The sequence below is a fragment of the Mucilaginibacter sp. genome (genome assembly GCF_025362475.1).
GTDB lineage: Bacteria > Bacteroidota > Bacteroidia > Sphingobacteriales > Sphingobacteriaceae > Mucilaginibacter.
Genome location: NZ_JANYGH010000061.1, coordinates 1 through 57,671, shown reverse-complemented (window position 1 = coordinate 57,671; position 57,671 = coordinate 1). Strand labels below are relative to the sequence as shown.

At 43.3% G+C, this 57,671-nt stretch carries 41 protein-coding genes and 1 pseudogene (1 of these 42 running past the window's edge); 11 read left to right on the top strand and 31 right to left on the bottom strand.

The features are described 5' to 3' along the window. The 5 genes from Q0R88_RS21160 to Q0R88_RS21140 all read right to left on the bottom strand — a co-directional run. Nucleotides 1-26: the 5' end (the start) of a RagB/SusD family nutrient uptake outer membrane protein gene (locus tag Q0R88_RS21160; protein WP_295720111.1), read on the bottom strand. Its footprint begins 1,456 nt before the window's first position; the window shows 26 of its 1,482 coding nt (coding positions 1-26); it begins with the start codon at nucleotides 24-26; the stop codon falls past the left edge of the window. A gap of 7 nt (nucleotides 27-33) precedes the next feature. Continuing rightward, complete coding sequence (locus tag Q0R88_RS21155) at nucleotides 34-2,994, bottom strand: SusC/RagA family TonB-linked outer membrane protein (protein ID WP_295720110.1); 2,961 nt, start codon at nucleotides 2,992-2,994, stop codon at nucleotides 34-36. Between the two features lie 534 nt (nucleotides 2,995-3,528). Further along, complete coding sequence (locus tag Q0R88_RS21150) at nucleotides 3,529-5,157, bottom strand: DUF6377 domain-containing protein (RefSeq protein ID WP_295720107.1); 1,629 nt, start codon at nucleotides 5,155-5,157, stop codon at nucleotides 3,529-3,531. Between the two features lie 235 nt (nucleotides 5,158-5,392). Continuing rightward, nucleotides 5,393-5,575 (bottom strand): carbamoyltransferase N-terminal domain-containing protein, encoded by a 183-nt coding sequence (locus tag Q0R88_RS21145; protein ID WP_295720154.1) that lies wholly within the window; start codon nucleotides 5,573-5,575, stop codon nucleotides 5,393-5,395. A 38-nt stretch (nucleotides 5,576-5,613) separates the two neighbouring features. Then, complete coding sequence (locus Q0R88_RS21140) at nucleotides 5,614-7,935, bottom strand: PAS domain S-box protein (RefSeq protein ID WP_295720105.1); 2,322 nt, start codon at nucleotides 7,933-7,935, stop codon at nucleotides 5,614-5,616. A gap of 553 nt (nucleotides 7,936-8,488) precedes the next feature. Between Q0R88_RS21140 and Q0R88_RS21135 the strand changes: the two genes are divergently transcribed. After that, nucleotides 8,489-9,694, top strand: a complete 1,206-nt coding sequence (locus tag Q0R88_RS21135; protein ID WP_295720103.1) for a GAF domain-containing sensor histidine kinase — start codon at nucleotides 8,489-8,491, stop codon at nucleotides 9,692-9,694. A 223-nt stretch (nucleotides 9,695-9,917) separates the two neighbouring features. Here Q0R88_RS21135 and Q0R88_RS21130 read toward each other — a convergent pair whose 3' ends face one another. The 9 genes and pseudogenes from Q0R88_RS21130 to Q0R88_RS21090 all read right to left on the bottom strand — a co-directional run bounded on the left by Q0R88_RS21130 (nucleotide 9,918) and on the right by Q0R88_RS21090 (nucleotide 20,838). Further along, nucleotides 9,918-10,217, bottom strand: a complete 300-nt coding sequence (locus tag Q0R88_RS21130; protein ID WP_295720101.1) for a hypothetical protein — start codon at nucleotides 10,215-10,217, stop codon at nucleotides 9,918-9,920. 122 nt (nucleotides 10,218-10,339) lie between these two features. Then, nucleotides 10,340-12,916, bottom strand: a complete 2,577-nt coding sequence (locus tag Q0R88_RS21125) for a M1 family aminopeptidase (protein WP_295720099.1) — start codon at nucleotides 12,914-12,916, stop codon at nucleotides 10,340-10,342. Nucleotides 12,917-12,923: 7 nt separating this feature from the next. Continuing rightward, the gene (locus Q0R88_RS21120) at nucleotides 12,924-14,105 is read right to left on the bottom strand and encodes an NRAMP family divalent metal transporter (protein WP_295720096.1); all 1,182 of its coding nucleotides are present in this window, start codon (nucleotides 14,103-14,105) and stop codon (nucleotides 12,924-12,926) included. After that, nucleotides 14,106-14,867, bottom strand: coding sequence for a 5-oxoprolinase subunit PxpA (locus Q0R88_RS21115; protein WP_295720093.1), 762 nt, complete (start codon nucleotides 14,865-14,867; stop codon nucleotides 14,106-14,108). It abuts the gene before it with no gap. Nucleotides 14,868-14,876: 9 nt separating this feature from the next. Beyond that, on the bottom strand, nucleotides 14,877-15,869 hold the full coding sequence (locus tag Q0R88_RS21110) for a biotin-dependent carboxyltransferase family protein (protein ID WP_295720091.1): 993 nt from the start codon (nucleotides 15,867-15,869) through the stop codon (nucleotides 14,877-14,879). Between the two features lies 1 nt (nucleotide 15,870). Continuing rightward, nucleotides 15,871-16,586, bottom strand: a pseudogene (gene pxpB / locus Q0R88_RS21105) (5-oxoprolinase subunit PxpB). 346 nt (nucleotides 16,587-16,932) lie between these two features. Continuing rightward, complete coding sequence (locus Q0R88_RS21100; protein ID WP_295720089.1) at nucleotides 16,933-19,653, bottom strand: TonB-dependent receptor; 2,721 nt, start codon at nucleotides 19,651-19,653, stop codon at nucleotides 16,933-16,935. Between the two features lie 40 nt (nucleotides 19,654-19,693). Further along, complete coding sequence (locus Q0R88_RS21095; RefSeq protein WP_295720087.1) at nucleotides 19,694-20,605, bottom strand: S-adenosyl-l-methionine hydroxide adenosyltransferase family protein; 912 nt, start codon at nucleotides 20,603-20,605, stop codon at nucleotides 19,694-19,696. Nucleotides 20,606-20,637: 32 nt separating this feature from the next. Further along, nucleotides 20,638-20,838 (bottom strand): hypothetical protein, encoded by a 201-nt coding sequence (locus tag Q0R88_RS21090; protein ID WP_295720085.1) that lies wholly within the window; start codon nucleotides 20,836-20,838, stop codon nucleotides 20,638-20,640. Between the two features lie 391 nt (nucleotides 20,839-21,229). Here Q0R88_RS21090 and Q0R88_RS21085 point away from each other — a divergent pair, with 391 nt between their 5' ends. The 6 genes from Q0R88_RS21085 (at nucleotide 21,230) to Q0R88_RS21060 (ending at nucleotide 31,154) form a co-directional block, all read left to right on the top strand. Beyond that, complete coding sequence (locus tag Q0R88_RS21085) at nucleotides 21,230-21,832, top strand: sigma-70 family RNA polymerase sigma factor (RefSeq protein ID WP_295720082.1); 603 nt, start codon at nucleotides 21,230-21,232, stop codon at nucleotides 21,830-21,832. 78 nt (nucleotides 21,833-21,910) lie between these two features. Beyond that, nucleotides 21,911-22,870 (top strand): FecR family protein, encoded by a 960-nt coding sequence (locus Q0R88_RS21080; protein WP_295720080.1) that lies wholly within the window; start codon nucleotides 21,911-21,913, stop codon nucleotides 22,868-22,870. Nucleotides 22,871-23,002: 132 nt separating this feature from the next. Continuing rightward, nucleotides 23,003-26,506, top strand: a complete 3,504-nt coding sequence (locus Q0R88_RS21075; RefSeq protein WP_295720078.1) for a TonB-dependent receptor — start codon at nucleotides 23,003-23,005, stop codon at nucleotides 26,504-26,506. Between the two features lie 13 nt (nucleotides 26,507-26,519). Further along, nucleotides 26,520-28,280 (top strand): RagB/SusD family nutrient uptake outer membrane protein, encoded by a 1,761-nt coding sequence (locus Q0R88_RS21070; protein WP_295720074.1) that lies wholly within the window; start codon nucleotides 26,520-26,522, stop codon nucleotides 28,278-28,280. A 430-nt stretch (nucleotides 28,281-28,710) separates the two neighbouring features. Then, entirely contained in the window at nucleotides 28,711-29,211 is a 501-nt protein-coding gene (locus tag Q0R88_RS21065) for a class I SAM-dependent methyltransferase (RefSeq protein ID WP_295720070.1), read from the top strand. Nucleotides 29,212-29,354: 143 nt separating this feature from the next. Beyond that, nucleotides 29,355-31,154 carry an alpha-L-fucosidase gene (locus tag Q0R88_RS21060; RefSeq protein WP_295720067.1) on the top strand — a complete coding sequence of 600 codons (1,800 nt, stop codon included), beginning with the start codon at nucleotides 29,355-29,357 and terminating at the stop codon, nucleotides 31,152-31,154. A gap of 117 nt (nucleotides 31,155-31,271) precedes the next feature. On the opposite strand, the gene Q0R88_RS21055 is transcribed toward Q0R88_RS21060, so the two are convergent. Further along, nucleotides 31,272-32,468: a PQQ-dependent sugar dehydrogenase gene (locus Q0R88_RS21055; RefSeq protein WP_295720064.1), complete on the bottom strand. Its 1,197-nt coding sequence runs from the start codon at nucleotides 32,466-32,468 to the stop codon at nucleotides 31,272-31,274. 203 nt (nucleotides 32,469-32,671) lie between these two features. Between Q0R88_RS21055 and Q0R88_RS21050 the strand changes: the two genes are divergently transcribed. Next, nucleotides 32,672-32,920 carry a hypothetical protein gene (locus Q0R88_RS21050; RefSeq protein WP_295720062.1) on the top strand — a complete coding sequence of 83 codons (249 nt, stop codon included), beginning with the start codon at nucleotides 32,672-32,674 and terminating at the stop codon, nucleotides 32,918-32,920. A 17-nt stretch (nucleotides 32,921-32,937) separates the two neighbouring features. Here the strand turns inward: Q0R88_RS21050 and Q0R88_RS21045 are convergent, their stop codons facing one another. The 11 genes from Q0R88_RS21045 to Q0R88_RS20995 form a co-directional block, all read right to left on the bottom strand. Next, a complete protein-coding gene (locus Q0R88_RS21045; protein WP_295720060.1) occupies nucleotides 32,938-33,546 on the bottom strand; it encodes a hypothetical protein in 609 nt (202 codons plus the stop codon). After that, nucleotides 33,543-35,699 carry a xanthine dehydrogenase family protein molybdopterin-binding subunit gene (locus Q0R88_RS21040; protein WP_295720056.1) on the bottom strand — a complete coding sequence of 719 codons (2,157 nt, stop codon included), beginning with the start codon at nucleotides 35,697-35,699 and terminating at the stop codon, nucleotides 33,543-33,545. Before Q0R88_RS21040 ends, Q0R88_RS21045 begins: the two co-directional genes overlap by 4 nt. Further along, complete coding sequence (locus Q0R88_RS21035) at nucleotides 35,696-36,166, bottom strand: (2Fe-2S)-binding protein (protein ID WP_295720053.1); 471 nt, start codon at nucleotides 36,164-36,166, stop codon at nucleotides 35,696-35,698. The genes Q0R88_RS21040 and Q0R88_RS21035 overlap by 4 nt, the downstream gene beginning before the upstream one ends. Before the next feature lie 211 nt (nucleotides 36,167-36,377). Further along, nucleotides 36,378-37,541: a sialidase family protein gene (locus tag Q0R88_RS21030; RefSeq protein WP_295720052.1), complete on the bottom strand. Its 1,164-nt coding sequence runs from the start codon at nucleotides 37,539-37,541 to the stop codon at nucleotides 36,378-36,380. A 3-nt stretch (nucleotides 37,542-37,544) separates the two neighbouring features. Then, complete coding sequence (locus Q0R88_RS21025; protein WP_295720050.1) at nucleotides 37,545-38,723, bottom strand: AGE family epimerase/isomerase; 1,179 nt, start codon at nucleotides 38,721-38,723, stop codon at nucleotides 37,545-37,547. Nucleotides 38,724-38,733: 10 nt separating this feature from the next. Then, nucleotides 38,734-40,842, bottom strand: coding sequence for a GDSL-type esterase/lipase family protein (locus tag Q0R88_RS21020; protein WP_295720048.1), 2,109 nt, complete (start codon nucleotides 40,840-40,842; stop codon nucleotides 38,734-38,736). Between the two features lie 27 nt (nucleotides 40,843-40,869). After that, a complete protein-coding gene (locus Q0R88_RS21015; RefSeq protein ID WP_295720046.1) occupies nucleotides 40,870-42,111 on the bottom strand; it encodes an MFS transporter in 1,242 nt (413 codons plus the stop codon). After that, nucleotides 42,108-43,274, bottom strand: coding sequence for a galactose oxidase (locus Q0R88_RS21010; protein WP_295720045.1), 1,167 nt, complete (start codon nucleotides 43,272-43,274; stop codon nucleotides 42,108-42,110). The genes Q0R88_RS21015 and Q0R88_RS21010 overlap by 4 nt, the downstream gene beginning before the upstream one ends. Before the next feature lie 29 nt (nucleotides 43,275-43,303). Next, nucleotides 43,304-44,242, bottom strand: coding sequence for a dihydrodipicolinate synthase family protein (locus tag Q0R88_RS21005; RefSeq protein WP_295720042.1), 939 nt, complete (start codon nucleotides 44,240-44,242; stop codon nucleotides 43,304-43,306). Nucleotides 44,243-44,305: 63 nt separating this feature from the next. After that, on the bottom strand, nucleotides 44,306-45,850 hold the full coding sequence (gene nanU / locus Q0R88_RS21000; RefSeq protein ID WP_295720039.1) for a SusD family outer membrane lipoprotein NanU: 1,545 nt from the start codon (nucleotides 45,848-45,850) through the stop codon (nucleotides 44,306-44,308). An 18-nt stretch (nucleotides 45,851-45,868) separates the two neighbouring features. Next, nucleotides 45,869-49,168: a TonB-dependent receptor gene (locus Q0R88_RS20995; RefSeq protein WP_295720037.1), complete on the bottom strand. Its 3,300-nt coding sequence runs from the start codon at nucleotides 49,166-49,168 to the stop codon at nucleotides 45,869-45,871. 176 nt (nucleotides 49,169-49,344) lie between these two features. Here Q0R88_RS20995 and Q0R88_RS20990 point away from each other — a divergent pair, with 176 nt between their 5' ends. Beyond that, entirely contained in the window at nucleotides 49,345-50,052 is a 708-nt protein-coding gene (locus Q0R88_RS20990; protein WP_295720036.1) for an FCD domain-containing protein, read from the top strand. A gap of 458 nt (nucleotides 50,053-50,510) precedes the next feature. Next, nucleotides 50,511-51,377 carry a hypothetical protein gene (locus Q0R88_RS20985; protein WP_295720034.1) on the top strand — a complete coding sequence of 289 codons (867 nt, stop codon included), beginning with the start codon at nucleotides 50,511-50,513 and terminating at the stop codon, nucleotides 51,375-51,377. Nucleotide 51,378: 1 nt separating this feature from the next. On the opposite strand, the gene Q0R88_RS20980 is transcribed toward Q0R88_RS20985, so the two are convergent. The 4 genes from Q0R88_RS20980 to Q0R88_RS20965 form a co-directional block, all read right to left on the bottom strand. Beyond that, a complete protein-coding gene (locus tag Q0R88_RS20980; RefSeq protein ID WP_295720031.1) occupies nucleotides 51,379-52,131 on the bottom strand; it encodes a polysaccharide deacetylase family protein in 753 nt (250 codons plus the stop codon). A 341-nt stretch (nucleotides 52,132-52,472) separates the two neighbouring features. Further along, nucleotides 52,473-53,279, bottom strand: a complete 807-nt coding sequence (locus tag Q0R88_RS20975; protein WP_295720029.1) for a phytanoyl-CoA dioxygenase family protein — start codon at nucleotides 53,277-53,279, stop codon at nucleotides 52,473-52,475. 24 nt (nucleotides 53,280-53,303) lie between these two features. Further along, a complete protein-coding gene (locus Q0R88_RS20970) occupies nucleotides 53,304-54,380 on the bottom strand; it encodes a GNAT family N-acetyltransferase (protein ID WP_295720027.1) in 1,077 nt (358 codons plus the stop codon). Between the two features lie 225 nt (nucleotides 54,381-54,605). Then, on the bottom strand, nucleotides 54,606-55,463 hold the full coding sequence (locus Q0R88_RS20965; RefSeq protein ID WP_295720024.1) for a glycosyltransferase: 858 nt from the start codon (nucleotides 55,461-55,463) through the stop codon (nucleotides 54,606-54,608). 373 nt (nucleotides 55,464-55,836) lie between these two features. Here Q0R88_RS20965 and Q0R88_RS20960 point away from each other — a divergent pair, with 373 nt between their 5' ends. Beyond that, a complete protein-coding gene (locus Q0R88_RS20960; RefSeq protein ID WP_295720021.1) occupies nucleotides 55,837-56,961 on the top strand; it encodes a zinc-dependent alcohol dehydrogenase family protein in 1,125 nt (374 codons plus the stop codon). A gap of 101 nt (nucleotides 56,962-57,062) precedes the next feature. Here Q0R88_RS20960 and Q0R88_RS20955 read toward each other — a convergent pair. Further along, nucleotides 57,063-57,671 (bottom strand): Crp/Fnr family transcriptional regulator (locus Q0R88_RS20955; protein WP_295720019.1); only part of this gene is annotated, 609 nt, incomplete at its 5' end.

The following is a 57,671-nucleotide window of genomic DNA, read 5'->3' as shown; positions in this document are numbered from 1 at the left end:
AAAATACTGAATAATATATTTTTCATGATCTGATTATTTTAAAACAACGTTTAAGCCTATTGAAAAGGTCCTGGTACGGGGGTAAGTTCCGTAGTCGGCACCTGATGAGCTTCCGCCGCTTGTATCCAACTCGGGGTCAATACCTTTGTATTTGGTAATGATGGCCAGGTTTTGGCCGGTTAAGGATAAACGCAGCGCGCTGATGTATTTAACTTTGGTGAGGTTAAACCTGTATCCTAAAGAGAGGTTTTCCCATCTTAAGTATGATCCGCTCTCCAACCAAAGGTCAGATCCGTATTGGGATGATTGGATGCCCAGTGGCACGGCGCTTGAAAGCACATTTGATTTCCCCAGGTTTTCTAATAAACTTAGCTCCTGGCGCAGGCCATTGTAAATTTTATTACCGCCAGATCCGCGCCAAACCATCGATGCATCAAAGTTTTTGTAGGTAAAGCTTGGGGTAAAGGCATAAGTGTATTTTGGTAATGCCTGGCCTTCTTCAATCCTGTCCTTACTTTGCGATCCCTGGTCAATAGTGCCGTTTTTATCCTGATCAACAACAGCTTCGGCACTGTTGGCATCTTTGCCCAGGTGTTTTAAAATAAGGAAGGTACCCACCGGTTTGCCTACAACAAGGTACGCGTTACCGCCGCCGCCCCATCCAACATAATTGGTTGGTATATCATAGCCTTCAATTTTGCCGCCAAGTTTGGTAACCTTGCTTTGCATTAATGAGCCATTAGCTGCAAGTGTTAAAGTGGTATTTTGATTTTTAATAACCATGTAGCTTAAAGAAAGCTCCAGACCGCGCGAACGTAAAGTACCCACGTTGGCCAGTATATTGGTGGTTAAAAACGGACCTTCAAGTGGTACGGTGTAATTAAACAGCAGGTTTTCTGTATTGGCGTTGTACACATCAACAGTACCGTTAAAACGGGTGTCATGTGATGAAAAATCTAAACCAATATCTGTTTGCTTACGTGTTTCCCACCTTAAGTTTGGATTTGAATTTTGGGTAGCCGCGTAATTTGGTATGGTTGACCCGCCGAAGAATACAGAGCCGGCCTGGCCAACCAAAGCGATAGAGTTTTGAGGCCCTATCCCCTGCTGGTTACCGGTAACACCGTAGCCTACACGTAATTTTAAGCTGCTTAAAACGTTTTGATCCTTCATGAAACCTTCCCGGTCAATTCGCCATGCAATTGCTGCAGATGGGAAATTTGCCCATTTGTTGTTAACCCCAAATACAGTTGAACCATCGCGCCTGAAACTGGCGGTTAACAGGTATTTATTATCGTAGGAATAGTGGATCTGGCCGATGTAGGATACCAGCCTCCTGTCGTTTTTATAGGATGAAATATCGCCCTGCAAAACTTTTGAAATATCACCCAGTTGTAAAGCATTGTAGCTGGCCAGGTCATTGATAAAGCCCCTGCCCTGCGCAAAGCTGCCATTATAGGTTTGTGCCTGCCACTCATAAATAGCCAACGCGTCGAAATGACTTAAACCAAATTCATGTTTGTAGTTTAAGCTGATATCCATGAGTTTTTCATCAACGTGACTATTGCTGATATTGCCGATACCTTTGTTATCAATTGCCGTTGCAATGGTTGATGCCGCCGGCGCGTAATAGCCGGTGTTGGTATCAGATTTACGCCAGCTGCCAAACCATCCCGCCGATAAACCTTTGTAAATATCCAGGTCGGCCCTTAAGCTGCCAAACAGGTTATTAGTGTTCACATTGTTTTTAACAGTTTGTGAAACGGCATACGGATTAATGTATTGAAATACATTGGGGTCGGCATAGTAAGATCCATTGGTATTAAATACCGGGTCCGTTGGCCTTGATACATAGGTATTGCTGATGAGGTTTGAATTGAATGCCGCACGACCAATACCTATTGGACTATAAACAGCGTCATTAACGCCGCTGTTTACATTCATGGTAAGGGTAAGCTTATCATCCAAAGCCTTTTGGGTTGCCGTTATCCTGCCTATATATTTTTTATAGTTTGAGTTGATAACAATACCTGTTTGGTTAATAGCACTTACCGAGGCACGGTAACTAAAACCATTGGCGCCACCGCCAAAAGCCAGGGAATGGTTTTGTGTAACCCCGTTCCTGGTAAGTAAGTTAAACCAATCGGTGTTTGAGCCATGATTGGCCGATACGTCAACACCCTGCTTTTCGGCTTGTGCTGTCCACTCGGCGGCATTTAATTCAGAGAGTTTTTTGGCGATCACATCCATCGAGGTGTTATCTGTGTACTCTACACTGCTTTTGCCTGAACTGCCTTTCTTGGTGGTAATAACTATTACACCCGGTGCACCACGTGAACCGTAAATGGCTGTCGCCGATGCATCTTTCAGTATATCCACTGCAGCAATTTCACTTGGCGGCACCTGGTTTAACAGGTCCATATTGCCCTGTATACCATCAACTACCACCAGTGGGTCGTTACCGCCCTGTAATGACGTTATGCCACGGATACGCACGGTTGGTGCAACACCAGGCTCGCTGCCTATCTGCGTAACGCTTACACCTGCAGCTTTACCCGTAAGCTGCTGCAAAGGGTTAGTTACAGATCCCGGATTAAGATCTTTACTGCCGATGTTTGATACAGAACCTGTAAGATCGGATTTCCTTACGGTTCCGTAGCCCACTACAACCACCTCTGTTAATGATTTCGAATTAGGAATTAACTTAATAACAGGGTTTTCATTGACCTTCAGCACGGGTTCCAGCAGGTCGTATCCTACAAATGAGATCTGAACGGTTACTGTGACCTGACTGCCCGACAGGGTAAAGGCGCCGTTCATATCGGTAACGGTAGCCTGATCTGTTCCTTTTACATGAACAGTAGCGCCTGGTAACGGCTGATTAAGCTCATCAACCACCTTGCCTTTGAAAGTGTTTTTTTGAGCAAATACAGCTATTGCAGAAATTAAAAGCAGCACGGTCAGGCCGTACTTGAATAAGTAAACTTTTTTCATTTAATTATTGGTTTTAAATTGGTTTGTTAGCACTTGCCTTGGTTGGCAAATCAGGATCAAATAAAAGGAGGCAATTTTGGCAAAACAATAGCGCGATAGTTCAATATAGAAAATACAAAAGAAATACTCTTTATATATCATTGATTATCAGGAATTTAATTACAAACCAATATAAAGCCAATATAGATTTAAAAAGAGTCGATATTGGGCAAAAACAAGGCATGGGCGCACTTTACCAACTTTGTGATCACATGTAAATGTGCTTTGGGCGCGGAAGTATGGAAAATGTTGTACAATATAAAATAGGCCGCCGGAGCAATCGGCTCTCTATGCTGGCAAATACTCACCAGCCAATCCCCACTTTGCAGGTGTAATATCTCATTCCAGCTTCGCTGTAAAGAAGGATTGAAAAGTTTTTAGTTTTGATTAGCTATAGTTGAAACATCTCTTTTCAACTAAGTTAAAGAGTGGATAAGCGAAGCGTAGAACGGGCGAGCCTTTATCTTGGTTAGTCTGCGTTATTTCCTACCCAAATTACACCGCCTCTATCGCCATAATATGATCTTCAAATTCATCATTGGCAATGAACGATTTGTTTTTGATGCGATTTTTGTAGGAGTAAATGGTATTCACCGAGTAGCCCAGCAGTTTGGCTATCCTGTCGGTATCGTGGATGCCCATCCTGATGAGGGCAAAAATACGGTGCTCGGTACTGAGCAACTGTCCCTCGGCCACTGCAATTTTTTCGCCTGTATGGAACAAGACATCAAAGCGGCCAATAAAATCAGGGAAAAGCGAAATGAAAACTTTATCGAAGGTATGGAACAATTGGTGTCGCTCGTTTTCCAGGTTCAGGCTTTTAATGGCAGCCTGCGCGTCTTCATAACGTTTGCTGCTTAGCTTTTTATCCAGCGATTTCTGGAAGCTTTCCAGTTTATCAATATAAATGGAGTTGATGTTGAAGTAATAGCCTATGTATTCGTTCTTGATCTTGTTGGCGGTACTTAAATTGCGATTCAGAGCCTCCAGCGCTACATTGCTTTCCTGCAAGGATACATTGGCTTCCTTGATCAGATCATCGGCAATGCGTAATTTTTTGAGCTGACGAAAAATGATCACCGCAAATACCACCACAAAAAGCACCAGTACGGTAATGATGGACGAGTATATAAACAACGACCGTTTTTGCTGCTCTACCGTACTAATGCGCTGCGCCTCAATAATGGGCAAAATACTACTAATGGCTACCTGCCTGTGCCTGGCCCCGTAAAAGGTTGCATCGTCCATGGCCTGCTTAATGTAGATGAAAGCATTGTTGAGATCGCCCTTTTTGTACAGGAAATCAGCGAGTTTATATATGGCTACGGTTTCTTTAGTAGCCGATTGAATATCGGCAATAGCTGCCTGGATGAGTAATTGGGTTGATTGATCCTGCTTGCCCTGCACCTCGCAGATATAGCTGAGCGAGCACGCGCTGACAGCAAATTGGTTAGGTGTTAAATTTTTAAGCTGCAATAAGGCGTTGTAGTACTTTACGCCCGCATCATTGTTGGATGTTCGCAGCGCCTGCAATCCTTTTAAAGCCAAATAATTGTAAGTGTCCGGAATGGCGCATGAAAGCGCCGAATCAATACAGGCGATTCCTTTTGGATTGTAGGTTGCAGAGTAATCAACGTTCCGGTCAAAATCCGACAGATCGAAATAGCTTCGGGCCATAAGAAAATAGTATTCCACCTTATCATTTGCAGAAAGGTATTGAAGGTTGATATTGTTAAGCGTTTCCAGGGTTTCTTTAAACATGCCCGATGAAATGAGCGTAAAACCCAGTTCCATTTTAGAAGAGGCCATTCGGCCCGGATCATTAAGCAGGGCGGCGGTTGCCTGGAGTTTTTTAGCGTAGTTGTAGGCCGAATCGTAGCTAAAGTTTTTGTACTCGTTATACAACTGCTGGTAAATATTATACTTTTTATTGATGTTGCCGGCCTGGCCTACCTGTTTTTTAAGTTCATCAATGCGGTCCGTTTTTTGCTTTACATACCGGTCTTTATCAGCCAGTACGGTATTGAGTTTATTTAACAACGAATCGGTAGCCGCCGTTTGCGCATACCCATCCAGGTTTATCAACAGTAGCCATGAAAATAAAAGATATAACCTGAGCCTCATTTAAGTTTAAGGGAATAATTGGACACGTAGCTCCAAAGATATATAAACATATCAAAATATGGTGTAAACTAACCGAGGTTAAAACTCACCCGCCGGTTCCAGTTTATCGGAGCGGGCCCCTTCCCTTCACCCCTATTTCGTCGGGCCTGAAAGAAGGGTTAAGAGGGGGAGATTACAACCATTGATGTTGTATTGCTGAAAGCAACCTGACATTAATTGAGGTAGTGATACGAGACTATAAAAGCCAAAAGAAAAGAATATAACTCAAATCCACGAGGTGTTTGAAAATTACATCGGCATACAATGGTTCGCCACATAACGCCAGGCCTATCACTTTATATTCATCACAATTGACTTTGAATTCAAGATAGTAGGTAAAGGCAGAATATAGCAAGCCTATAGAATGCCGAAAATTAATCTCCTTTACCTGTTCGATCCGGTTGTTGGTGCCGATAGCTACCGAAGTGCCAGAGGCAGGCTAAAATAAAATGTAGAACCTTTGCCGGGCTCGCTTTCCGCCCAGATCTTGCCCTGATGCCGTTCGATGATTTCCGCGCTCAAGTATAAACCTATTCCAAAACCTGAAATATTGTTATTGTTATTAACCCTGTAATAACGTTCAAAAAGCCGGGGCATGTCCCGTTTATCAATGCCCATACCTTCATCACTTACGCTTACCCGGAAAAAACCATCCACCTGTACACCGGCAATCTGAATAGAGGTACCATTCCTGGAATATTTAACAGCATTACTGATAAAGTTATTGATCACCTGCCCTATTTTATCACGGTCGGCATTAACCATCGTTGATTCCACCGGGTAAAATATAAATTCATGACCTATATAAAGAGGTTTCGTTTCTTCGGCCATTTCTTTAATTAAGTCCGCCATATCAAACTGTTGCTTTTCGATATAGATCTTGCCTGATTCTAACCTGGATACATTTAAAAAGCCATTGATCATAGTCGTCATTCGCTTAACCTGTTTTAAAGACTGTTCCAGTGCGCCCTTGGCAAGGCTATCTTCTGCCTTTTTGGCCTTAAGCTGCAGCATCTGAAGATAACCGTTAAGTGAAGTAAGCGGTGTTTTTAACTCGTGGCTAACCATCCCGATGAAATCACTTTTGCGCTGATCTTCTTCTTTAATACGCTGGATATCTATAGTTGAGACGACCCACATCGTAATGTCGCCATTTTCGTTCAATATCGGTGAAGCGATATTCAGGTGCCAGCGGTAATTGCCGTTCATGTCTTTGAAGCGTATTTCACTTTCCAGCGCCACACCTTTAGCGGCGGCCTCACCCAGCTGTGCCTGAAAACCTGGAATCTCGTCAGGGTGCATCATTGCTTGATACCCAAAATCGCGCAGGTTCTCGAAACTCATACCGGCATAGTCAAGCCATTGTTTATTAAAAAAGGTAACTTCTCCACTGGGAAGCGCATTGCTGATCTTTGCAGGCACCAAGTCGGCCAGGTAACGAAAATGTTTTTCGCTTGCTTCAATCTTTTGCGCCGCCAGCTGTTGTTCTGTAATATCCATGACCACTCCCGTAAACGCGGAAAAGGTTCCGGACGGGTCAACTTTAAGATTACCAACAGCACGAAGCCATCTTAACCGATTGTCGTGTAGGCCTACCACGGGGTAGGTAACATCATAGTCGCCATTATTATAGATTGCATTTTCCAATTTTGAGGCGACAACACTGCGGTATTCATCGGTGATTTGCGCCAAGGCCTGTTCTATAGTAAGGCTTTCATCCGGATAATAACCAAACAGTTCTTTAAGCCGGGCATCTGTGACGAACTGCCGCGTTTCGGAATGGATAAACCAGGTGCCGAAATTCGCTGCGTCGAGCGCTAAGCGCAGCGCCACCTGGCTTTCTTCGAACTTTTGCCTGGCTTCCTGTAACTGCTCGTTCACCAGCGCCAATTCATTGTTAGTGGCAGTTAGCTCTTCGTTGGAAGCTGCTTGTTCTTCATTAACCGCTACTATTTCTTCGTTAATGGCTTGTAACTCTTCGGAGGCCTGTCCAAGCATTTCTTCTGATCGCTTACGTTCCGTAACATCCCGCGTTGTCCCGGCTACGGCTTCTACCTCGCCCTGCGCATTAAGTACCGGGGTTAATATATAATCGTAAACACGGCGGCCAAGTACCGCGTGAGGGAAGGACACCTCACCACGAACAGATTTTTTGGTAGCCCGGACCTGGTCTATTTCCCGTTCGTGCATTTGGGCATGCCAGGGCTCATAACCATTTTCCAGCAGGCTTTTACCAATTGAGTTTTCCCAGGATTTACCCCACATATCTAATAAAGCACTATTCGCATAAGTAAAGCGGTAATCCAAACCGAATACATACATAAGGTCAGGTGTATTGGAAGTAATAGTCTCAAAGGTCCTTCTTTGTTGTTCAGACCGCTCCCGTGTTACCGCTAATGCCTCCTCCGCCTTTTTGCGCTCCGTGATGTCGCTGGCTACACCAAACCATTCGATGATCTCGCCTTTTTTGTCAAGGATGGGTACGGCACGAGAAAAAGTCCAGCCTGGTGTGCCGTCTGCCCTAATAACCCGATGTTCCAGTTCGAATATTTTTTTGCCCGCTATTGAAGCGTTAATAGCAGCGTTGACCATGCCCAAATCGTCCGGGTAGATATTCCGGGATTTCCAATCCCTTACCGGCTCATGGGCGTCTTTTAGAAAGCCTCGACCATCCAACTCATGCATCACGGCCCAATCCGGGCTCAGGGTGTAAATGACGTCGGAAGTTGCGGCAACCAATGCCAGCAGGCGATCTTCACTAGCTGCAACGGCCTGTTCTCTTTGTTTATTTTTATCTGATGGTTCGGGCATAATCTAGTTCAAAATGAAAAATAAATTTAAGAACGGAAAAATACTACAATTTGTTTTGAGCGGCCAGAAACGGAACTGACGTTAAATTATAGCAAAAAATTAAATTTATTTAGAAATCAGACTTGTGATTAATACAATTAATTAAACCAGATTAATAGAGAAGTAACTAAAACTGCGCTTTAAATCGGGCTATTGTAAGCTAAATCATGTGTTGCGGAAACAATAATCACTGGGATGTATCGGTTTTTAACGTTTTTATTTAACTTCCTGAAAATCAACTATCCATACATATCAACCAATTTAACATCAATAAGAACGAGATGAGGTTTAAAATTATTTATGATTAGTGTTCCTTTGTCCGTAGATATAAGGCCTTTATTATTACATAGTTTAATACGATGCTGTCTATTAGCAGCCTTGTTACCTGATGGTGACCGTTAAGGATTTATTAAAGCATATATTTGTTTTGTTTACACCAACGATGGCTATAAAAACATTACCTCTTCCCGAGAATGAAACTGAAAGGTTAATTGCTTTACAATCCTATCACATCATGGATAGTGGTGAAGAAAAAGATTTTGATGTCATTGCTTCCATAGCGTCAGCGATCTGCCACACACCTATTTCCCTTATTACCTTTATTGATGATAAACGGCAGTGGTTTAAATCGCATATCGGTACTGACCTTTCAGAAAATTTCAGAGATTTATCTTTTTGTACCTACACCATCGCCTCCCAGGAAGATGTACTGATTGTTCCCGACGCCTCGGTTGATGAGCGTTTTGCTACCAATCCTGTAGTGTCTGAAGCCAAAGTTACCTTCTACGCAGGCGTTCCTTTAATAAATGAGGATGGATTTGCGTTAGGCACCCTTTGTGTGCTGGATCAAGAAACGCATGATTTCAGTGAGGCGCAAATTGATGCGTTAAAAGCGCTGGCTAAACAGGTTGTGGATAAAATTGAGCTGCGTAGAAAAGTTACGACGCTTGAAAAAATGAACCAGGAATTAATGAATGCAAATGTGTTGATACAAAAGTTTGCTTCAATGGCTGCCCACGACATTAAAAATCCGTTGAGCAGTATTAAACTGACTTCACAAGCTTTACGAGGGCGCCAGGAAATAATACAAAATGATGGCTGCCTGCGATTAGTGAATATGAATATCTCGGCTACAGATAACCTGCTTACTTTGGTTGATGAGATGATGGCCTATTCTAAAAACCCGGCTTTACTATTGAAAAAAAAACGAGAATTTGAGTTAAAAGTTTTGGTGAACAGGTTGTTAAGCCTATTGGTTGTTCCGGATAATGTACAGATCGATTTGCCTATAGCTACGCATAAGGTATACTTTTCTATTATCGCCTTTGAGCAAATACTGATCAACTTATTAAGTAATGCTATTCGCTATAATGACAAAAATAAATGTGTGATCAAAGTCCGATTCGCTGACACTGATGAATTTTACCAGCTGGAAGTAGAAGACAATGGATCGGGTATTCCCGAAGAATATTTGGAAAAAATATTTACCAATAATTTCACATTAAAAACTAAGGATCGTTTTAACAATTCTGGTTCAGGTATTGGATTATCAACCGTTAAAGACCTGCTTTATCTTTTAAATAGTACAATTACCGTTAGTTCTACTTACCGTGAAGGCTCAACGTTTACCGTTCGCTTGAAAAAATAGTACCGTCGTCTCAAATTTAAATCCATAATTACAGCATCCCGATAAAACCTGGTAACAAAAATCTTTATCTATGTTTTCCTGATTGTCTCCACTTTACGTTTTCCCTGTCGGAAGCAGCGGGTATCATTTTGGCTTGCAGCACAAAGGCCTGCCTGTTTGCTTTCTTGCAGGCTGTACCATCCGCCATCGCTTTTTTCAGCATCTACCCGGTAAACGCCCCCTGTCAAAGAAATTGTAACACTAATTGCTCCCATTCCGCTTTCAAAGACTGGTCTGGGCGAATTTTCCCTGCTCTGCGATACCAGTAATCAGCGTTCCCTATGTCACCTTCTTTACGGTGCAGGTAAGCATGAACCCACGCCGATGCCGGATCATTCAACTGATCAACCAGTTCATGCGCTTTACGCCAATCACCTTTACCATCATACCAGAGACTTTTCAACTGCGCAGACAACTCACCAATAGGCTGTTCTAAATTTAATGACGCGTTAAATTCCGTTAAAGTTTTCCCTGTTTCTTCCATTTGATTAAAGATAAGTAGTAAAACAGTACGCAGGTATTAAGCTATAAAATATTTTTATCCTATCCCTGTGTTCCTGAAATTTGCGATTTGATGCCGCCCAGGTTCAAATTCTTTAAATTCGATCAGCGTTTTAGCATTTGTTGTGCCCGCTGCAGGTTATCAATAGCCTGCAGTATTTTAGCTTTTAATTTAGGGTTATAATCGGGATGCTGTTTCAGAAAATCGCCGACAATCTGATAAGCCTCCTTAGTTTGATAGTTACCAAAGACCGCGCCCAGCCACGATTGCGGAAAAAACACGTCACCAGTCCGCTGAATTTCTTCAACCAGTTCCAGGCTTTTGCGGAGGTATTTTATAGATGGTTTTTGCCTTAACGGGTGATTTAGATAGCTTAGCGCGGTTGTTACCCAGGCTTCTTTTGCCCTATTTTTACGATCCGCAAGGCTGCTAAAAAAACCGTCGCGCTCCTGCTCGCTCAGGGACAGGGCGGGCATCAGGAACGCAAGCCTGTTTTTGCGCTCAGCGTTACTTATCCTGGCTTGCTGCTGTTTCAATACCGAAGTAACTGTATCGCTTTTCAGGGCAATGGAAAGCGCCATAGCGGTATAATCATCTTCGGCCAGTTTAATGCCGGCCGGAGGCTTTTGGGTTAACCATATCTGGTAGATACGGCTTTTAGCTTCAGAACTTAAATAAACGTTTTGGTAGGCGCCAAACAGTATCTTTTTATTGTTTGGCGCTTTCTGTTGCTCCATAGAAGTCCATAAAGCTTGTTCAACAGCCATGCTTAAAGCAGTCCGCTTTTCGGGCAAAGTAAACGTCCAGTAAACGCTGGTAACATAGCCGGTAAGCAGGCGCAGGTTCATCTCATTTTTTTCGATGCCGATGCCGTGCAGGTAAAGTTTTAATAATTCAACCGGTTTAAAAACACGACCGGCCAGCATATTCTCAAAAGCGTTAATATAAGCCGATGCCCGCTGCAAGGGGCTTTCCAAATTAAAACAGCTGCTGGTCATGGTCCTGTCTGTTGGGAACAGACCATAGCCCACCCCATCGGAATTAAATAAGATGAACGAGGGCTTTGCCAAACCTGCAGCGGCGTTCAGTACAATTTGCCGCGCATTCATGTTTACCGGAATAGTTTTGCTATGATCAGGATAAACCAGGGTGATATTAAAAACCTGTGGCCATATGCGTTGCGCCCCTACTTCAGGATGTTGGCTGATGATTAAACTCCTGATTTTATTCCCGCTATAATTCACTTTAAAATCAAACACCGGCCGGCCTGGCTGGTTTACCCAAACGTTGTTCCAGGTATACAGGTTAGTAGTGCTGTATTTGCTCAGGATGGCGATCAGTTCAGGCCAGGTAGCATTACCGTAGGCGTATTTTTTCAGGTATTCGCGTATACCTTTTTGGAAATTATCTTTACCCATCAGGCTTTCCAGCTGCCGCATCATAATGGGTGCTTTATGATAGATAATATTGCCGTAAAGCGAACCCGCGTCCTGTAAATTATCCAGTTGCTGCCGTATTGGATTAGCCCCCGGGGTCCGGTCAACCCCATAGGCTGCCGGATAATGATCCTGCAAAAATTTAAGGTTAAACGTTTCGGTCCCCATAAGTTTTTCGGTCACCTTATCGGCCATAAAGTTGGCAAACACTTCCTTCATCCAAACGTCGTTGAACCATTCCATGGTCACCATATCGCCAAACCACATATGGGCTGTTTCGTGCGAGATCAAATTAGACCGCGCGATGAGTTGATCTTTGGTAGCGCCTTCATCTAAAAACAAGCTGGATGCCTTATATTGTACCTCGCCTGGATGTTCCATTCCGCCAAACTGAAAATCGGGTATGGCCACAAAGCCTATCTTTTGAAATGGATAAGGTATCCCCGTCCAGTTTTCCAAAAAGCTAATGGCATCCTGATGAGCTGTGAATATGGAATCAGAATTTAATTTAATTTTGGCGGAATCAGTTTCACGATGCAGGAATTCGGCTTCACGGTTCCCTATCATTTGCTTGACGTCGGCGTATTTTCCGGCAGTGAACGAGAACAGATAGGTGGGTAGCTTATCCGTAGTACTAAAAAAATACTTTACCTGGCCATCATGTTCTTCGGGTGCCGGCTCGGTTTGCTTTATGCCATTTGCCAACACCTGCCAATCTTTAGTCACACCAAGTGTCAGTAAAAACTTAGCCTTTAAGCTGGGCTGATCGAAGCAAGGGAATATGGTACGGGCACGGTCGGGAACGGAAAGACTATATAAATAATCGTCGTTGCGATTCAGCGAGGCATCACCTGCACTAAACGTAATCATAATCATGTTTTCCCCAATACGCAGGTATTTTTTATCAATAATGATATGCTCCTTTTCCACGATAATCGGAATGGTGGTATGATCTATCAACTGAATCAGTTTAACATTGCCAGCATCCTGCTTAAAGTCAATTTGTAGCGGTTGATCTACGGATTTCAGTATAAATTGAATACCGATGTCGCCGGTAATCCGCTCATTTCGTGCAGCCGGTACTTTTAAGCTGATGCGATAAAGGATATCGCTTATTACCGAATGCCTGTACTGCGCCAATTGGTAGGAAACCCCGGCCTCCACAGGCACAGGTTTAACTTTTTGCTGGGCCATTGCAACGGCATTTATAATCAACAGGAATAATATTAGTTTAGTTAATCTCATATATTTATCAGTGTCCTAACATTTGTGTAATGGCGCCTATGCTCATCCAGGTCATGGTGCCAACAACCAGCACGCCTAAAATAGTAAGCCATAAAGGTTGTTTGTATGATGCTATGATCTTTGACCGGTAAGCGGCAATTAGCATCACGCCCAAAGCAATGGGCAGTATAAAGCCATTAATTGCTCCAACTATGAGTAGTATTTTCACAGGTTTGCCTATCGCCAGAAAAATACAGCAGGATACGATAATGAAGGCTATAATGATTTTACGGTTCCATTTTAAAATCAATGGGCTAAAACTTCTGATAAACGAAACTGAAGTATAAGCCGAGCCCACGACGGAAGATATCCCCGCAGCCCAGATGATCACCCCGAAAAGTTTATAACCAACCTGGCCGGCGGCAAGTTGAAATATAGAAGCCGCCGGATTAGCCGGATCAAGCTTGCCTCCGGCAGTAATTACACCCAAAGCAGCGCTAAACAACAACAGCCGCATGAGCGACGCTAACCCGATAGCGCTTAAGGCTCCCCGATTAACTGCAGGCAGGTTTTGCTGACCGGTTATCCCAGCATCCAGCAAGCGGTGTGCCCCGGCAAAAGTAATGTAGCCGCCAACAGTGCCGCCAACAATGGTGAGCACCGCAGTAAAGCTAAATTGGGAAGGATTTACCGCTCGGGCTGCTGCTTCAGCCAATGGTGGGTTACTGATATAGGCAACATATAGTGCCAACACAATTTTTAGGCAGCCCATGCATTTGGCAAACAAATCCATGGCCTTGCCTGATTCTTTATAGATAAATATGCCAATGGCCACAATAGCGCTCATCACGGCACCCTGCCCAACGCTTACACCAAACAAAACATTAAGGCCCAACCCAGCCCCGGCAATATTACCGATATTGAAGGCCATACCACCCAAAAACACAAGGAACGAAATAAAATACCCCAGACCAGGCAAAAGCTGATTAGCAATATCCTGCGCAGGCTTATCAGCTACCGTAATAATACGCCAGATATTTAACTGGGCAATAGCATCCAGCACCACCGAAAGCAATATCACAAAACCAAAGCTGGCACCTAACTGCGCAGTAAATACAGCGGTTTGTGTTAAAAAACCAGGACCTATAGCTGAAGATGCCATCAGGAAAGCGGCACCTATTAAAACGCTCCAATTGTGCTGCTTTTTCATTTATTGCACCGGGGCTTTAATGCTTACGCCCTCGGCTTTCAATTTTTCACTGATTTTTTTGGCAAATTCAACCGCATGCGCACCATCGCCGTGCAGGCAGAGCGTTTCGGCCCTTAAGCTGATGGTTTTTTTATTGGTTGATATAACCTGTTGTTGTTTCACCATCATCAGCACCTGGCTGATAGATTGCTGTTCATCGGTAATCAGCGCGTTGCTTTGGGTGCGTGGAGTGAGTGAGCCATCGTCCTGGTAAGTGCGATCTGCAAACACTTCCGATGCCGTAGTCAAACCTATTTTTTTTGCCCAGGTAATCATTTCGCTGTTAGCCAGTCCGTATAATATCAATGAGGAATCAAAATCGTGCACAGCCTCGGCAATAGCTTTAGCTAAATTAATATCCTTAGCGGCCATATTATATAACGCGCCGTGTGCTTTTACGTGGTGAAGTTTCCCGTAAGCGGCTTTAACAAAGCCAGACAAGGCACCAATCTGGTACAAGGTCATCTGGTAGGCTTCACTTGCCGATATCTTCATTTCCCGCCTGCCGAAGCCCTGCAAATCGGGCAGGCCCGGATGCGCGCCAATGGCCACCCCCTTTTTTACCGCCATGCCAACCGTATGCTGCATTACTTCCGGGTCGCCGGCATGGAAACCGCAGGCTATATTAGCTGATGTGATATAATCCATCAGGGTATCATCATTTGGCATGGGGTAGTTGCCAAAGGCCTCCCCCATATCACAGTTCAGGTCTATGCTTTGCATGATATCAATTTATAAATATTTGCTTTGTACAGCTGTGGTTAGCTGATGTAATTGTTGTTCACGTTCAATATACAGCACTTCTGCTTCACGCCGACTAATTTCTTTAAAATAAATGGTGTCGCCCGGTTTTAGCTGGGCGCATAGAGGCATATCCACAGCTGCTACTTGTGCTATCCGAGGATATCCCCCGGTTGTCTGGCAATCTGCCATTAAAAGCACCATGCTGCCACTGCCCGTAACCTGTATGGTGCCCGGCGTTACTGATGTACTTAGTAATTCATCTTTTTTAAAGCGATGTAGTGCCGCGCCTTCCAAATGGTACCCCATTCTGTTACTTTGCCGGCCAATAATATACGGTGCCGACAAAAAACCGGCGATACTACCGGCATTAAACCAGCCAAATTCGTTTCCAGGTACCACCTTGATCGTTTTACGGTTTGCTGGTAAAAAACTTTGCGGGGAAATGCTCCATTTGGGATAATTGACCTGACCGCTTCCAAGGCTTTTTAATATTTTTTGTGTGCCGATGGATAGTTTCTCATGGTTTTGTAAGACATCTCCTTTTTGAAGCACCCGGCCATCCAAACCGCCAAAACCGGCGGTCAGGAAAGTGCTTTTGCTACCCAAAATTTCCGGCACATCCCAGCCGCCGGCGACTGCCAAATAGGTACGGATGCCGCATGGATTATTTATTAATTTGATGGTTGTTCCCGATGGAATGAAAAGAGGACGCCCAGCCGGTAATTCTTGTTCGCCTGCTATTAATATCGCTCCATCGCCTGCATAAGCAATCAACAGATCGGTTCCAGCAATAAATTCTACATCGGCATAAGTAAATTCGATGACAGCGGCATCATCTCCGTTACCCACAACCTTGTTGGCAATACGTGCCGACAGCGTATCCATTACCCCTGATACCGGCACCGCCTGCGATAGGTATTGGTAACGCCCCCTATCCTGTATAGTGCTCATGAAGCCGGGTTTTAATATTCGTATCTGCATATTAACCGGCTGTTAATTCCTTAAATTCTTTCGCATCGATAGCCTTAAAGATCACCAAATCGCCGGGCTTTAATAATGACGGCTGCCCGCGATTCTGATCAAACAATTTAAGCGGCGTTCGCCCGATGATCTGCCAACCGCCCGGTGCTTCCAATGGATAGACACCTGTTTGCTGCCCTGCGATACCGACTGCTCCGGCTGGTACAGACTTTCGTGGCGTTGCTTTGCGTGGTGTGGCCAATCGTTCATCCATCCCGCCTAAATAAGCAAAACCCGGTACAAAACCTATCATATAAACTTTGTAGATGGCTGCGCTATGCAACCTGACTACCTCCGCTATGCTGATCCGATGAAGGCACGCTACCTCTTCTAAATCAGGGCCAAAGTCGCCTCCATAACACACCTGATAGTAACAATATCCCCTTCAACTGGCTTAGCCGTTTTCTTTTGACGATTCAGATCAGTGAGGTAAGCCGATACTTTTTCAAAGCAGTCTGCGCCCGGTAAATCAGATTTTATCACTAAAACAGGATCGTAAAAAACCGTGAGTGTGGCATACGCCGGCACCGTTGTACGGAAACCGGGAAATGGCCGCCCGTAAAGCAAATTGTTTAAACTATTAACCGCGTTCAACAAATTCCCGGCAATTTGTTGCCCAAACTCAACAGTAACGGCTGTTTCGCTTAAATAATAGATTTTAAAGGCTCCGTCAGGCATGAACATATTTAAGTGTAAAACAACCCGGTTTTATTTGGATAAATCTCGACAATACCATTTACAGTTGCAATCATATGCCATTATTCAATAAATTTTATGGAAAATAGTTAATCGTTTGTTTTAATATTCGGATTGAACGCAGCAGGTGACAGAAAGTTAGTGATTTTTTTCAATTGTCGAACGGCCCATCCGTAAAAGTATCGGCCGATGTAGCCAATATCATCTGCTGCAATTAAACCCTGCCGGCGCGGCGAAGAATATTAAAGCTATTATTTTAATTTTTTATTTGAGATCCACCTGGTATTATTGGGATCCAGGCACTATACGGCTCAGTTAAAAAAACATGTTACTTACCTGCAGGAATAATAAGTGTTAACCGGCCAAAAAAGAATGAGCCTAATGTTCCCATTTGTACCGGCGCATATTTAAATACGCCAAAATAACTATTATCATAAACCTGTTTATCCGGATAGATATTAAACAGGTTATTTGCGCCGATAGTTAGCGTAACAGGATTAATAGCATAGCTAAAGGAAATATCAGTAACTACCTTACCTTTAAACTGCTGCTCTTCCCCAAATGGAAAATCATTACGGTCAACCGCCCCGAAATATACATTGCGCAGGAACACACTAAACTTTTTATAGCTATAAGCTAACGATAAATTGGTTTTGGTGTGTGGTGTGCCTTTGACTATAAGTGTGCTGTCATTTGGTGAAAAGAAGATCCGCTCCTGCCCTTTTAACTGGCTGGGTACATGAATACCTGTTATTTTATTGGTGTTGATATTAAAGCCTAATGAGGCATTAAACCTGCTGCTACCACTGTGAATGGTGTAATCGGCCACCACATCGATGCCTTTGGTACGGGTATCCACCGCATTACTGAAAAACCGGGCAGAGCTTGCACCGAGCGGGTTAATAATATCCTGTATAGCCTGTACCGTGTTTCCATCCGGATCGAACCCGAAACTGCCTGTAAGCACTATCCTGTCTTTAATGTTGATCAGGTAACTATCGGCAGAGATGTTGAGGTTTTTTACTGGTTGGGTTGTAAACCCAAAGCTGTAATTAAGTGATTTTTCCTGCTTTAATTGGGGGATACCCAGTGCTTTGGCCACTGCGCTGTTATTGGTAAAAAAGCCGGATGCGCCTAAAGTATTATCGGGCAGAATATCTGTACTTACGTAGCTAAAGTATTGCTGCTGTAACGATGGTGCCCTGAAACCATTACTTATGGCGCCGCGCAAATTAAAACCACTTACTACCTTATACCGCGTTGCAAATTTGCCGCTCAGCGCCGATCCAAAATCACTGTAATGCTCAAAACGTGTGGCACCGCTGATAAGCCATTTGGATGTTACATCCAGTTCTGCATCCACATAAACGCCGGTGTTGTTACGGGCTTTATTAACGGCGTTCTGCGGCGAAAAGCCGGGAAACGACTGTGAGCCGCCGGCCAGTCCCGAAGGGTTTGAAACCGTACCATCCGCGGCAGTTACCAATGCGTAGTTTTTCCATGATGCTTCCTCGCCGGCACGGATCTGGTATTTATCTACCCTGAACTCGGCACCGAAGGCCAGGTTTAACCCTTGTAATACATCAAATTTACGGCTGATATCAAAGTTGGTTGTATTTTGTAAAAACTCGTGGCCGCCTGCTTTAAAGCTGGTTGGCGACTTATCTTCAAGCGACGCATTTACGGTATTATTTATAAAATAATCAAATCTGTTATCGCCAAGGGTATTGCTCAGGTCGGCTTTCCAACTGCCCAGCGTGTGTTTAAAACCAAAAGCTATTGATCTGTCGCTGATGTGAGATGTAGTGTTAGGCTGGTAACCATCAGGAAAAATACTGTATACATTTACTGTATAATCACTCGGCAAACGGCGGAAACCGTAACCCTCGCCCTGCCGGTAGCTATACCCGCCGAAGGCATAAAACTCACCTTTCCCATCGCTGAACGGCAGGCTGAGATTAATGAACGATCCTAAATTTTTGATCTTTGCATCGCCTATTTGAAAATTAAATTTATCGCGGCTCAATCCTTTTTGTTTCAGCATATCATCATCGTATTTGCGTGAAGCTGCAGGATCATTGGTAAAATCGTAAGCGAAAAAGTTATTAAGCGCCGACTGATCAAAAATAATAAGATTGTTGTTCTGCGCGCGGGTTGTGCGGTCGCGGATGTAACCTTCGCCGGTAATATTGATATAACCTCCGTTTTTGCCTAAAGCAGTACCGTAATTGAGGTTAAGCTGCCCCAAGCCCCCATCACTTTTTGAGCTTACACCACCCGTGGCCGAATCAAACAGGGCGCCGGTATTTTTTTTGAGCACGATATTTACCACACCCGCAATAGCGTCAGAACCATATTGAGCCGAAGCGCCATCGCGCAATACCTCGATCCGTTCAATTGCCGAAGCCGGGATCGCGTTTAGATCAGTACCAACAGAACCGTTGCCAATAGTTCCTTGGTTGTTTACAAGCGATGTGGTATGCCGGCGTTTACCGTTGATAAGCACCAGCAATTGGTCGGGCCCCAGGCCACGGATGCTTGCCGGGTCAATATGTTCGGTGCCGTCAGATGATGACTGCCTGTTGGAGTTAAATGACGGTGACGCGTATTGCAGCAGTTGGTTCAGATCATTTTGGGGCGTTTGCTGCTGAAGTTTGACAATATCAAATACATCAACAGGTGCGGTTGTATTTAAGCGTGTGCGGCCCGCGCTCCGGGTGCCCACCAGCACAACCTCGTTCAGCACGTTACCAGATGATGGCTGCAAAGTAATGTCAAATTTGGATGAGCCTGTTATGGTTTGTATATAGGCATCGTAACCTAACATAGTAACCTTAATGGTTTTATCGGTATTGGCAGTTGAAAAGCGGAAGGATCCGTCTGAACTACTGGCTGTACCCCTGCCTGATGGCTGGGCAATAATAGTTGCGCCATGAACAGGCTTACCGGTGTTATCGGCTATGTGGCCGGCAATTACTTTATCCTGTGCATTAGCAACCGTATTGATGAACAGGAAGAACAAAATAGCAGGAGTAAATTTTGTTTTCATGATGATAAAATCAGGAGCAGTAAACAAACTATTTTACATTTTATTTTTTTGATGCCAGCGATACCTCTACACTCCAGTCGTTGCCGCTGCTTATTTTGTGTACGTCTGCGAAACTCGCCTGGTTAAGCGCAAATGAAAGCTGTAGCAAGCTATTCAGGTAACTTAAAGGTTTGCCCTGTGCAACGGCGCCAAAGGTTTGAGTGTATGGTGCATCGCCCTCATAGGCTTTTTTGCCGCTGTGGTAAATAATAACATGCAAAGCATCGCCGTATGCGGGGTTAAGCTGTTTAACCAGGTCATCGCCAATGTTTGTCCAGATGTTCCCGTATTGGATATCAAGAATAGCGATAGTGCCTTTCAGCTTTCCTCCCTCAAACGCAGCCTTTTGATAAGGGATATTGACTACCTGTTTGGGCAGTACAGATCCAACTTGCTCAAAGCTGATCACCCCTGCAGCTAAACGGGCAGCAGTGTAAGCGTACACATCCCGGCCGTGAAAAGTATAGGATTTACCAGAATCCTTGCGGCGGTTAACGGCCTCGTCTATCTCCCTGATCTCCGCTATTCCAAAAGTCTCGGCTACCAGCGTGAGCGTGCCGTTATCGGGCGTAACTATAAACTGGCCTGTATTGGTTTTCAACACTACCGATTTACGGGTTGTACCAACTCCGGGGTCAACAACCGAAACGAACACAGTACCCGCCGGCCAGTAGTTTATTGTTTGGAACAACCGGTAGGATGCCTCCCAAATGTTATAGGCGGGTATTTCATGGGTAAGATCATACAATTTCAGATCGGGCGATACGCCGTTGGCTACGCCTTTCATGGCCGAAACGGCACCATCCTTAAGTCCGAAATCCGATTGGAAAACAACGATTTTATTTTGTGCCACAGCTATGCAACTGAGTGCCAACAAAAAAACAACACTAAAAAATTTAAATATATGTTTCATAATAAGGTATTTAACTAAATTACAAACTGCTTTTACCTGGCCAGCTGGCTAATCACTTGATGAGCCTTACTGTTTTCTTCAGGCAGCCCGCTGGTTATACTGATCAAGGTGCTGTAAGGCGCAAATGAACAGACGCTGATAATTCCTTCCCGTTTGAGTTTTGCCGCCACTTCTTCATAAGGCTTTTTAATATCAAAAAATACTAAAATAGCCTGAGAGTCGGAGTGTTTCATTAAATTATCAGTTCAAAAGTTTCACCGTATCTGCACCTCGCTCCTATGGCGGCCATCTTATCCGGCCCATTACTACTCTACTGTTCAGTAAACGGGTAATAGAAGCTTAGATACAAGGTAATTATTAAGCAAATTAATAATCAATATGCAGTAAAGATAAATAATCTATAATAACTATGGATATTGTAGCGTGTAATTTATGGTATAACTTTGCGAAAACGAACTGTCATTTTTTAACGCCGACTAATTAAATCCATCATCGCTATAGGCAAGGTGTAATCCATCCTCGCCGTTACCTTTAAAATAGGCAAATAATTCAGCTACATTGTTAATAAAAGCATAACACAAGGAAGTCGCTAAAACGATATTCGCCATTTATTTTTGCTGCCGCATGGCAAACTTCGAAGAGATTACAAATGATATTGATTTGGTTGCCGCCATGCAAACCAACGACCAGCATGCTTTCCGTCAGATTTATGACCGGCACTGGAAATCATTATACCTGCGGGCAGCCAAAAATGTGGGCGAAGATGAAGCCAAAGACCTGGTGCAAGAGGTCATGGTATCGCTGTGGAAAAGGAGACACCGCATCAGTGTTATAAAGGAAGAGGATTTAAGCAAGTATCTTTTTACCGCGCTAAAATACAGAACCATTAGTTTTTACACTTATGCATCTGCTCAAATAAAAAAGGCAGAATCACTGGACATCGCTTTTGAAGCGGCCCCGGATACACTGATGGAAAATAAGGAATTAGGCAAACTCCTGGATGCGGCCATTAACAATATGCCCGAGAAGATGCAGCTGATCTTTAGGATGAGCAGAGAGGATGACATGCCCATTGCTACAATTGCTGCACAACTCGATCTGTCTGAACAAACGGTTAAAAACCAGATCACCCAGGCACTCAAAAGGCTTCGGTCGGCTGTTCTCGATCACCAGACAGGTGATTGGATACTTCCCGTTGTCTTTTTGCTTTACGCCTCCCACAAGTAGAAAACTTAATACAGACTTAACACATCGCGTATAGTACCAAAAGCTGTTTGCTTAGATAATAGGTCAAAAGCACTGCTCATGGACATCCTTAAAATAAGGGAAATATTTAAACGCTACTTAGCAAGCAAAACCTCGCCGGCCGAAAATAATAAGATAGATGCCTGGTACAATAACCTGGATGAAGAATTACCGGTTGTCCTGGACAGAGAAAAGGAGCAGCAAATTAAAGAGGACATCTGGCTATCCGTCATGCCTCAACTTAACAATAATGGCGCTGCTGTTAAAAGTATAAACTACCAATGGTTAAAAATCGCGGCTACCATGCTGCTGATAAGTTCCGCAGGGTTTCTTTTCTGGAAACATAGTCAACCCGAAAAAAAATCAACTTTAGCAATAACAGGCTATAGTACCATCAGCACCCAAACGGGTCAACGCAAACGGGTTAATTTGCCCGACGGTACTGTTATTACTTTAAATAGCAGTTCCTCTATCCGCATAGCCAATAGCTTTAAATCAGCAAGAAATGTAATTATTGAAGACGGCGAAGCTTTTTTTGATGTAAAACACGACATTAATCACCCCTTTATCATCAAGAGCGGTCCCTTAACCACCCAGGTATTGGGTACTGCTTTTAATATACGTGCCTATAGCGCGCTTAATAAATTATCAGTTGGGGTTACTCATGGTAAAGTGGGTGTAATGCTTAAAAATAAAGCAACACAATACCTGGTCAATAATCAGCAGTTGGTGTTCGATAAAAAACAGGCACGCCTTACGGTATCATCACTTGATCAACAAACTTCAACATGGCAGCAAGGCAACATGGTATTAAACGATGCCAGCTTTGCCGAGATGGCCATTTTAATGGAGAAGAATTACGGGCTGCATATTTCAACCAATGAAAAACGCGTGTTCTTAAACCACTTCACTACCACACTCAGCACTTCTATGCCGGCGCTCAAAGCCCTTGAAGTTATTACAGCCATACATCATTTAAAAATTAAACAAAGGAGGGACACCATAGAAATTTTCCGATAAAACAAAGAGAGACGGTTGCTGCAAACAACCATCTCCTTTAAAAGCCGGATCACCGGCAATGCTTCAAATCTTTCACAATCAAAAGCCATACAATGTATGAAATTAAATTTTAATCAAGTTATCATTAAAGCAATGAGATTCACTTTTGTGTTACTTACGGTAATCACAACTGCTTCCCTCCTGCTTCCGGCGCATGCCAGCAGCGGGCAGATCCTCGAAAAAAGGGTTTCTGTCGATATCAGGAACGCGTCCATGGAAGCTGCCATCCATGAACTACAGGAGCAAAGCAGCATCAACTTCGCCTACGACCGCCAGCTCATCAGCAGGTATACGGGCGTCAGCCTCAATTTCAGGAACGAAACCCTGGAAAATGTACTTAAAAAGCTACTTACCCCACGCTCGCTTGGGTTTAAAGAGGTAAACGGCATTGTGGTGATCAACATGCTCAGCAGCGCCGGGATCAAACAACAACAGCCAGGCAAACTTAGCGGTAGGATCACCGACGAAAAAGGCCTGTACCTACCCGGCGCTACGATCAGGATCTTGGAGCTGAACAAAGGGATTCAAAGTGACGACAACGGAAATTATCTGCTACAAGCTCCCGCGGGTGATTATTCCGTGGAAATAAGTTACATCTCCTATCAAAGCAGGCGATTTGAACATGTAATCATCAAAGCCAGCGAAACAACCGCCCTGGATGCCCAACTGTTACCGGCTTCAAACGGACTAAATGAAGTTGTAGTTGTTGGTTACGGCACGCAAAAAAAGGTGAACCTGACCGGAGCGGTTAGCCAGGTAGATTCTAAAGTGTTTGACGACCGGCCAGTAGCGGGTATCGCACAGGCTTTACAAGGTGCTATCCCAAACCTTAACATCACTTTCGGCGACGGTCACCCCGGCAGCCAGGGAAAATTCAACGTGCGTGGTTATGCCTCTATCACCAACGTCAGCGGATCACCGCTGGTATTGATCGATGGCGTTCCGGGCGACGTGAACATGATCAACCCGCATGATGTGGAAACGGTATCAGTTTTAAAAGATGCGGCCTCATCTGCCATATACGGCGCAAGGGCGGCTTTCGGGGTGATTCTCATCACCACCAAAAAAGCAAAAAACGGAAAAGTATCCATCAATTTCGGAAGCAATTTCAGCCTGCAACAGGTGGCTACCAAAACCGATTTTATAACCGATGGTTACACGCAGATGAAACTGGTTGACGAAGCATTTTCCCGCAACGTTGGTAACAGTTACAGCGGTTATACCGCCGATGATTATGCCCAGCTTAAGTTAAGGCAAACCGATAAATCCCTGCCATCGGTAGTTATACAAAACCGAAACGGGCAGAACCAGTATGTATATTACGGCAATACAGACTGGTGGCATTTCCTGTTCAGGAACACCACACCAGCTATGGAACATCATTTAAGTATTACCGGAGGCAATGATAAGGTAGATTTTTTACTATCGGGCAGATATTACCAGCAAAAAGGCATCTACCAGTCGGACCTGCGGGAAGATGTTTATAATGCTTATAATTTCAGGGCCAAGGTCAATGCGCACCTATCTAAATGGCTGACCGCCTTTTCCAATACGCAGTTTGCCGCCAACGATTATGTTTGGCCTGCCAATGGCTACAACTCCAATAACCCTGGTTTATATAATCATGCCATGGCCGCTTATGTTCCGCAAAATCCAGACGGAACTTTTACGTACCGCACAAACCTTAATAACTATGGTGCAAATGAATATGCCGACTTACAGAATGGCAAAAGCCTTGGCGGTACCAAAAGTTACGACATCACCAACGCCCTTGGCTTTAACGCGCAGATCACCAAGGGACTGGTATTAAATGGCGTTTACTCCTTCCAGCTGAGCCCCTACTCCGATTTTCAGCGTAAAACACTAATCCCATGGTCAATTAACCCGGGAGTGATCAACTATGAAGGTTATGACCAGTTAAAAGAAAGTACGCAGCTGAACCAGCATCATTCCGTAAATATTTACGCAACCTACGAGCAAAAAATAAAAGATCATAACTTTAAGATCACAGGGGGATACAATTATGAATTGCAGAACTACAAATCAAACAGCACCCAACGCCAGAACCTCCTGTCAGAAGACCTGAACCAGATAGACCTGGGTACAGGAGCACAGCAGGCCGGCGGCAGTGCCAGCGAATGGGCCTTGCTGGGTTATTTCGGCAGAATCAATTATGACTATAAAAGCAAATACCTGCTGGAAGTTAATGGCAGATATGATGGTACTTCCCGCTTCCCAACCAAAAGCCGTTTTGGTTTCTTTCCTTCGGTATCAGCAGGATGGCGCGTTAGTGAAGAAGATTTCTTCAACGTGCTTAAACCCGCCGTATCCGAGTTTAAGTTCCGGGCCTCCTACGGTTCATTAGGTAACCAGGATGTAGGCACAGGCAACAGTAACCTGTACCCTTATATCCCGGTTATTACCTCTGCCCTTTCCAAATGGATTGTGAATGGCACCCAGCAACAAACCTTAAGCTCGCCAAAACCGGTTGTGCCAGATTTCACCTGGGAAAAATCAACTTCCCTTAACCTGGGTACAGATATGGCTTTCTTCAATAACCGGCTGCAAACATCATTTGACTGGTATGACCGCAAAACCACCAATATGCTGATCAATGGTAAAACATTACCATCGGTATTCGGCGCGGATTCTCCAAAGCAAAACGCCGGCGACCTGGATACCAAAGGCTGGGATATCACCATCAACTGGAAGGACAATGGAACCATCATGAATAAGCCCTTTGGCTATAACTTCGGGATCGTATTATCGGATTATAAAGCGAAGATCACCAGGTTTGACAACCCCAACGGTTTGCTTAACAACTTTTACGTAGGGCAACAGCTCGGCGAAATGTGGGGCTACAGTATTGATGGCTTTTTTAAATCAGACGAGGAAGCTAAAAACTGGAAGATCAACCAGGACTATGTTGACGGCCAGCGTACCGGTTCGCCCGGAGAATGGGCGCAATTGCATGCGGGCGATCTGAAATTTAAGGATACCAATGGCGACGGCGTGATCAACGATGGCAAGAATACAGTGGCCGACCATGGCGACTTGAAAAAGATCGGCAATTCATTGCCCCGCTATTCTTTTGGCATCAATGCCGGTTTCAACTATGGCAATTTCGATCTTTCGCTATTTTTCCAGGGAATAGGCAAACAAAACTGGTATCCTAATACAGAGGCAGGTATGTTCTGGGGTACTTTAGGCAGACCATATTCGTCTTTTATCCCTAAAGATTACGAGAGCAAATTATGGACACCACAAAACCCTAACTCATATTTCCCTTTAAACAGGGGTTACGCGGCATATTCAGGGGGCGAGCTATATTACAACAACGACAAGTACCTGCAGAACCTGGCCTATATCAAATTAAAGAACGCGACACTGGGCTATAACCTGCCTTCCCACATCATTAAAAAGTGGAAAATTGAACGCATGCGTTTTTTCTTTACCGGCCAAAACCTGTTCACCCTAACCAAACTCAAATCCAAATATATCGACCCGGAAGCGATCACACCTGATGCCTCGGATATTGGCGCCAGGGGGTATCCTTTCATGAAGACCTACACCCTGGGATTAGATGTCACCTTTTAACAAAGAAACACACATGAAAAAGATCTTATACATGGCTTTCGCGGGCATGCTGCTGCTGTCTGCCTGCTCCAAATCACTTGACCGGGAACCGCTTTCCCAGATATCTCCGGACAAAAGCTTCAACTCAGAAAATGAGCTTCGGCTTTACGTACTATCATTTTATGATAAAATGCTACCTTATTCTGATTACGAGGATAACGGTTTTACCAGTCTGTACGGAGAAAATAGCGACAACATAGTGTTAAACTCGCTTGACCAGAAAGTTACCGGCAATCGCCTGGTACCCGTTTCAGGTGGTGGTTGGACCTGGGATAACTTGCGTAATGTTAACTATTTCCTCCAGAATTACAGCCGTGGAGGACTTAGCCCAACCATTACTGATAAATATGTAGCTGTAGCCAAATTTTTCAGGGCATATTTTTATGCCAATATGGTATCCCACTTTGGCGATGTGCCCTGGTATTCTAAACCTATTGATGCTACAGACAATACGGCGCTAACCAAGGCCCGGGATCCCCGTACTTTGGTCATGGACTCTGTACTGAATGATATAGATTTTGCCATAGCGCATTTACCGGTAACACAATCGCCCGTTGAGGTGAGTAAGTGGACAGCACTGGCCCTTAAATCAAGGTTAGGTTTATTTGAAGGCACATTCCGCAAGTACCACACGGAGTTTAAACTTCCCGACGCCGAAAAATTCCTGAAAGCCTCTGCAGATGCAGCGGCGCAAGTTATAGACCAGGGCCCTTACACCGTTTACAGCAGTTCAGCCGATAAGGCTTACACCGATCTGTTCAGCGCTTTGAATGTAAATACCACGGAAGTGATCCTGGCAAGGCCTTACAGCGCCAGCCTGCAGCTAACGCACAACGTTAATTATTACACCGTTTCACCATCATTTGGTAAGCCAGGACTGGAAAAACGCCTGGTAAATAGCTACCTTATGAAAGATGGGTCCCGATTTACAGACAAAGCAGGATATGCAACCATGCAGTTTGCCGACGAAACCAAAGACAGGGATCCCCGGTTAGCCCAAACCATACGTACACCCGGATATAAGCGTATTGATGGCACCAATGTACTTGCCCCTTCCTATTCAGGTACAGTAACCGGTTACCAGCTCACCAAGTTTGTAACAGCCGCGGCGAACGACGCCAATGGCAAATCGCCAAATCCGCTGCCCATTTTCAGATATGCCGAAGTGTTGTTAAACTATGCCGAAGCGAAAGCGGAACTGGGAACTTTAACACAGGCTGATCTGGATAAATCGGTTAAGAAACTAAGGGATCGTGTGGGTATGCCCGGAATGATTATGGCCACATCAAACATCTCCCCTGATCCTTATTTAGCTTCACAATATAAAAATGTAACCGGCTCAAATATGGGAGTGATACTGGAGATTCGGCGTGAACGTCGTATTGAACTGGTGATGGAAGGATTTAGGTATAATGACCTGATGAGATGGAAAGAAGGACACCTGCTTACCGATCAGTTTAAGGGCGCCTATTTTCCAGGAGCTGGCAGTTATGATCTTGACAGGGATGGCAAAACAGATCTGGTCATTTACACCGGCGATCAGCCCAATATTCCTAACGCGCAGTTCTTAAAACTGGGAACTGATGTTTCCCTCGAGAACGGAACAGCCGGGGGCAACATTGTGATCAACCCCAGCACCCCTAAAAAATTCAATGAAGCCAGGGATTATTTATTTCCCCTGCCCACCCAAGACCTGTTGCTTAATCCAAACTTAAAGCAAAACCCTAACTGGTAATAAACTTAAATACAGCTGTGCCGCAAGCCGGCGCAGCTGTATTTAATCCGTCTTATTCGCGTTGGTGGTGCTTTACAAAGTGCTGCTATTCACAAATCGCCACTTATTCTTTTTTCAGAACATGCGAAAGCCGTCATCTATAAATTTTTTATAAGCCGCAGAAATTTCCTGGAACAGTAATTAGCAAACGGTTATTCCGCCATGGGTAAACTGGCATCAAGCGCCACTTCCCCTTTAAAATTTTAACCAATATAGCTATGGTTTACCCGATATGCCATCCCTTGTCCAACTCATTTCCCAATACATCACTATATATATCTTGTCGATGAACAGGATCGTGGGAAAAGACAGTAAACCGTCAAAATTATTGGAGCGCAAAGATAGTATCCCTGGCTAAGTGCTTATTTTTGATATCGAGAATTTTAAAAGCATGAAACAAACCGACGCTATAGCGCTGATCAGTAAAGGAATTACGGCCGATTCAGCGCAACGCTGGGCTGATTTGGGCTGCGGCGGAGGAACGTTTACCGGGGCGCTTCTTTACCTTTTGCCGGCGGGAAGTGAGATCTGGGCTGTTGACCGGCAAATCCAGCACCTGGATATTCCGGTGAATTTTACCATGGCCAATTTTGAAACGGATGACCTGAAATTAGCCGGTCTCGATGGCATAATGATGGCCAATTCGCTCCATTATGTGCGGGACAAGAAAAAAATTATTGCTAAGCTCGAGGCCTATTTTTCGGAATCTCCGGCTTTTCTGATTGTTGAATACGATACGGACAGTGCCAATCCCTGGGTACCCTATCCCCTTTCCTTCACGAGTCTTAACACCTTGTTTACAGCGCTGGGCTACAACCAGATCACCAAACTGGCCGAGCGCCCATCCGCCTATAACCGTGCAAAGATCTACGCCGCGCTTATTCAGCGATGAGCGTTTTGATATGCCTGCTGATCCCAGCAGTGCCAATCCCGCTGAATTAAATGATAATTTTGCGAAGTTTTAAACTATAAGTGATTCGTATTTTTATAAACCATTATAAACGTCTTAATTGTCAAATACCTATACATCAAGAAATGATGAAACGTACGCTGCTTTCTTTATTGCTATGCTTTACCGTATATGCCGTTCAGGCTCAATCTACATCAGATGAACAGGACAAGGTCAAATGGTTTACCAATGCCCGGTTCGGCATGTTTATTCACTGGGGCTTATACAGCGCGGCTGAAGGCATATGGAAAGGCGAACGTTTGAGAAACGGTAATAATTATGCAGAATGGATCCGCTATCGCAACCGCATCTCCGAAACAGAATATGTGCGGTTAGCCAAACGGTTTGATTGGGATAAAATAGACCCTGAACAATGGGTGCTGCTGGCTAAAAAGGCCGGCATGAAATATATCCTCATTACCGCGAAACATCATGACGGGATCGCTATCTGGAATTCTAAGGTAAGCGCTAACAACTTGAGTAAACTCAGTGGTACAGACAGGGATGTGCTGAAGGAGCTGGCCGCGGCCTGTAAAAAGCATGGTATGAAGCTGGGCTTTTATTATTCGCACTGGCTCGATTGGGAACATCCGGATGGCTGGGATCACAACCAGGAAATAACCGGACGTATTACAGATGAGCAATATAATAAATACTGGCAGGGCAAAGTTTTGCCACAACTACGCGAATTACTCACCAACTATGGGGACATTGCCATGATCTGGTTTGATATGTGGGTAGACTATAAATCAACGATTGTAAAAAAAGAGCAACTGGACCAGGTGATCAACCTGATCCATGAATTACAACCAGCTTGCCTAATCAATTCAAGGCTGGGTTTACCGGCAAATTATCCGGGCATTGATTTCGAAACGATGGGCGATAACCAGCTGGGAGCGGTTTACACCAGTCACCCCTGGGAAACATCCGGAACCATCGCCAATTCATGGGGGTATAATGCCCTGGAAAACGAGTACAAATCCACCAGCCAATTACTGCAATCGCTTATAGGTAATGTCAGTCTCAACGGGGGATTCACTTTAAATATCGGCCCACGGGCCGATGGCTCGGTGCCCTATGAAGACCAGACAAGGTTGGATGAAATGGGTGCCTGGCTTGACAAAAACGGGGAATCTGTTTACGGGTGTACAGGTCTTGGCTTACGGCCTGATCAGCACGACTGGGGACGGATCACGACAAAAACACTAGATCATAAACAGATCGTTTACCTTCAGGTATACAACTGGCCCCTTGACAGGATACTGCGCTTAACAGGAATTTTATCCAAGCCCGAAAAAGCCGAACTAATCACTGATGCCGGCAAGGTGAACTTAAATTTTGTTCAAACAGGCCCGTACACCCATATCCAGTTGCCGAACGCTGCAGGGGACCATCTGGTGTCCGTCATCGCCTTAACATATCCGCAGCCGGTAGAACTTGATGAAAAAGTAGCAGCTGAATCCACATTCGACGGGACGGCTTTAACCGGATCTAATACTTCGGAGAAAAAGTCATCGTATAAAAATGTGCCATTTGACGGTTTGCGCCCCTCTCACCTGGTTATAGATAAAACCGGCGTATTGACCTGGCGGGTATACATACCAGGCCCGGGAACCTATAACGCAGATCTATCCTACCACCATAATTCGAAAACCGCTATGCAGGTAAAAATCAGTGTAGGCGATCAACAACGCTTACAATCATTGAAACCAACCGGAAAAGTAGTTGTTGAGCCGCATGACAGTTATACCGATGAATTTGTAAATAACCAGATCGGCGAGTTCGTTTTTCCTAAAGAAGGCTTTTATGACATCACCTTAACGGCGCATCCAAAAGAACAAGAAAAATTATTATTGAACAGGATTTGGCTCAGTAAAAAACCCTGAGACACTATTTTTGGCCACCCCACTGGGGGAATATCCTTTGCTTAAATATTATTAAAAAGAAAGCATATGGGCCTGCATAAGATGTAGGCCCATATGCGGTTCAGAAAGTTAATATGATCACTTAGCTATCTTGTATAATTTACCTCCATCGGTGGCGGCGTAAATGGCACCGTCTTTACCGGTAGCTATACAGCGCCAGCGTTCGTTTTTATCCGCCAGCAAACGCTCTTCGCCCACAACTTTGTTATTTTTGATAACCAGGCGAATGATGTGCTGTCCGCTCAAAGCGCCTACGAAAAGGTTGTTTTTCCATTCAGCAATATTGCCTGTATAAAACATCATGCAGCCAGGGGAAATAACCGGGTCCCAATAGTAAACAGGCTGTATCGTGCCTGGTTTTTGTTGTATCCCTTCATAAACCTTTTCTCCACTGTATTCGATACCATAAGTAACAAAAGGCCAGCCATAGTTACCGCCGAGCTTGATCAGATTGATCTCATCACCGCCACGTGGGCCAAATTCGGCCTCCCAAAGGCCGCCTGTAACAGGGTTAATGGAAAGGCCGTCCGGGTTACGGAAGCCATAGGCATATATTTCGGGTTTGGCACCGGCTTTGCCAGCAAACGGATTATCGGCAACAGGTTTTCCCTCTTTGGTGATATGGATGATCTTACCGGTGCTCGCTCCCAGGTCTTGTGCTTTTACGCGGATATCGTCCGATTGCCTGTCGCCCGAGCTGACGAAAATATTACCTTGCTGATCAAAAATCAAAAGCGAACCAAACTGACCGGCGCCCTGATAACGCGGATAAGCTTCCCAGATCACTTTTACATTTTCCAGCCTGGTTTCATCAGCCGATAGTTTGCCCTTGGCCACTGCCAGTGTGGAGCCTTTGCCGGGTTGAGCGTAGGTCCAGTACAACATACGGTTTTTGGCAAAATCAGGATCAATATTAACATCAAGCAATCCACCCTGTCCGGCATACTGTACCTCAGGGAAACCTGTGATGGTTTTAGCAATTTTCCCGTCAGTTGTTAGTATTTGCATAGTTCCCGGTTTACTGCTGATGAGTAAACGACCGTCTGGCAAAACGTGCATACCCCAGGGGCTTTTCAGCTCGGTGCTGATAACGTTAACGGTATATGGCGTTTTAGTTTTAACGCTGCCCATACGCGTTTGCCCGGGAAAGGCTGGTTTATACAGGCTATTGGCCTTGTTTTTTTCTACCGGATCGCCGGTCTGTGCCATACCAGCTGTACTGAATGATAACAAGACGATACCTGAGATCAACACTTTATTAACTTTTAAAAACATCCTATCGATTTTGGGTTAGTGTGAGGCAAGTTACACTGTTACGGGCTATAAGTTGAAATGCAACATGTTTTTTACGGTATAGCCAGGTCAATGCTCCAGGTCAGCCAAAATCCCCCTGGTATTTTACCGTCACAGCTCATCATCTCCCATTGCTCAAGATTTTCTTAAGCCACACAAAAAAGAAATTATAGAAATTTGGAATTATGCAAATAGCCGTTCTTGACAATTACCAGAACATAGCCTTAACCATGCCCCGCTGGCCGGCCCGCGCAGAACGCGCGCAGCTGACCGTTTTTAATGACCACATCAATGATTTAGCCGCGCTGGTGGTCCGCCTACGGCCCTTTGAAGCACCGTGCATCACGCGCGAACGCAGCCCATTAAACCGCGAAATATTAACCGCGCTGCCAACCCTGAAGCTGATCATCTCCACCGGTCAGCGCAACGCTTAGCCAGGGGCAAGCCCAAATTACCTGGCAGGTGCGTATGCACCTTTGGCTATCCATAATTTCACCTGCGCGCTAAAAGCTGTATGGCTAAGCGGCGGTAAAGTTCTGCCCGTGCCAGGATTCCAGGCCCAGGATACTAAATCATCCGAGGCCATATGATCAATTAACTGTTGTTTGCTTCTTCCGCCATTTTGTTTGGGATCCAGCAGTTGCAGGGCCAGTTGCCTCGGCGTTTTTCCCTGGAAAACCATCCTCATATTTGCGGGCGGTAAACTCCATTTTGGATTTCCAGGAGGTGTATGTATACCCGGAGCATTTTCGGCCTGATGACAGTTGCTGCATTTCATCGCATATAAGCCCCTACCATCCGTACCGCGTTTTACTCCCATAGTATGAAGGTGATTGTCATCACCCTGCAAAGGTACATCACCATTGGGATGACAATTCATACAGCGCGCACTCTTCAGCACTTTATAAACGGACATAAAGGCCTTAACAGACCCTATGCTATCCTTAGGTAAAGTAGCCAAGGTATTATGATCAACAGGTGCTCCCTTAAATGACATTATAGTAATACCAATTGCTGCCAATAGCAATACTATGAGAATAAATGGCTTTTTGCTGCTCATGAGATGTGTTTTAAAGGAGTGTTCATGATGGGTAAATTATAGATGCGCTTACCGGTTGCCGCGAAGATGGCATTGGCAATAGCAGGTGCGGTTGGCGGTACGGCACATTCGCCCGCACCTCCCATTTTCTCATTGCTATCAACGATGTAGACATCAATTTCAGGCGACTCATTCATACGGGCAATACGGTAATCGTAGAAATTACTTTGCTGCAACTGTCCTTTTTCAATGGTCAATTCACCATACAGCGCCATTGTCAGGCCAAAAATAATACCGCTTTCCATTTGGGCTTTTACCCCATCGGGATTAACAGCAAGCCCACAATCTATTGCGCAGGTTACTTTATGCACCCTTGGCTTCCCGTTATCAATGCTTATTTCTGCCACCTGCGCTACATAGCTGCCGAAGGCTTCGTGTACAGCAATCCCTTTATACCGGCCTTCCGGCAATTTCTTATCCCATTCAGCTTTTTGTGCTACCAGGTTTAAAGCCGCCAGATGTCGTGGTGATTTTTGCAGCAATTTGCGCCGATAAGCTACCGGATCCTGCCCTGCTGTATGAGCCAGTTCATCAACCATGGTTTCCATAACATAGGCAGTATGGGTATGGCCAACCGAGCGGAACCATAATACCGGGACAACTTCTTTAGCAGTGTGTAAGCCAACAAAATGATCAGGCACCGTTTCAAAATAAGGCGAATCAGCAATGCCCTCCACTGATGTAGAATCAACGCCATCTTTGGACTCGAAAGGGGTACCGGCCATAATAGACTGCCCGACGATATTATGCCGCCACGCTATGGGCATACCAGATGCGTCTAAGCCTGTGTTGATGCGGTGTACAAACATTGGGCGGTAATAACCGCCTTTCATGTCATCTTCACGCGTCCAAACCATTTTCACAAACTTACCGCTCGCTTTGGCTATGTGTACGGCTTCCGAAACAAAATCAGACGTAATGGTAGCCCGGCGACCAAAACCTCCACCAAGGAACACTACATTCATGGTTATTTGCTCGGGCTTCATGCCTAATATCCTGGCTGCGGCGGCCAGATCAATACCAGGCAGCTGTGTGCCGGTCCATATCTCGCATTTATCATTGCTTATTTTCACCGTGCAATTCAAGGGTTCCATAGGTGCATGGGCAAGATAAGGGAAAACGTATTCGGCCTTGAGTAATTTAGCCGCTTTAGCCAAACCCTGATCAACATTACCCTTTTGCGCTGCCTTTAAACCATCGGTATGGGCGAGTTTCTGGTAAGCATCAACTTGTGTTTTGGTGCTCAAGTTGGCACCGGCGCCATCATCCCATATTATTTTTAAAGCTTTTCGACCCTGGTTAGCGGCCCAAAAATGATCGGCAATCACTGCAATGCCCGTAGGGATTTCTACCACCTCTTTAACACCAGGAACGGCTTTTGCCCCGGAAGCATCAAACGATTTCACCTTTCCTCCAAATACAGGCGCATGGGCTACAACAGCGGTAAGCATGCCCGGAAACTGTATATCCATTCCAAACTTAGCCTGCCCGTTTGTTTTAACCGAAGCATCGAGACGTTTAACTCCTTTACCAATCAATTTCCACTGCGCTGGTGGCCTCAGGGTAACATTTTGAGGTACCGGCAATGTTGACGCTTCTGTTGCCAGTTCGCCATAACTTAATTTTTTACCACCTGCAATTACATAACCATTTTTAGTAGTACAGTTTTCAATTGCCACCCCGGTACGTTTTGCAGCGGCCTGGGTTAACATAACACGCGCTGTTGCTCCAGCCTTCCGGTATCGGTCAAACTCCGACCAGGTGCTGCTGGATCCGCCGGTAATCTGGATGCCATATACGGTGTGGTTATAATCTTTATCAACTCCGCTATGCATCACTTTAATGTTGTCCCAGTCGGCATCCAATTCTTCTGCAAGGATCATGGGCAGCGTTGTCCAGATGCCCTGCCCCATTTCAACGTGGCTTAGTATCACCGTGATGCTATTGTCGGCGCCTATACGTAAAAAGGCGTTGGGTGCAAAAGCGGTTGTGGCATCCTGTATCAGCAAACGATTGGCCTGTGGAATAGTAAAGGATATCAATAATCCACCGCTCAATAATGCACCCGCTTTCAGGAAATTACGACGACTGATCGCTGTTTGTTGATCGCTCATGATTTGCCCCCTTCCTTTTGCATTTCTGCAGCTTTGTGTATAGCCTGCCTGATTCGCGGGTAAGTACCGCAGCGACAAATATTGCCTGACATGGCATCATCAATATCCTGATTAGTAGGATTAGGATTTTCGCGGAGCAGCACAGCGGCTGACATCAATTGCCCGGATTGGCAATAACCACATTGCGGCACATCAAACTCAACCCATGCTTTTTGCAAAGGATGATCGTTATTGAGTGATAAACCTTCAATCGTGACTATATTTTGACCTTGGGCCCGGCTAACTTTCGTGACGCAGGATCGTATGGCCTCGCCATTTAAATGAACAGTGCATGCGCCGCATTGTGCAACGCCACAACCAAACTTGGTGCCTGTAAGGCCTAACAGATCTCTGAGTACCCACAGCAGCGGCATATCAGGACTAGCGTCTACCTGATACGATTTATCATTAACTTTTAATGCGATCATAAGCGGTAAAATAATTGAGGATCAACAGTATATACTAAGTTAAGAAAACTTTTTTGGCTTAACCAAAATTAAAGTATGTAAACCCAATACAAACAAAAATTTAATACATTCGGGTGCTGCTCCGGCTAAGAAGCCAAATCAAAAGCCTCAAATCTTTCGACTTGAGGCTTTTGATTTGTGTGTAAACACTATGCTCGTCTATCGGCCAGTGCTACCAGCTATAGGTCGTGAAAACGATATGTTTATATTCGTCCTTTTCGTATAATATGCCAATATGCTTTTTATCAACCGCTACCAGGTCAGAATAAGCGCTAAAAGCTCCTTTATAACCTATCGGAGATTTTGCGATGACAACATTATACTTCCATGTTTTACCTTCGTCAAAGCTGATGCGAAGGGTAAGATTATCACGGTGCAAAGTATCGGCATCATTACAAACAGCAAGGATAGCTTTGCTCCCTCTTTTACCTAAATTTAAAATGCTGCCCTGGCAAATGGGGTCTGGAAGGTGAGCATCAAAATAAGTGGTATCCCAGGACTGGCCGCCGTTATTACTTATGGCGATGATGCGCTGCTTTACATTGCCAAGTTGGTTGCGAATGTTCATCATCAGTTTATTACCAGCCAGTTCAACAGCCATATTTTCATTAGCACCAGGCATATTTACCTCTTCGCTTAACTTAAAGGTTTTGCCATGATCATCTGTATAATATCCAAAGGCGCGGCCATCGGCATAATGCTTTTGCGGTTCACCTGCCGAGTGGTTAGCTGCTATGTAAATCCGTCCTTTATATTTTCCGTCCATCAGTTGGATGGCGTGGCCTGGTGTATTGGCATAACTCCGCCAGTCTTCTTTAAAGTTATAGGCGCTATTTACCTGTGGCTGCTTAGGCTTGTGTACCTGCAATGTAATGTTTACCGGAGCCGACCATGTTAAACCATTATCGGTTGAGGTTTTATACCATACCTCCCGCAAGCCCATCCCCTTGCGCACGTTACTTTCGGATGCATTGCCTGTATTGTAAAATAAAAACAGCCTCCCTTTGGGATAAGCTGCATCTGTAAGGTCCCACACCGGTGCTGCATTACCCGTTTGCAGGGTATCGTTAGATGCCAAAACCTGCAACGCACCCCAATTCTTTCCGCCATCGCTACTCCGTTTCAGTACAATCTGAATGTTGCCAAAATCGTCGTCTCCGTTCACCCTGCCTTCCGCAAAGGCAAACAAATCGCCGTTGGGACCTTTGATAATAGCCGGAATCCGGAAAGACCCGTACCCCTCGGAGCCTGAATTAAAAACGTTTACCTCATTTTGCTGTGCCCATAATGAAACACAAAAAAGATTTATAACAATGTAAATGGTCAATACTTTCATAATTTATATTATTTGTTTTAATAACTGCATACAATACCATTCCTGCCTGGGCAAATGAAATGGCCCTTTAAATAAATTACCTTTAGCTGTTTGTGCCACAGTGCCATCGCGGTGCAGATAACCAAACCATTCGCCGTTTACGGGGTCATGAAATTTGCTGTAGGCGTAATCGTGCACCAGTTTATGCCATCGGGCGTATTTTTCGTTACCGGTAAGTGTATAAGCCAGCAGGGTGGCAATAATTACTTCATTATGCGGCCACCAGAATTTCATATCCTGCCAGTACTCCTGTACCGGCTTATCGTATACATCCCGATAATATAAAATACCGCCATGTTCCTTATCCCATCCGCGTTCCCACATATAATCAAGCATGGTGCAACCCAATTCAATTAAGTGTGCATCATTATTACGGTATTTGGCTTCGTGCAAAATAAACCAGGCCCCCTCAATAGCATGACCGGGATTAAGCGTACGCCCATCAATATGGTCAATAATGCTTCCATCCGGCGCCACCTGTTCCATTACGCATTTAATATCGTGCTTCACAAAATCGGTTTCAATTTCCCTTATCCATTTGGTGATATAGTCATCGCAACGCTCATCACCAATGGTTTCCCGCAGCTGTTGGGCGGTATTCATCATGATCATGGGCACGCCGATGCCTTTGGCCGGCCGCGTTGATGTAAATTTAGGGGGAAGCAACCCCGGTACGGTTGCATATTCAATGCACTTACCAAACAGGTCTCGGGCCCTTTGAGCAATAGTTTCATCACCGGATGCTTTGGCATAAGCGGCCATAGCAATCACCGCGAATGTCTCGGAAAAATAATACCGCCTTTTGCGTATCGTGCTGCCATCGCGGGTTACATGAAAAAACATCTGCCCATCAGTGTCAAAGCAATGATCGGTTAAAAAATCGATACCGCTTTTTGCACCATCCAGCCATTCCTGCCGGGGCTCTACAGTATTGTAAAGCGTTGCCAGTAACCATGCCGCCCGGCCTTGGATCCATACTGCCTTGTCATCATCAATTAAGCTACCATCCTGGTCGCGCATAAGCAGGTAGCCGCCGTATTGTTCATCAACAGAACGGGGGAACCAGAATGGAACAGTATCCTGCAGCAACTGCTGCTCATAAAATATTTTTAACTTATTTAGTTCGATATTGGAATAACTCATTTCTTTAGATTTAATAAAACAAATTCTCCTTTTCATGCCAATGCATGGTAAAGGTTGGAGCAGGCAATCCCGCTTCATTAATTAAGTTTGCCCTTGTAAAAGGATGCATGGCATAATTGACAGCTTTGATCTTTTCGCCGGCGGGCACAGTTATGTACACCTTGTTACCTTTAATAATTGCAGGTGCGGCAATGCTACGTCCTTTATTAGTAATGAGTTCAAAACCAATCAATGATTTGTTGTTTGCCCTTTTTAATTCCTGTGCAAAAGCAAAGGCCAGTACGATTGCATTACCCCTTAACAGGGCGTTTTTTGGCTCCGGCCCGTTGGCTTTAACTTGCTTATGATAAGTATAGCGCCCGGCCAATAATGCCAGCCTTTCCCCTATTTCTTTTTTCCGGATTGGATGAACGTTCAACGAATCGCCGAGATCAAAACTCACGGCCATTGCTGTGTTGGGTACCTGTTGCTGCAGTTTACGCTGTGCATCCCTGAATGCAGGCCACGATGGCCGGTTAATACCCGATAACTGTACTATATAAAAAGGTAAATTATATCCCCATTTTTCCCGCCAGCTGCTAACCAGTGTTTTAAAGAGATGGCTGTACAGCCCGATGTTATGTGTATTACTTTCGCCCTGGTACCAAACAACACCCTTTACCGGGAAACGAGTAAGAGGATCAATAGCCGCTTCATAGTTATAGCAAGGCTCATAAGTGTGGCGCTGCTTTAAATTGGTGGAGTTTTTTAAATTGACCGCTGCCCTGTCCCTGCAAAACTGCATTTCATAATCTGAAGCTCGCCAATTACTCAGCATATCAACCAATTGATCGTCATTTTCCATAGCATATCGGTCTATCCATGATTCTGTTGGAGAACCGCCAACGGCAACCTCAATTAAACCGATAGGTACCCCTACGTCCCGGGATATTTTTTGACCGAAATAGTAGGCCACCGCCGAAAAACCAGCGGCCGAACTGCTGTCACAAGTTTTCCAGGAACCCGAAAAAAATGTCAGTCCATTAACTTTAGCCAAACTAACCGAATCCCAGGCGCCCAGATCAGATTCGGCCTGCAAATTGAGCTTGTATAAATGTAGTTTTCTGTTTGAAACAGCGCTTTTCATAGCTGTATCGCCACCTGCAGACCTGCTTAACGGGAAATACATGTTTGATTGCCCCGCACATAACCATACATCGCCTAATAAAATATTACTGATAGTAATGCTGGTGTCTTTACCGGATATGTTCATTTGAAAAGGGCCGCCAGCTTTTGCCGCCGGGAGTACCACTCTCCAATCCCCATTTTCATCGGCCTTCGACTTGAAATTTTTCCCTTTAAATCGTACTTCAATCGCATCGCCGGCATTAGCTTTTCCATAAACCGGGATAGGCCTGTCACGCTGTAATACCATTTGATTAGTAAATACCGCAGGTAATTTTAAGCCTCCATAATTCCCGGTAAGCCGGCCATATACTGTTTGGGCTAATAGCAATGCCCCTTCTTTATCCGGGTGCAGATTATCAGCAAAAAGGTTGGGCCGGTTATAAAGCGGCTCATGAAAATCAATTAGCCCGGTGTTGTTTGCCGCAGCAATAAGCGGGATCAGGTTTTGAATTTGCCCGTACCAATCCCTTGTGCCCGATTTAAACCGGGGATGCCCGCTGAAGATGGGCGTTAGCTTGCATATAAATACCTTTACCCGAGGGTTTGCCTTTCTGATGGTGTCAATTAACCATGCATAATCAGCTTCAAAGTTTTGTTTAAAATCGGGCCAGTCTCGTGGGTCGGTATCGTTAAGACCAAGGTGAATAATAGCTATATCTGGTTTTGAAGCTATTAAATTTGCAAACTCAGGTGTTTTAAAATACGGATTGTGCCCATTTTTCAATAAAGTACTCCCGCTGTGCCCAAAGTTTAAAACACTATAATGAGCACCCAATATTTTTTGCAATTGAGCCGGGTAACTCTCCTGTGCGGGCTTAGCCAGGCCATAACCATACGTAACCGAATTGCCAATACAAGCTACTTTAATAGCCTCATTTTGGCCATATAGCTGTTTTATAGTACTCAATAAACTAAGCAGCAGTAATATCAAATGCTTGTTCTTAAATTTCATTTGCTAATTTTTATGGGTGGAATGAAATCAGGCATCTGCATATTCATCATGTATCGGTCGAAGAAAATACAATTGCACCATGAGCGCAACCAGTACAACGGCTGCCAGCATGGCAAAATCGTTTCCCAGGTTTCCGGCATCTGATGATTTGCCTAAACTATCCGTTATAAATGCGCCAAAAAAAACGCCGGTCATATTCATGATGCCGTAGGCAGTGGCCCTGTATTTTGGAGAAACAAACTGGCACAGGATAGGCATGTTATTGGCATCAAACAAGCCAAATCCCAGTCCGAAACAGATACCAGCTCCCAAAACATATATGAGCGAGTGGCCGAAACCCATTAGTAACAATGCGGGAATCGTGAGCGCCAGGCCAATCGCGCTTGTAAACACCCTGCCCTTTTTGTTAACCCGCGCCCATCTGTCAGATAATAGCCCGCCGATGATCACCCCAATAAAAGAGGATGAAGCAATGGTTATAGTAGATAACGGCCCTGCGGTTGACATGGGGATATGCAAATTTTGGGCAAAGAGCGTTGGTAGCCAGTTTTTTGTGGCCCAACCCGGCAAGCTTGAAACCGCAAAGTAAAATAAGATTACCCAAAAGGCCCTGTTACTCAATAAACCGGCAAGCCCCTTAAATAGGTTGACGCCTGGCTTGCCTGACCGAACTACCGTCAGCGCTACATCGGGTGTTTTATCTTTCTCTTTTAAAAAGAGGATAAGAATTAATGAATACACCATCCCCACAACACCAAATGATTGAAAGGTTGCCTGCCATGAAAAAGCAGCGGCAGCCGTTGCCCCAAAGCCTCCCAATGCCTGCCCCACGTATAAACCCGTCATATGTACACCTATGGCAAGGGACCTTGATCTGGCGGAATGAAAATCGGCAATAAGGGATAAACCTGCCGGAATATATAAGGCTTCGCTGATACCCATGACAGCCCTCAGGATATAAAGCTGGTTAAATGTAGTGGCATAGCCCATGGCAAATGTAACTCCCGACCAGACAAATAAACTAAAAACGATGAGCCATTTACGGTTTAACCTATCAGCAATGATCCCTGAAACCGGGCTCATCAGCCCGTAGATCCACAGGAATACCGCCATCAGGTATCCAAAGTTGGTGGCAGACCTTAATTCGGCTATATCTATTTCCATGGCCGGTTTCATAACCGATAACATTTGCCTGTCCATGTAGTTAAGCAAGGCCACTACCCATAACAGGCCAACCAGGATCCAGGGATAATTTTTTCCTTTTTTCATTTGCTATTAAATTTCCCCATGCTGATTGCCGTTGTACGAATGCCCGGCTTGATCTCGCCTCCCGGGATAAATATTTCATTATTCCACTTTACAGCGGTAGTGGTTACCTGGCCGTAAAAAGGCAAATCACCAACTTTTTCCCAGGAGTAATTAACTGTATTAAATTGATAAACGTCCTTACTAAAACCCGGGTGATTATTCAACAGCGCTAATTTCTGATCCTGTAATTGTTGTTTTTCTTCGTCGGTTGTAGCTTTCGCGATAAGCGAGTTGTACGTTTCTATCTGGTGAAAAATTGTTCCTTTATCTCCGCCTATCAACAATATATTATGTGCACCGCAGGCCACAGCGGTTGCAGCCGAAATATTAGTCAGCAGTTTGCCATCACTTACATTGCCCAGCCTGATCCATTTGTTATACAATGGATCGTAGCAAAAAGTATAGCCATGTAAAGCGCTTATGCCAGATGCTGTACTGCTTCGGCCGCCGATAACATAAACACAAGGGTATTTCCCGTTAGATTGGGTAACCGCTACCGAATGTGACATGGCGACCGGTAAAGCAGCCAAAGCCTTCCATTTTGGATTTTTATCAGCCAGATTAAGGGTAAAGCATTTTGCCGACGGCTTGCCCCCACTCTCGCCACCAATTAAATAAATTACCCGGCCAATGCTACTCATACAGGCATTAGCTACGGATACAGGCAACGATGGCAGATTCGTAAAAACGATGTCCTGTTTTTTCAGATCCCATGTCATCATAAAAACCGTTGAGCTTTCTGGTGCTTCTTCCGTTTCGCCTCCCGCGCATACTACGCCATCGGCGATTGTTGTACTTGCGCCATAAGCTGTTTTTTGCAACAGGTGGTTTGTTTTAGGCTTAAGCCAGGTAAAAGAATCACCTTTAGCTTTTTGTAATACATAAACATCATCATAGTGAAGCTTCTTGCCACCTTGCCACGGCATAGCGCCATCAGCAAAGTTTGAGCCCCCCGCTACAATTAAAACGCCATGGCTTGTTCCGGTGAAAACACCGGCAAGTCCTCGCTGCATATCCATACCCGGCGCTGCAGGTATTTGCGTGGGTACGGACCACACTATTTTTTCTGAACTTTTATCCTGGGCCATGATATGGTCTGGCATTAACGCAATACTGCTTGTCATTAAAAGTAGATAGAGTGTGAATTTCATCTTTAAAGGTTTGCAGCGGGCGCGATAGATTTAAAATCATCAAAACCCAGTTCAGAAACGTCTAATTTAAAGTTTTCAAACTGTTCTGCAGTCATATTGGAAACGGGCAACCTAAATTCACCACAATCAAGCCCAACTAATTTCATATAAGCTTTCCCGGTGGCAATTCCTCCGTATTTTCCAAGCAAGCGAATCATATCTATTGATTTTTGCTGTAGTTGCTGCGCCTTGCTTAGTTCGTTGTTATCAAAAGCAGCAATAAGCTCATGATATAATGGAGCCGCGTAATTAAATGTGCTGCCAACCGCACCTTTAGTACCCAGCGCCAGGGCCGAAAGCATGTTTTCGTCGCGTCCCCAAAGCATATCATATTTACCGTTTTTAAAGCTGATGCAACTCTGGAAATCCATAAAATCTTCGTGGGTATATTTAACGCCTGCCAGGTTATCTATTTTACCATCCAGGGCCTTCAGCAATTCAAACATAGAGAAATGACCGCCAGTCAGCACTGGTATATGGTAGTAGTAAAATGGCATACCCGGTACAGCCGATGCAACCGCTATACAAGTTTCTGCCAGCATATGAATATTTGCCGGTTTAAAATAAAACGGAGAGGTTAAGGATACCGCGTACAAACCCAATGCCTGTGCATGCGTGGCCAGGTCAATACAATCGGCCAGGCAAGTGCCGCCCAAAAAAGCCATTACCTTAAAATCGGGATCAAGATTAGATGCCTTGGCCCAGGCCTCAGCTACCTGTTTTTTTTCGTTTAAGGTTAATGATACCCCCTCGCCGGTTGAACCATTGATGAAAGCACCGGTAACTCCGTTGTATTTTAAAAATGCGTAATAAGCGGGTATAACATCCAGATCCAGTTCCCCCCTATCATTTAAAGGTGAAAAAGGCGCGCTGATCAACCCTTGTAGATGTTCAATTTTCATATTTGTGTTATATAAAGAATATTAACCGGGAGATTGCGCTCCCGGTTAAAGAATAATTATTGGTTAAAAAGATGAGTAGCCAGTGGTTTGAACCAACAGCCGGTTATTGGTAAGTGTAGTACGATCCACCGGCCATAACAGCGCATAGGCTTGTGATGATAATAGCGTAGTATGCTCATACACGTAGCTATCGCCCGCCCGGCGCAGGTCATACCAACGCTTGCCTTCAAATACAAATTCAAAGAAACGCTCCTGTAAAACGGCTTCTTTCGGATTGGCATCCAGCGTTTGGTTAGGAAACCCATGTACAGCCGCATTGTAATTAGCGCCAAATGCCCTCGCCCTTACCTGGTTAAGCTCCGTTGCCGGCGATTCGCCCAATACTGCTTTGGCCTCCGCCAGCATCAGGAGTAAATCAGCATAGCGATAGATCGGGTAATCGTTGGTGATCAATCTTGAACCTGCATTTTGCTCACCCTGGTATTTATCTGCAAAACAACCGGCAATTTTGAATGTGCCATTGGCTAATTTTTGGTAGGCCGGCTGTATGCTGGCCAGCTTCCGGCTATCTTTATCGTCAAAAGACCTGAATGCAGCTATCCTTACCGGTGCCCTAAGCAAACCACCCCAGTTATCAGTAGTTGGCGAAAACTGGCGATTGGCAAGGGAGTCATAGAAATTAGCGATCAGTCCGCTTTGCGGTACAAAACTACTTTGCACAAAGGCCATGGTTGCTTCATTAAACTGGTAATGGCTCACAAATATCATTTCGTTATTGCCTTTGGTAGTTGTAGCAAATACATCGCTGTATTTAGGCAGCAATTGCAACGCTGGCACATTAGTTTGAATGTCTGTTAAGGCAGCTTTAGCAGTAGTTGCATCTGCTGAACCTCCAGCGCGGTTTGCTGTCCATAAATAAACATCGGCTTTGAGCATCAACGTAGCTGATTTTGACCAGTAAGATTTTAAATTTTTGAAAGAGTAATCCGTTCCGAAGCTGACGACCGACTTATCAATATCCGCTTTAATAAGGTTCATCACATCAGTTGCCGGTGATGCAGCTTTGGCCAGGTTAGATATATCCAGGGTAGTGCCAGATGTTGGTTCGGTTTGAATGATTACCGCGCCCCAGCTGCGGTATAACTGGTAGTAGTAAAAAGCCCGCATACCATAGGCTATACCGAGGTAATAGTTTTTATTGGCTGCTGTTACTATAGCCGTGCTGTTTAACTTACTGATCAGTAGGTTAAGCTGATTTATATTGTTATAAAAACCGCCAAAACTACTTACGCCAGGGTTATCCAGGTTTAAGTTTTGTGTCCATAAGCGCTCCAACCCCTGGGTAGCCTCACCGGTAAATGCACCATTGGTACCGGGGTCTGTTGCAAAAATGTCTGCCCGCATTTCGCCCAGGATCTGGAAAGCGGCGTTGTTTGATCTGAACTGGGTATGTACACCAGCCACAAAGGAATCGAACTGATCGGCAGTTTTCCAGAAGTTGCCATCTGTAACGCTACTTACCGGAGCAAGGTCGAGCTGTTTCCGGCAGGAGCTTGCTAATACCAGGATAAACAATCCTGATAAAATGATGAATGAATATTTTTTCATATCAAATATTTTAAAAAATTAGAATGAGGCTTGAACACCTACTACAAATGATTTGGGTGTTGGATAAGTACCCTGGTAAATACCGGTTAATGAACCGTTGGATACCGGGGCTTCTGGTGTAGGGCCGCTGAATTTCTTTACATAGAACAGATTTCCGGCACTGGCATATAACCGCACTTTAGATAGGAAATGTGTTTTATCAAGCACTGATTTAGAGAAATCATAGGATAATGTTATTTCTCTGCAGGCCAAATAATTGCCACTTTCATACAAATTGGAATTATTGCCGTTTAAGACCCCGCTGGCGTTATTGCCTCTTGTATAGTTTTGTTTAGATCCCACAACCTGATCGGCATAATAAACTTTTGGTGTGCTGGTATTGGTATTGGTTGGCGACCATGCCTGTTTTTGCCGATCGATGTAGTTAAAAGTACCCTGGTAGTTACCCAAAGTGCGGGCCATAAGATCGTTATAAATGGTATTACCTAAGGTGTATTCAAACCTGGAGTACAAAGAGAATGCCTTGTAGGCTACGTTTACATTGAAGCCGCCGGTCCACTTAGGATAGATATTCCCCAGATAAACCTGGTCGCGCGAATCAATGGTGTCGTTTTTGTCTACGTCCTGCCAGTTCACATCACCAGGGGTAATATGGCCTCCTTTTCCGGCTGCCAGGCCTGGTCCGGTGATACCTGCAACATTATCTACCCTTGAACCTGCCGTAGCAGCTACATCTGCGGCATCTTTAAATATGGAAACCTGTTTGTATCCATAGATCTGCCCTAAGGGCTGCCCTTCCTGGAAACCACCTACCCAAATAACTTTACCCGATTTTGGATCATAAACCTGTAAACCGCCCTGCCTGTTATTCACATTGCCGTTGTAAGGCAATTTTAGTACTTTGTTTTTTACATAGGATGCTGTAGCACCAATATCAATTCTTAATCCACTTGGATTATTAAGCACATTGGCCTTTACTGTAAATTCGTAACCCTTGTTTTGCAATGTACCAAGGTTAGTTTGAATGCTGGAAAAACCGGTATAACTTGGTAAAGGCAAACTGGTTAACAGGTCGCTGGTGATGCGATTGTAGTAATCAAACAGAAAGCTTATCCTATCTTTAAAAAAGCCCAGGTCGGCGCCAATATCTGTTGTGCGGCTTTTTTCCCATCTTAAATTAGCGTTGGTTAAACCCGTATTCAGGAAACTGCCTTGCCCGTTATATAAAGTTTGAGCAGCGTATATCCCCTGCACATCATAATTACCTAAACCGGCTATATTACCATTCGAACCGTAACTCGCACGTGGTTTTAAAGTAGAGAATACTTTATTTAACCCCCATTTTTCAAAGAAACCCTCTTTGGCAACATTCCAACCTGCAGATACGCCGGGAAAATAACCTACCCTTTTATTAGACGCAAGTTGCGATACACCATCTTCCCTTAATACAAAGGTCAGCAGGTACTTATCGTCATAAGCATAATTTAAACGGGTAAATGTAGAAATGATGCGATTTTCGGCTTGGGAACTGGTGTTGCCACCCACGGCGAATAAAGTTGACGCGTTTGCCGTAGATATATTATCAGTTGGCGCGTTTGTACCGTCTACCTGTATAATTAAAGCTTTTTGATCATAATATTCGGCACCAATCATAGCGCTCAGATCATGCTTACCAAATGATTTGGTATAATTAAGGATTGCGTTATAAGTTTGCTGAAACGTACGTGAATAGCCTGCAATTGATTCCCGGCTGGTATTGTTATATGCCGGCGGGGTGGCAAACAATGTAGCATACGTTTGCGTAGCCTGCTGGAAAGATTGGTTGATCTGTTGATTTAAATAACCGCTACCCGATACTTTTAAAAATAAACCGGACATGATATCCCATTTTACAGACGCGTTCGCGGTGATGCGGTCTACCTCGTTGCTGCGTTTTAATTTACCCAGCCAGTATAGTGGATTGCCATCGCTGATACTATTGCCAGGGTTTGGCTGCGTTTTGGCGGCATCCAGCCATGGATTGAAAGTTGGCCATAAAGCCAAAGTCCGGTACAGGGAGTTTACATCGCCGGCAGGTGCACCTAATTGCGACGAGGTGGAAAGTGTTACTCCTGTAAATACTTCCACATTGGGTTTCACTTTGTATGAGCCATTAAAATCGCCAGAATAACGGTTGTAATTTGACCCAACGATCACCCCATCTTCGTTATAGTAATCCAGGCTGGCAAAATACTTGCCCTTGTCATTACCGCCTATAGCGCTCAGGTAATGATCCTGTGTGCGTGTATTCCTGAACAACAGGTTTTGCACCTCTTTACTGTGATCTTTATAAATGATCTTGCTGCCCGGATTAGCCGGATCATCCAGATCCTGCCATCCCTGCGATAGAAGACCAACATTTGCAGGTGTTTCCGCTTTAATATCGAAAGAAGCGAGGTTTGCCGCATCGGTTAACAAGCCATATCCACGGGTTGCGTTGATTTGCGCAAGGCTCCTGCCAGAATTGAAGTTGCCAAGGCGGTTATAGTAAATATAATCGCCGGCATTCATGTAAGAATAACCTTCCCTTTGCCGGTTAAACCCTTCTGTAAATTTGTAGGTTACCTGTGCTACACCCGATTTTCCTTGTTTTGTAGTGATCAGGATTACACCATTATTAGCTCTTGCGCCGTATATAGCAGTGGATGCCGCGTCTTTTAAAAGATCGATAGAAGCAATATCATCAGCCGGGATATCATTAAAGGCCCGGATAATTCCATCAACCACTACCAGTGGCGCTCCGGGGCTATTGATAGATGCGCCGCCCCTCAATACGATCAGGGGAGTTGCGCCAGGCGCTCCGCTACTGTTCACTACCTGCAAGCCGGATACAGTACCCTGCAACGCGCTGCCGATATTGGCCCGGGGAGCAGTGGCGAGCACCTTACTATCTAAAGTGGCAATAGCACTGGTAACACTTTTACGCGATTGGGTACCATACCCTACTACAACAACTTCGTTAAGCGTTTTGTTATCCGGTTTAAGCACCACATTAATAACCGTTTGCTCGCCAACTTTAATCTCGCGGGTGGTATATCCCAAAAAACTGAACACCAATACATCATTTGCCGATGCCTCAATGGAGTAGGAACCATTAGCCGTAGTTGGGCCGCCTTTGGTTGTTCCTTTGATAATAACACTTACGCCAGGCAAAGCGCCATGGTCATCGTCAGCGATGACCTGCCCGCTGATCTTCCTGGTTTGGGCTTGTACAAACGTAAAAAGCAATAGGCCAATTACGGTAAACAAAGCCCGGTGAAGGGTAAAATTTCTGTTCATTTGAATTTGGTTAGTTATGTATTATGTCATACATAATACAATTATAGAAATTTTTATTTTAGATTCACAAAATAATTCGGGATATATTTTTTTATTGATTACCTGTGTGTTAGGAATACACTTAAGGATTGTTGATAATTATTGACAGCTATTTGTAAGTTTGCAGAGGGAGAAATATGAAGACTAACGGCCTTATTCAGAACATTAAAAATGTAGATACCAGTTCGCTGGTAGACCGGGTTGAAAAAAACCTGATCGAGCTTTTTATTGAAAAAAACTTTAAAGTAGGCGATGCCATACCCAAAGAGCTGGAATTGTCGGCCGCACTGGGAGTGAGCCGGACCGTGATCAGGGAAGCCCTGCTCAGACTGAGGTTAATGGGACTGATTGATTCGAGGAAGAAACGAGGCGCGGTGCTTACCAGCCCCGACCTGGTGTCCATACTGGAAAAAAGTATGAATCCGCAGATTCTGGACACCGTTACCCTCAAAGAGATATTTGAAATGCGCCTGGCCCTGGAGATTGGTATGGCTGATTTTATTATAGAGCGCATAACACCAGAGGATATTGCCGAATTACGTTCGATTGTTGCAATTGAACCGGCCCAATCCCAGGCTGCCATATTTGATGTGGAGCAAGAAATTAAATTTCACGGAAAGCTGTACGATATCACCGGCAATGAAACCTTACGCAAATTTCAAAAGCTGCTACTACCGGTATTTGATTACGTACACCAAAGCGGCTTGCTGAAGAAGCCCGTTAAACCCAGGAAATTTGTTTCACATGCGGGGCTGATAGACCTGATAGAAAAGGGATCTGCTGAAATGCTCCGGAATGGAATGCGTAACCATTTGGAAAACCATTTTGCACGACTATTTGAATAATTTATGCCATCAATTTTAACAATTAAGCAGGATACCGATTCTTAAAACAACTGATTCATTGTTCGGGCAAAGTCACATACCTTCTGTACATTGGCTATGTGTGAATTAATAATTTTCCCGCAAACTCTCTTGGGCAATATAATATAATACATCCCCCTTGAATTCTAAATGCCCATATTTGCTGAACGCTCGTTTAATTTTTTTTTATTTTGCGGAGTTTATCTAATTATATTTGCGATATATTAAAAAAATATGTTAGCAGATAGTGATACGGATAAGCGTAAGATAATTGTATTTATTATCATTGTTATCTTGTGTGTTATTGTTTTACTAATTATAGGTAGCCTAACCTATGAATATGATAAGATCCTTAGTCCAAGTGCAACTGGTGATAAAAATTGGGATGGAAATTAGTACTGTTATCCTTACTGATTATAACTTTTATAGCTAATGAATTTATGATCAGAGAGATATTTGCAGATTATTCTCAAAAGAAAACAAGTTGGTTTAAGCTAAAATTAATAGGACAGTACAAAAATCTGCAATTTTTAAAAAGAGCGATAAAGTGGAAATTCCACATAGCTTTCAACCCAATAATTATTGATAATAATAAATTAATTAAAAACTCAATCCCTGTTTTAATTAATAATCATAACCGCCTGTTTTCGTTACAAGCACAAATTAACTGGCTTAACTCTTTAAATGATAATTTGTCAATTATTGTTGTCGACAATAAATCAAATTATATCCCATTAATAGAATATTATAAGACTTTAGCACAGGTTAAAAATTGCCAGGTAATTTATCTGAATCATAACTCCTGGCTCAGGGGAATAAATTATATAGCAAAACAACTTACTGAGTTCCCTAAGCTTATCATAACAGACGCCGACCTAATCCCATACCGGGATACTCCCAATGATACAATTAAACATCTTTCAGCATTATTAGATAAATATCCGGGTTATAATCATATAGGCCTTTCGTTGGAGATCAATGATATTCCTGATTACTATCCTTTAAAGACCAACGTAATTACACATGAATCGCAATTTTGGCCCCCGATGGCTAAAGCGTTAGACGCTGATGTGGTGGTTGCTGCTGTCCACTCTACCTTTGCGATGTACCGTAACAGTTCTGTTTTTAGTTTGAGGGACCCTGCCTTAAGAACACAGCGGCCATATACAATGAAACATGTAGATTGGTATATCAATCCCGATAATATATCAAAAGAGTACCTACATTATGTAAGATACTGCCAGCCGATAGCGTCCTGGTCGCAGGAACTTAAAGCAACAGTAAACATCTTAACAAACCAAAAGTAAATTACAACGCCTTAAATTCAATTTGTAAAGTGATGAGTTTGTTTATTATGTTTTTAAACTCAGCGCTTGTTTCAATATGATCATGAAGTAATATAATTTCATCTGAATCATGATTTCCAAGCCACCTTTTTCTGTTGCCGTACGCTTTTAAATAGTCTTTGGGCTTTTTACTTTCTACTCTTTCTAAAACATTTTCAATAGTTTCAAGTCCCTTAATATTTTTCTTAATTATTGCCCACTCCATGATATCGAATGTCCAAAGAAGGTCAATATCGTTATTGAATCTTTTACTGTTTAAATAAGAATAATTAACATTTTCAAATTTGGGTTTAGTGTAACCTATCTCCTTTAAAAAGTCTTGTATATAGCTTGCCCTTTTCAAATCAGGCAGTGGGAACATTTTAAAATTTTGCCCAAATTTTCCATCTCCCTTGTCACCATAGGGAAATCTGAACCATTTTTCATGATAATCATATCCCGCATCTAAATAAAGCGCTGTTATAATTTCATCTGTTTTACCAATTTCATCACAAGTTTCTTTTAAGGAAATTGAAGAAAAATGAGGGTGACTATAGGAATGATTTTGAATTTTAAAGCCCATCTTTATAACTTTAATTACCGCATCTGCCTCCTCCTCCAAATTTTTTCCTATACAAAAAAACACTGCCGGAATTTGCAGCGCATTTAAATAATTACAATGCTCCAAAAACTTAGATGACGGTGAGTCATCAATAGTGAGGTAAGATGTTTTCAAGAAAAACTGACAATTTAGAATTAATAAAACTAATAATATTTTACCATTAATTACCAGACTAAATCCAGAAACGCAAGCCAATTGGCCCTAAAGTATAGATGAAATCATACCATTTGTATTTTCAATCAACCCAAATTCACTATTTTAAAGTTGCAGTTCATTTTTTTAGTAAATAAAAAAGGGTGACTGTGAATTGCTTTTTTTTACAATTCACAGTCACCCCCAAAAAAAATAAAACAAAAAAGGCTGCTCATGATATATGATACAGCCTCATTGGTTAATATAGCAACAATGTTTAGGAAACCTTAATCCAATATCAGTTTCAATTATTTTTAATTGAATTAGCCCTGGTTGGGCTGGTACATTCTTTTTTCAACTGGTTGATAATATTCATTCAGGTTTTCTGGTATCCTGGAATTATATCCCAAAACTTGCCTTAAATGTTCATTCAATCCCTCGCCGAAGCTATAACCTAAAGCTCTGGGGTAATCAAGTTGTTGTTTAAAGAATGGGCGCGTAAAGGCCATGGTCAGTGTTCTTCTTTTTTCATCGGTATTGTTTTTTCCGGCTGCGTGCCACAGGTTGGAGTCAAACAACATAATACTGCCTTTTTTTGCTACCGCCCGGTCTGCATTATTGTAAAAATAATCGCTATCTGGTTTTTCTTCGTGTTTATGTGAGCCTGAGAGAAAATAGGTCGCTCCATTTTCTATAGTAAAATCATCCAAAATAATCATCATTTGGATCATTATTTTAAAATCTCCGGTAAAACTTCGGATATCTCTATGGATATTTTGAACGTAAGGCTTGTCATCTCTCAAATTAATAACCGCGCCTAATGAGTTTAAGATATAGTTTCCCTTTAAAAAATGCTTTATTTCATTTTCACAGTACCTTTGTTCAAGAAACTTCAGTGTAAAAATATCTTTTTCTACAAGGTGGTGAAGTGTACCGTTCATATTTGCACCTATGCCATTGGCAATTTGAATTTCGCGTCTTACATCGTATGCCTTCACTAACGAAGTGGTAATTTCATCAATAAAATCAGTTTTCAGTGCATCCTCATAAACAATCCAGCCGTAATCAGTCATTACCTGATCAAAGATGGCAGGGTCATTAGCTTCCGAATAAGTGAATTTATTTTTCATAATTTTAAATTTATTAAGGTGAATTTAAACATTGGTGGTTACTATATTTGAAATTTGTGCTTGTGTTTTTCTTTTAGGCTGACGATATGAGGGGAAATAATTGGGTTCCACATTTGCATCCACATCTGCCTTTAAAACAAGTTCATTATAAGCAACATGATCATTGATGTAGCACCAAATTTGATCCTTTACTTGTAAATCTGTAAAATATCTTTTAAACATAAAAAGAGAGTCTTCCTTGCCGCCTACCCCACCTCCAAGATGAAAGATTTTTTTGCCAAGCCTTCTCCCAATCATACTTATCTCATCTGTTAAAAGTTTGCTGGGCGATTCTTTCAGGTAATCTGGAGATGTTGCTGAAAGGTGGTTTCTAATAATACTGCCTGATAGTAAAATCAATGCACCGCAGATAAGTACCGGTCCGTCGTAAATAAGAATAAGTTTGTTATCAAACCCCTCCATACTAAGAAGATTGGCGAAATACTGTTCATCAAAATAGTAATTGGGTGAGGCATTTACCCTATCCATGTTTTTGTAGTACATGTCAATGAAACTTTTTATACCCTCGAGAGTGTTTAGCTCCTTGATCAGATAACCTTTTTCACGCATTTTTCTTATTTGGCGCGAAAGTCGTTTATCATATCTGCTTCTTTGATCCTCTACAGCCATTGAAAGATCCATATATAGTGTTGTTCCATTTTCTTTCAATCCGCCAATACTTCCCAATATATTATGCTGATTAAGAAAAGGATGCAAGCGGGAAAATATACAAACTGAATTTTCCTCTTTCATGAAGCTCACAAAAGCTTTTTTAAAGCGCGTAGTTACTAAAGCCGATATATCCAATAGGTTTATATTGGATATAGGCCCGCAATAACCATAAACGGAGGTCATATCAAAAAATGTTGAATTTTCTATTTTTCGTTTGATCACCGGCAATGCAATGAACAAATCATTTTCTTCGTACACAAATAGTACTGGTTCTCCTTCTTTATTTAAAGAATGATAGTACCAGGTATGAAAAACCTCATGTATTAATGATCTATCGATATAAGTATTCCATTCTTTGTTATTTCGAATCGAAAAATATTTGTAAGACATAAGTTATTTTAATTAGGGTTATTAATGATGATATAGAACGGCTAGATTGTTTATAAGACAGCTTGGAAAGGCGATGGATACCCAACAAGATTCATTGAAAACCTTATGGGCATTTGCGATAAAAAAGGTAATTCCCATTAAAATATTAAAAAAACAATGGAGATAAAAGCAACTGCCTACGCCCCGATTGTCATTTATTGTTGAAATCAAATTTACAAAGGGAGATTAAAGCAGGTACTTTACAGTATCAAAAGCTTTGCGAATCCTATGTCGCTTCAATTCAAATAATATGTATCTTTTTACATAAAGTAACAAAAGCGTTAGCCTCTGAATTCGGCGGTATTTAAAATGCTTAATGATAAGGTTAAAATCGCTTATCACCATTTCCATACGTGCCTCAACTTTAATCATACTCCAGATGCCTCCGGAATGGTTACGATAACAGCTCATCACCTCGGGCATTACATAAATTTTTCCACCAGTATTAAACGTGGCAAAAATTTTTAAAAATTTATCTGCCGCATAACATTTTAAATACCAGGGCTTTTGAAACAATTGGTGTACGGCCATGCTATTACGGTATACAACTGTAGCTGTCTTGGTTTCTTCCTGCCGGCCGGCCAGCAAGTCGGAGTATGTATGCACTAATGGCAGTGGATTGGGATCAACATACAAGGTGTTATCGTCATTGTCAATTACCCGCGTATAATGACAACACATAACATAATCGGGGTTTTGCTCTAAAAAATCAACTTGTTTTTGCAATTTGTGAGGATTTGTCCAATAATCGTCGCCATCGCAAAGTGCAATATATTTTCCTTTGCACATGGCAACCGTATCGATCATGTTATAGTGAGGGCCTATGTTTTTTTCCGGAGTAATTACCTTTACTATAGACGGATATTTTTCAATATATTTTTTCAGTACCTCCAATGTACCGTCGGTAGAGCAATCATTGCCGATAACAATTTCAAATTTGAAATTTGTTATCTGCATTAAAAAACTCTCCATAGTTTGAGCAATAAATTGTTCCTGGTTGTAAGTTGTACAGCAGATACTGACCATCAAATCCTGCTTTACCATAATTTTTTACTTGTTTTAACAGTTTCAACATTCATTTTCATCAACATATTTTAAAACTAAAGCCCACCAATTAGTCACATTTAGCAAGCCAATAATTCAAATTTATCTAATTGGTGTACGATAGAAAAGCGACTTAAAAAATTGTCATAAAATTGTAAGTAGCCTTTGGATACGTTTACAATAAGTGTAGATATTTTCACATTTAGTGTGAAGTAAATTAGTGATGTCAAACATTATCCGCCTTATACAGTTCTAAGTTTATGTTTTTTCATTAACATGTATATCATGTATTATAATGATTCCCGTCATTTCCTGCCTGGCATTATCAATCCATCTTTGTATTAATGATCAATAAAACTATTAAATCACTATCATGGAAACTTTAATGCAACAAAAAACTGAAAAAGAGACTTTAGATGAATCAGCCAATCTTAATATAAAAACAATGAAGGCTTTGGTTTATCATGGGCCAGGAAAAAAGGCCTGGGAAGAAAAACCTAAACCACAGATAAAAGTAGCCACAGATGTAATTGTAAAAATTCTTAAAACCACCATTTGCGGTACCGACCTCCATATCATGAAAGGTGATGTTCCCGAGGTTGAAGATGGCAGAATAATAGGGCACGAAGGTGTAGGCATCATAGAAGAAACCGGGAGTGCCGTAAGTAATTTTAAACCTGGTGACCATGTACTTATATCTTGTATTACATCATGTGGTAAATGCAGTTATTGTAAAAAAGGTATGTATTCTCACTGTGAAGACGGCGGATGGATTCTTGGCCACCTTATTGACGGTACCCAGGCAGAATATGTAAGGATACCTCATGCCGACAATAGCTTATACCCGATTCCGGCAGGGGCTGATGAGGAAGCACTGGTAATGCTGAGCGACATTTTACCCACCGGTTTTGAATGCGGTGTGTTGAACGGACAAGTTAAACCAGGTGATACCATTGCTATTGTTGGTTCTGGGCCTATCGGTTTAGCTGCTCTTTTAACTGCTCAGTTTTTTTCACCTGCAGAAATTATTATGATCGACCCTGACGACAACAGGCTGAATGTTGCCAAGGGCTTTGGAGCAACACATCTTATGAATAACAGTACGGAAGATGTTGTCAAAAAAATAATGGACCTTACTTCGGGCAGAGGAGTTGATACAGCAATTGAGGCTGTTGGCATTCCTGCAACTTTTGAATTATGTGAGGCCATCATTGGACCGGGCGGACATATCGCCAACGTAGGTGTTCATGGCAAAAGCGTAAATCTTCATCTTGAAACACTTTGGTCAAAAAACATAACAATTACGACCCGGCTTGTAGATACAACTTCAACGCCCATGTTATTAAAAACTGTTAATGCCAACAAATTGCAACCCAGTAAATTAATAACCCATCATTTTAGACTGGACCAAGTTATAGAGGCTTATGACACTTTTGAGCATGCAGCTAAAGAGAAGGCACTCAAAGTGATTATGACAAATACAAACGATGTTGAATAGCCATTTTAAAGCCAACAATCAATAATACATGAAGGCAAATGAGCTATAAAGGCTGATTTGCCTTTTTTTATATTTAGTATGAACTAAACATCCGCAAAAACTCAATCTTTCATTTTCTCCAGCCGGGCATGATCTATTATCCGTATGTGGGTACCAATACGTTCTATCAAGCCCTCAGATTTAAAGTCTGTAAGTATTCTGCTCACTGTTTCTGCAGCCATGCCGGCCATGCCGGCCAATTCTTCACGTGATATTTTAAACAGAAGTGGGTTTGACAATGGTGTATTTAACCTTAAAAGTACCTGTGATAAACGTTTGCGAACCGAATTGTAGGCCATCAATAATAACTGATTATCCTTCTCCCGAATATTACTGGCCATCATCCGGATAAATTGTTGATTAATATTCTGATAGCGATTGATCATGTCAATTACCATTTCCCGAGGTAACACACATACTGTAGAATCACTAACGGCCTCTGCTGTTTCTGAATAATTTTCTGCCGATAGTAGGGAATATAAACCAATGTAATCCTCTGGTTTAAACAAACCCAGCAACAGTTCCCGCCCATTATCGGCTATTTTAAAAGTTTTAATACATCCTTCAAGCAAAAGATATAAACCGGAAGACTCATCACCCTCATAATAAAGTATCTGCTTCCTTTTAATCTGCTTAACTTTCCAGCCGGCGATTACGGTTTTCAAATCCAC

Coding starts and splice junctions, on each gene's coding strand:
- Q0R88_RS21155 (WP_295720110.1), bottom strand. CDS start 2,994: ATGAAAAAAGTTTACTTATTCAAGTACGGCCTGACCGTGCTGCTTTTA.
- Q0R88_RS21150 (WP_295720107.1), bottom strand. CDS start 5,157: ATGAGGCTCAGGTTATATCTTTTATTTTCATGGCTACTGTTGATAAAC.
- Q0R88_RS21135 (WP_295720103.1), top strand. CDS start 8,489: ATGGCTATAAAAACATTACCTCTTCCCGAGAATGAAACTGAAAGGTTA.
- Q0R88_RS21130 (WP_295720101.1), bottom strand. CDS start 10,217: ATGGAAGAAACAGGGAAAACTTTAACGGAATTTAACGCGTCATTAAAT.
- Q0R88_RS21125 (WP_295720099.1), bottom strand. CDS start 12,916: ATGAGATTAACTAAACTAATATTATTCCTGTTGATTATAAATGCCGTT.
- Q0R88_RS21120 (WP_295720096.1), bottom strand. CDS start 14,105: ATGAAAAAGCAGCACAATTGGAGCGTTTTAATAGGTGCCGCTTTCCTG.
- Q0R88_RS21115 (WP_295720093.1), bottom strand. CDS start 14,867: ATGCAAAGCATAGACCTGAACTGTGATATGGGGGAGGCCTTTGGCAAC.
- Q0R88_RS21110 (WP_295720091.1), bottom strand. CDS start 15,869: ATGCAGATACGAATATTAAAACCCGGCTTCATGAGCACTATACAGGAT.
- Q0R88_RS21100 (WP_295720089.1), bottom strand. CDS start 19,653: ATGAAAACAAAATTTACTCCTGCTATTTTGTTCTTCCTGTTCATCAAT.
- Q0R88_RS21095 (WP_295720087.1), bottom strand. CDS start 20,605: ATGAAACATATATTTAAATTTTTTAGTGTTGTTTTTTTGTTGGCACTC.
- Q0R88_RS21090 (WP_295720085.1), bottom strand. CDS start 20,838: ATGAAACACTCCGACTCTCAGGCTATTTTAGTATTTTTTGATATTAAA.
- Q0R88_RS21085 (WP_295720082.1), top strand. CDS start 21,230: ATGGCAAACTTCGAAGAGATTACAAATGATATTGATTTGGTTGCCGCC.
- Q0R88_RS21080 (WP_295720080.1), top strand. CDS start 21,911: ATGGACATCCTTAAAATAAGGGAAATATTTAAACGCTACTTAGCAAGC.
- Q0R88_RS21075 (WP_295720078.1), top strand. CDS start 23,003: ATGAGATTCACTTTTGTGTTACTTACGGTAATCACAACTGCTTCCCTC.
- Q0R88_RS21070 (WP_295720074.1), top strand. CDS start 26,520: ATGAAAAAGATCTTATACATGGCTTTCGCGGGCATGCTGCTGCTGTCT.
- Q0R88_RS21065 (WP_295720070.1), top strand. CDS start 28,711: ATGAAACAAACCGACGCTATAGCGCTGATCAGTAAAGGAATTACGGCC.
- Q0R88_RS21060 (WP_295720067.1), top strand. CDS start 29,355: ATGATGAAACGTACGCTGCTTTCTTTATTGCTATGCTTTACCGTATAT.
- Q0R88_RS21055 (WP_295720064.1), bottom strand. CDS start 32,468: ATGTTTTTAAAAGTTAATAAAGTGTTGATCTCAGGTATCGTCTTGTTA.
- Q0R88_RS21050 (WP_295720062.1), top strand. CDS start 32,672: ATGCAAATAGCCGTTCTTGACAATTACCAGAACATAGCCTTAACCATG.
- Q0R88_RS21045 (WP_295720060.1), bottom strand. CDS start 33,546: ATGAGCAGCAAAAAGCCATTTATTCTCATAGTATTGCTATTGGCAGCA.
- Q0R88_RS21040 (WP_295720056.1), bottom strand. CDS start 35,699: ATGAGCGATCAACAAACAGCGATCAGTCGTCGTAATTTCCTGAAAGCG.
- Q0R88_RS21035 (WP_295720053.1), bottom strand. CDS start 36,166: ATGATCGCATTAAAAGTTAATGATAAATCGTATCAGGTAGACGCTAGT.
- Q0R88_RS21030 (WP_295720052.1), bottom strand. CDS start 37,541: ATGAAAGTATTGACCATTTACATTGTTATAAATCTTTTTTGTGTTTCA.
- Q0R88_RS21025 (WP_295720050.1), bottom strand. CDS start 38,723: ATGAGTTATTCCAATATCGAACTAAATAAGTTAAAAATATTTTATGAG.
- Q0R88_RS21020 (WP_295720048.1), bottom strand. CDS start 40,842: ATGAAATTTAAGAACAAGCATTTGATATTACTGCTGCTTAGTTTATTG.
- Q0R88_RS21015 (WP_295720046.1), bottom strand. CDS start 42,111: ATGAAAAAAGGAAAAAATTATCCCTGGATCCTGGTTGGCCTGTTATGG.
- Q0R88_RS21010 (WP_295720045.1), bottom strand. CDS start 43,274: ATGACAAGCAGTATTGCGTTAATGCCAGACCATATCATGGCCCAGGAT.
- Q0R88_RS21005 (WP_295720042.1), bottom strand. CDS start 44,242: ATGAAAATTGAACATCTACAAGGGTTGATCAGCGCGCCTTTTTCACCT.
- nanU (WP_295720039.1), bottom strand. CDS start 45,850: ATGAAAAAATATTCATTCATCATTTTATCAGGATTGTTTATCCTGGTA.
- Q0R88_RS20995 (WP_295720037.1), bottom strand. CDS start 49,168: ATGAACAGAAATTTTACCCTTCACCGGGCTTTGTTTACCGTAATTGGC.
- Q0R88_RS20990 (WP_295720036.1), top strand. CDS start 49,345: ATGAAGACTAACGGCCTTATTCAGAACATTAAAAATGTAGATACCAGT.
- Q0R88_RS20985 (WP_295720034.1), top strand. CDS start 50,511: ATGATCAGAGAGATATTTGCAGATTATTCTCAAAAGAAAACAAGTTGG.
- Q0R88_RS20975 (WP_295720029.1), bottom strand. CDS start 53,279: ATGAAAAATAAATTCACTTATTCGGAAGCTAATGACCCTGCCATCTTT.
- Q0R88_RS20970 (WP_295720027.1), bottom strand. CDS start 54,380: ATGTCTTACAAATATTTTTCGATTCGAAATAACAAAGAATGGAATACT.
- Q0R88_RS20965 (WP_295720024.1), bottom strand. CDS start 55,463: ATGGTAAAGCAGGATTTGATGGTCAGTATCTGCTGTACAACTTACAAC.
- Q0R88_RS20960 (WP_295720021.1), top strand. CDS start 55,837: ATGGAAACTTTAATGCAACAAAAAACTGAAAAAGAGACTTTAGATGAA.